Origin of the sequence: Actinoplanes sp. GCM10030250, from assembly GCF_042666575.1 — a bacterium.
Lineage (GTDB): Bacteria > Actinomycetota > Actinomycetes > Mycobacteriales > Micromonosporaceae > Actinoplanes.
The window spans coordinates 1-57,142 of sequence record NZ_JBHTDO010000051.1; the positions used below are offsets into that span (position 1 = coordinate 1).

Consider the following 57,142-nt stretch of genomic DNA (forward strand, 5'->3'; position numbering starts at 1 on the left):
CGGCCGAACACCGCGCCCTGCAAAACCTACTCACCTCACCCCAGCCAACCGGTTGACACAGGGCACTCCCGCCGAGGGCCCACCGGCCCGAGCTGGCCGCTACGCGTCCAAACCACTCGACCCGCCGGGCGACCTGCGTAAGCGGTCACCCTCACCCCAACCCCAAACCCCACCCGCCGCGCGCGCCGCCGCCACGGACACTCCCCACCTCGCGCGCTCCCGCCCCGCCCCGCGACAACCAGCGCGCACACAACCCCAACGTGCGCTTTTACCCACGTCCCGGGCCCACCCAGCGCACACGCAACCCCAATGTGTGCGCCTGCCCACGCTGAAATACCGCCGCTGCACACGCAAAGGCGCAACGTGTGCGCCTGTTCACGCCGGGAACGGTCGCGCCGGACCGCGGTGATCTCGTGGGGGTGGTTCAGGAAGTGATGTCTTTGCGGGTGAAGCGGTAGAAGGCGAGGGACCAGAAGAGGGTTGCGTAGACGATCGCGGAGATGGCGCCCTTGGCGAGGTCCTCGGCCTGGACCGGGGTGGAGAGGATGCCCCGCCAGGCGTCCGTGTAATGGGTGGGCAGGAAGTTGCGGATCGTGCCCAGAGCCGTGATCTGGTCCAGAATGCTGGACAGGATCCACAGCATCACCGCACCACCCACAGCACCGAGGGCCGCGTCCGTCAGCACCGACAGCAGGAACGCCAGCCCCGCCACGACCAGCAGGGTCACCGCGAGATAGGCGAGGATCCCGAGCAGCCGCACCAGCCCCTCAGCGGGCGGGATCTCGGCAGCGATGGTGCTGCCGAGCGGTCCCCACCCGTACCGAAGTGTCCCGATCAGCAGGCCCGTACCGACAAGCGTGAGCAGCGCCACCAGCGAATATCCCGCCGCCACGATCAGCTTGACCCCGAGCAGGCGGGCACGCGGCACCGGGATCGCCAGCAGATATCGCAGGCTCCCCCAGCTCGCCTCGCTGGCCACGGTGTCGCCGAAGAACAGCGCGACGACCACGACCAGCAGGAACCCGGCCGACACCGCGAGGCAGAACAGGGTGAAGTTGAGCCCGCCCGAGGTGGCCAGGTCGGCGATGCTGCTGAAGGCTCCGCCGCCGTCACCGTCCTCGTCCCCGCGGCTGTCCCCGCCGAACTCGAAGGCGATCAGGATGATCAGCGGCAGCAGCACCATGAACCCGAGGGCCATCTGGGTTCGCCGCCGCGACGCCTGCCGCCGCACCTCGGCCCAGAGCGGCAGCGTGTGAGTAGCCCGGTATCCGGACGCGGCTTCCACGGTGCTCATCGGTCCCCACTCCCTCGCGAGTTGTCGCCCACCAGGGCCAGGAACGCGTCCTCGAGCCGCCGCCGAGGCACCAGCCGGTCGACTCCGATGCCGGCTCCCACCAGCGAGGCCACCACCTCGGAGCGGGCCGTCCCGTTCATGTCGACGATCAGTCCGGAGGTGCCCTCGGGGGTCACCGAGCGCACTCCCAGCTCTTCCAGAACCCGGGTCGCCGCCGGTACGTCGGACACGTCCAGCTGCACCGACGGCGAGTCACCGACGATGTCGTCGACGGGCCCCGACGCGACGATCCGGCCCTTGTTGACCACCACGGCGTGGGTGCAGGTCTGTTCCACCTCGGCGAGCAGGTGGCTGGAGACGAGTACGGCCCGGCCGTCGGTCGCGTACCGCTGGAGGACGCGGCGCATCTCGGCGATCTGGGGCGGGTCGAGGCCGTCCGTCGGCTCGTCGAGCACCAGCAACTCGGGGAGCCCGAGCATGGCCTGGGCGATGGCGAGCCGCTGGCGCATGCCGTGGCTGTACTTGCGGGTCTTGCGGTGCACCGAGCTGCCCAGGCCGGCGATCTCGAGCGCCTCCTCGAACCGCGCGTCCTCCCACGGCCGCCCGGTGGCCTGCCAGTACGCCCGCAGGTTCTGATATCCGGTCAGGTGCGGCAGGAAGCCGGGTCCTTCGACGAGCGCACCGACCCGGGAGAGGATCGGGGCACCCGGGACGAGCCGGTGCCCGAAGACGTAGATCTCTCCGGCGGTCGGCGAGGTCAGGCCCATCAGCACCCGCAGCGTGGTGGTCTTGCCCGCGCCGTTGGGGCCGAGCAGTCCGACGACCTGCCCGCGGGCCACCGTGAAGCCGATCTCCTGCACGGCCACGAACCCGTCGCCGTACGCCTTGCGCAGCCCGCGGACCACGAGCGGCGTGTCCGCGTACTCCTCGGTCACCGCGCTCTCCTGGCGGCGATGCCGGCGGCGGAGCACCAGGATGAGCACGGCCAGGCCCAGCAGGATGATCGCGACCACACCGGCCAGCACGTACCACCAGATTGTCGCCGGGTCGGCGATCGGCGTGCCGACGAGCGTCGGCAGCGTCAGCGCCGGCTCGACCGAGACGGTGTAGACGGCCGGCCGCGCCGGGGTGAGGAACGCCTGGTCGGAGGTGGCCACGGCGACCCGGACGGTGTGTCCCGCCTCGAAGTTCCGCACGATCGCGGGCAGGGTGACGGTGACCGCTCGCGCCTGGTCGATGCTCGCCGGCAGGCCGGTCAGCCGGACCGGTGCGACCAGGCCCGCGCTGAGCGTCGACGTGCCGTTCTGGTCGACGTCGTAGAGCTTGACGAAGACGACAGCCTCGCCGGTCGGTGACGCCACCTTGAGCCGCAGGGTCGGCGAGCCGGCGACTTCGACGGCCTCGGTGAGCGGCGCCGAGGTGAACGAGGCGTACTGGCCCGGCACGTCCATGGCGACGCCGCCGCTGAGCAGCGAGCTGAGCCGGCCACCGATGCCGGGGAGCGAGCTGAGCGCGCCCGGGTTGCCGTTGGGCGGGTTGGCGATCGGCTGCGCCGATCCGTCGAGCGAGACCTGGGTGCTCCCGGTTCCGGCTGTTCCGGGGTACGAGTCAGCGCTGTACCCGTTCGTCACGAGTCCCCGGTCGAGGGCGCTGAAGCCGGCCACCCGGGACCAGGTGAAGTCGTCGCTCGGGGTGTCGCCCTCGCCGTCCAGGTAGTGATCGAGCCACTGGACCGTGAGGAACTTGACCCGGTCGGAGTCGGAGTCGGGCCCGGTCCCGCCGTCGTGGCCGCCGGTGAACCAGGCCACCCGGACCGGGGTGCCGGTCGCGGCGATGCCCTTGGCGTTCGCGTCGGCCTCGGAGAGCGGGAAGAGGGAGTCGACGGCGCCCTGGATCAGCAGGGTCGGTGCCTTGATCCGGCTGAGGGCCCCGGCCGGGCTGGACTTCGCGAGCAGGTCGAGGGTGGCCTGGTCCGGGATGCCGGTGGTGGCCATCGAGAGGTACGCGGCGCAGACGTCGGCGGAGAACCGGCCGCACGCGGGGTCACCGGCAGGCGGCGTGGCCGGCGGTCCGGAGCCGCCGGCCGCGAGCCCGGCCTGGCCCAGCGCATCGTCGGCCGCCGCCGAGCCGTTGCCGAAGAACAGGCCGGCCCAGGACTTCTTGAAGACGCCGACCGCGTCGGTGCCGGCGGACTGCGGCAGGAACGACCCGCTCAGGTCGTTCCAGGTGATCGACGGGACGATCGCGTCGACCCGCTGGTCCTGGCCGGCGAGCAGCAGGGCGAGGGCTCCGCCGTACGAGCCGCCGACCACGCCGACCCGGGGATCGCCGGTGGCGTCGGTGCGGATCTCGGGCCGGGCGGCGAGCCAGTCGAGCAGGCCCTGAGCGTCCTTCACCTCGTAGTCGGGGTGGTCCAGGTGGATCTGCCCGCCGCTGCGGCCGAACCCTCGTGCGGTCCAGGTCAGCACCGCGTACCCACGCTCGGCGAGTGACTCGGCGTCCGCGCGGACAGAGTTCTTGGTGCCGCCGAAGCCGTGCGCCAGCAGCACCGCCGCCACCTTGCCGGAGCGATCCCGGGGCAGGTAGAAGCGGGCGTCCAGATCAACCGGCTCGTCACCGGTGGGGCCGGAGCGGACGGTGAGGCGCAGGTCCTCGGTGGTCCAGGCGTCCTGTTCCGGGCGGAGCACCCAGACGGCCGCGGCGGCGATCACCAACAGCGCCACCGCGGCGGCGACAGCCCGGCGCCGGGTCATCCGAGAGCGTGCACGGCGTAACCCGGCGGTCAGGGTAGACATGGCCCAAACGCTAGCCGGATCCGGCTGAGCGACTGCTGTGAACCTCTCAGCAGCCGCTTCCGCTGGTGAAGTTCTTCTGCACGCTCGCCGTGACCCCACCGGCGACGGCGCTCACGGTGCCTCCGGTGGCCACGAAGAGCAGCGAGTTGGTCTCCTCGACGACCTCCCACCCGGTGGCGCCGGCGGCTCCGGTCACGGCCTTGCCCTCGGCGAACTCGGCCTGCAGCTCGGCGAGGGGCTTGCCGATCCGCGGGTCGTCCTTGGTCGCCTTCACCATCACGACCTTGCCCCCGGAGAGGAACACCTCCGGCTTGCTGAACATCCCGGTGCCGGTCGCCGTGGTGCAGCCCGCCGCGTCCACCGGGTTGGTCAGCAGCCCGGCCTCGGTGAGGTCGGCCTGGGTCTCACCCACCTCGTACGCACCGACACCGATCGACTGGACGCTGAACGGCGCGAAGCCGCTCGGGTCGCTGATCTCGGCCTTCGGCGTGCCGGCGGTGCCGTCCGGCGCGTCGAGCGAGACGGTGGGCTCGGCGCTCGGCGGTGCGCTGGCGGCTTCGGGTGCGGCCGCCGGCTTCTTGTCGTCGTCGTCGCTACAGCCGGTGACGGCGGTCAGCGCGAGCACGGCGGTCATCACGATGAGAGGACTGCGCCTCATCAGGGGCCTCCAGAAGGCGTTGCGAAGCCACCGGGACGCATCGGCACCCCCGTGGCGGATAGCGTTGACACTCCGAAGCCCCCAACGATCAATCGGAGGCATCCGCGGTGGCTGATGATCTCACGCTGACGGTGACTTTGCGGCCCGCGGCCCTTGACGCGCGACGCGGCATCGTCCGGCTGCACCCCGAGGTGATGGCCGCCCTGGCCCTGCGCCCCGGCGACCCGGTCCGGCTCACCGGCACCCGCACCACGGCAGGCATCGTGGCCAGGGCCGAGGCGACCGCGAGCCGGGCCCTGCTGTATGCCGACGACCTCACCCTCGGCAACCTCGGCATGCGTGACGGAGGCCAGGTCACGGTCACTCAGGCGCCCGTGGTGGAGGCCCGCCGGGTGATCCTTTCCGGCCCGCCGGAAATCGTCGCCGTCGTCTCTCCGGAGATGCTGCGGCTGGCTCTTCTCGGCAAGGTGGTGAGCACCGGCGACGACGTCTCGCTGCTGCCGCAGGACGTGCTTCCGGGTGCCGGCCACCGGTCCCTGGTCGAGGCGGCCCGGCGCAGCCTGGCGAACCGCGTGGGGTACGCGTGGACCAGCACCCTGCTCACCGTGACCGATATCACCGGCGGAGAGGCCGCCCTGGTGACGATGGACACCGTCGTCGGCTGGCAGGACGGCCCCGTCGCGGCCGGTGGGACGGCGGCCACCCGGGCGGCTCGGCCCGGTACGCCGGCGCCCGCCGATCCGGAGGTGCCCCCGCCCAGCCTCGACGACCTGCCCGGCCTGCGCGCGCAGGCGAAGGAGCTGGAGGAGCTGCTCGACCTGGGCTTCCACCACGGCGAGGTGCTGGCCCGGCTCGGCACGAAGGTGACGCTCGGCGTCCTGATCTCCGGCCCCTCCGGGTCCGGCAAATCCGCTCTGGTCCGGGCCGTGGGTGCGGCTGTCGGTGCGACGGTACGGCCGGTCTGGGCACCGGAGCTCGCCGCGCTCACCAACAGCGCCGCGGCCGGACGGCTCCGGGAACTGGCCAAGGAGGTGCGCGACAGCGCCCCCGCCGTCCTGCTGATCTCGGACGTCGAGGCGCTCGCACCACGGGAGGAGCCGGGACCGATCTCGACGGTCTTCCGGCAGGTGCTGGCCGAGACGGTGGCGAGCGGCACGGCGGTGGTCTGCACCACCAGCCGGCCCGAGTCCGTCGACCCGTCGCTGCGCGCCCCCGACCTGCTCGCCGTCCAGCTGACCGTGCCGCTGCCGGACGCCGCGATGCGCCGGGAGCAGTTGGGCGTGCTGACCCGCGGTATGCCGCTGGCCGAAGATGTCCGGCTGGACGAGGTCGCCGGTCGTACCCCCGGATTTGTCGCCGCCGACCTGGGCGCACTCGCCCGCGAAGCCGGAGTCCGCGCCGCGCTCCGCCAGAAGGAGGCGGAGTCACCCACCGTGACCATGGCCGATTTCGAGGCCGCCCTGGATGTGGTCCGGCCGACCTCGATGGCCGATTCCACCCTGGAGGTGGCGGAGGTGACCCTCGACGACGTCGGCGACATGGCCGACGTGAAGCAGGTGCTCACCGAATCGGTGCTGTGGCCGCTGACCTATCCGGACACGTTCGCCAGGCTCGGTGTCTCGCCGCCTCGCGGTGTGCTGCTCTACGGCCCGCCCGGGTGCGGAAAGACCTACCTGGTCAAGGCGATCGCCGGGACAGGCAAGGCGAACGTGCTCTCGGTGAAGGGTGCGGAGCTGCTCAGCAAGTGGGTCGGTGACAGCGAGCGGGCGGTCCGGGAGCTGTTCCGCCGGGCCCGGGAGGCCGCGCCCACCCTGGTCTTCCTGGACGAGGTCGACGCGCTCGCACCCACGCGCGGCCAGGCCACCGACGGCGGCACCACGGACCGGGTGGTGGCGGCGCTGCTCACCGAACTGGACGGGGTGGAGGACCTGCGCAACGTGGTGGTGATCGGCGCCACCAACCGGCCGGACCTGATCGATCCGGCCCTGCTGCGGCCGGGCCGGCTCGAGCGACTGATCTACGTACCGCCGCCGGACGCCGAGGCGCGTACCGCGATCCTGCGGGCGTCGTCCCGGGCGGTTCCGCTCGACGAGGCGGTCGACCTGGAGAAGCTCGGCGCGGACCTGAACGGTTTCTCGGCGGCCGACTGCGCGGCCCTGGTCCGGGAGTCGGCGCTCGCGGCGATGCGGGACTCACTTGAGGCGTCGACGGTGACCGCGGCGAACGTGGCGACGGCCCGGAAGCGGGTGCGGGCGTCCCTCGATCCGACCCAGGTGGCGTGGCTGGAGGCGTACGCGGAGACGCACCAGCCCTGATGTCAGCGCCGCCGCGTCCTGGCTCGTGTCGAGCGCAGCCGGCGCAGGCGGCCGACCAGGACCGGGTCGCGCTCGAGGGCTGCGGGGTTGTCGAGCAGGGCGTTCAGCAGTTGGTAGTAGCGCGTCGAGGAGAGGCCGAAGGTGTCCCGGATGGCCTGCTCCTTGGCTCCGGCGTGCTTCCACCACTTCGCCTCGAAGGCGAGGATCAGCTGTTCCCGCTCGGTCAGTGCCTGCTCGGGCTCGGGTGGCAACGCCTCCGAACCGGGACGCGGTGCGGGGATGTGCTGCTGCTCCTCGACCGGCTGTTCCCCGGTCGGTTCGGCGGCGGGCTGCATGGCACTCCCAGGGGCGTCGAGGCATCGTCCAGCACAGATGTACGAGGGGATCACCAGCATAAAGGCAGCCGGCGATCCCCGGGTACGTTACCTCAGGTGATGTCTCGACTACGCATAGTCCACATAGCAATACCCACGATGAGCACCACGACCGCTGTCATGCCGACGCCCGCGACCTGCCACGTCAACGTGAAGGTCTCCTGCTCGCAGCCGGACGAGGTGTTGAAGTCGCAGGAGGTGTAGTCCTGCAGGACGAACTCCTTGTACAGCCAGGCCACACCCCACAGCGGAGCCAGATAGGCCTCCGGATACTTCAGCCCGGACAGCCCGGCCATCACGTAGACACCGATCTGCACGGCGCCGATGGCGATCAGAGCACCCAACGCCATACCGGTGTGCCGGCCGAGCGACGCGAGCGCGAAACCGAGCGCACCGGCCGCCACGACGAGCGCGAGGCCACGCAGTCCCATCAGCCCGAGCGACTGCCACGCGCCGGACGTCAGCTTGTCGGTGGTTCCCCGGTATTCGGCGATCACCCGGAACACCCCGGCCCACACGGCGCCGAGCAGCAGCGTGACACCGGTGAACCAGCCCAGGAACACGAGAAGCTTGGTGCCGAGCACCCGCAGCCGCTGCGGCCGCCAGAGCAGCAGGTTCATCATCGCGCCGCTGTTCCACTCGGCGCCGACGAAGGACGCTCCGATCAGGAACGCCGCCGCGGCGAGCACCACCGCCAGCACCGAGATCATGTCCGGGAACTCCTGGACGAACTCGAAGCTCTCCGGCATGTACCACTGGTAGTCGAAGTCCTCCTGCGACGGTGTGTAGAGGTTCTCGCAGCCCGGACCCCAGTTCACCGCCTCCGGCGTACCCTGCGCCGCCAGGCACTTCTCCTTGTCCTGCTGGGCGGACAGGAGGCTCTGCTGATAGTCACGCTGAGCCTGCGCCCTGGCCTCGGTGACCTGAGCCTCGGTGACCTTCTCGTTGGAGAAGTAGGTGCCGGCCGCGACCGCGCCCAGGATGAGCAGCACACCGAGCATCAGAAACTTGGTGAAGCGGCGCTTCAGCAGCCGCCGGGATTCCGCACGCGCCAGGCTCACTGTCCCCACCCACCGTTACCCGCGGCGATCGCCGTCTGGTCGACCTGCCTGTTCTGCCCCTCGACCGGAGCGGTGCCGGTCAACTCGAGGAAGACGTCCTCCAGATCGGCCGCGACCGGGGTCAGCTCGCTGACGTAGATCTGCCGCTCGGCCAGCAACTTGGTGATCTGCGCCGGGTTGCTCGCGTTGCCGACGGTGAAATGGTCGGACTCCAGAGTGACCTGTGCGCCGGCCGTACGCAGCACCGCCGCCGCACCCGCCAGGTCGACACCGGGCTCCAGGCGCACCTTGACCGAACCGGACTTGTGCCGCGCCAGCACCTCGGAGACCGACCCGGAGGTGACCCGCTTCCCGGCCGAGATGATCGTCACGGAGTCGCAGATCAGCTGGATCTCGCCGAGGATGTGGCTGGAGAGCAGCACCGTCATGCCGGCCTCCGAGAGGTCCCGCATCAGCGTGCGCATCTCCCGGATACCGCCCGGGTCCAGCCCGTTCGCCGGCTCGTCCAGGATAAGCAGCCGCGGCTCCTTGAGCAGCGCCGACGCGACCGCGAGGCGCTGCTTCATGCCGAGCGAGTACGTCTTGACCCGCTCCTTGGCCCGCTCCCGCAGACCGACGAGGTCCAGCACCGCGTAGACCCGGTTCCGGTTCACGCCGCCGGCGTCCGCGAGCAGCGACAGCGTCGCCTCAGCGGTGAAGTTGCCGAAGAACTGCGGGCTCTCCACGATCGCGCCGACCTGCCGGGCTACCTCCGGCAGATGCCGCGGCACCTCCCGGCCGAGAATCGCCATCCGGCCGTCGTTCGGCTTGATCAGCCCGAGGAGCGTACGCAACGTCGTGGTCTTGCCCGAGCCGTTGGGCCCGAGGAACCCGTGCACCTGCCCGGCCTCGACGACCATGTCGAACCCGTCCAGCGCGTTCCGGACACCCTTACGGCCGCGATAGGTCTTCCGCAGCCCTGATATCTCGAGTACGGCGGTCATTCGCCGCACCCTAGGTCACCAAGGCCACTCCCGGCACACCTTCGCCCCCTCTGTACGCCGGAAATTGTCGATCTCCCCCCGCCCGCTCGACCAGCCCCGGCCAAGCGGCATTCGGTACCTGGACGACGGCTCACGTTCCCCAGCCGTAGCCCAGCCACGTAGTCAAGGCGCCATCAGCTCCCTGACCGACGGCCGAACCGACCGGCGCGGAGACAGGCAATCAAGGGGCCCCGCCCCGCCGGGCTGTCAGGCGGTGATGACCTCGACGCCCGCCTCATGGAAGGCGGCGATCACCGACGGCGCCGCTCCCGAGTCGGTGACCAGGGTTTCGATCTTGCTGATCGGGCAGATGCGGGCGAAGGCGTGCCCGCCCAGCTTCGACGAGTCGGCGATCACCACGACGCGCTTGGCGCGGGCGACCATCAGGCTGTTCATCGACGCCTCGCCTTCGTGGTGGGAGGCGGCGCCGAGTTCGACGTCGAGGGCGTCCACGCCGAGCAGGACGATGTCGAGGGTCACCTCTTTGAGCAGGGCTCCGCCGAGCGGGCCGACCACCTCGAAGGACTGGGGCCGGACCACGCCGCCGGCCACGACGATCTTCATGCGGGAGCGGACGAGCAGCTCGTTGGCGATGTTGAGGGCGTTGGTGACCACGGTGAGCTGGGCGCCGTCGCCGCTGACGTTGAGGTCGGGGCGGACGGCGAGTGCCCGGGCGACCTCGGTGATGGTGGTGCCGCCGTTGAGGCCGACGACAGTACCTGGGGTGACGAGGCGGGCGGCGGCCTCACCGATGCGCTGCTTCTCGGCGGAGTGCTTCGCGCTCTTGTATCGCAGCGGCAGGTCGTACGACACTCCGTTGGCGACCGCACCACCCCGGGTGCGGGTGATCATCTGCTGCTGGGCGAGCTGGTCGAAGTCGCGGCGAATGGTGGCCTGGGACACGTCAAGGCGTTCCGAGGCCTCCTCGACCGTCACCCGGCCGCTCTCCGTGAGTAGCTCGAGCAGGGCATTCCACCGCGCGTACCGGTCCACCCGACACTCCCAGCTGCACGTTTCATGATAAGTGTGTGCACATTAGTGCGCGAAAGGCCCGGAAGCAAAGCCATCGAATGCGCGAACGACCTTGAGAACTTGCCCCGGCGGCAGCGTCATGAGCACAATAACGCGCGAAAGACCCGGGAACCGAGCGCGAATGCGCAGCTAACTACCGGTGAGGACCAGTCATGAGCCATGTGAAGGCAGAGATCGCCACCCAGCCCGAGTGCTGGCGGCAGGCCGCGAAGCTAGCCGGGTCACCGGGTCTGCCCGAGCGCGGCGAGCGGGTCGCCGTCGTCGGCTGCGGAACGTCGTGGTTCATGGCCAAGTCGTACGCGGTGCTGCGCGAACAGGCCGGCCACGGCGAGACCGACGCGTTCCAGGCCTCCGACTTCCCGTACGGGCGCCGCTACGACCGGATCCTCGCGATCACCCGTTCGGGCACCACCACCGAGGTCCTCGACGTGATGCAGACCGCCGGTGAGAACACCCCGGTCACCGTGCTGACCGCCGACGCGACCAAGGCCGCCGCCGAGCTGGCCCGCCACGCCGTGGTGCTGGACTTCGCCGACGAGGAGTCGGTGGTGCAGACCCGCTTCGCCACCAGCGTGCTCGCCCTGCTCCGCGCCCACCTCGGCGCCGACATCGAGTCGGTGGCGATGGACGGCGAGGTGGCCGTACGCCTCCCGCTGCCGGTGCACCCCGCCCTCTTCGACCAGATCACCTTCCTGGGCCGGGGCTGGACCGTCGGGCTCGCCGAGGAGGCCGCCCTCAAGTGCCGGGAGACGGCCGGCTACTGGACCGAGTCGTACCCGGCCATGGACTACCGGCACGGCCCCATCTCGATCGCCGGTCCGCGGCGGGTGGTGTGGGCGTTCGGCGACGTACCGTCCGGGCTTGCCGACGAGGTGGAAGCGACCGGCGCGGCGTACGTGCACAGCCGTCACCACGGCGGTTACGCCTCCCTGGGCCGCTGGGTCGGCGGCCGCGCACCGCTCGATCCGATGGCCGACCTGGTCCTGGCGCAGCGTGTCGCCGTGCTGCTCGCCACCACCCAGGGCCTCGACCCGGACAACCCCCGCAACCTGACACGCTCCGTAGTCCTGACATGAGCGAGCCGGTCGTTGTCGCCCTGGACGTGGGCGGCACCGGGATGAAGTGCGCTCTGGTACGGCCGGACGGCACCGTCCACCACGAGGAGCGCCACCCCACCCTGGCCGCCCGCGGCCCCGAGGCGGTCACCGAGAACATCCTGGCCGTCGCCGAAGGGCTGGCCGCCCGGGCGCGCGCCGACGGGCTCACCCCGGTCGCCGCGGGCATCGCCGTGCCCGGCGTGGTCGACGAGGTCAACGGCATCGCGGTCTGGTCGGCGAACGTGGGCTTCCGTGACGTACCCCTGCGGGATCTGACCACGCAGCGCCTGGGCCTGCCCGCCGCGCTCGGCCACGACGTGCGTGTCGGCGCCCTCGCCGAGGCCCGCCTCGGTGCCGGGCGTGGCAGGCGGCACGTGCTCTTCGTGGCGATCGGCACCGGCATCGCCGGCGGTCTGGTGGTGGACGGCGCCGGTTATCCGGGCGCGCACGGCGCGGCGGGCGAGATCGGGCACATCGTGATCCGGCCCGGCGGCCGGGAGTGCGGTTGCGGGCTGCGGGGCTGCCTGGAGGCGGAGGCCTCGGCCAAGGCGATCGGCAGGCGTTATGCCGAGCTGTCGGGCGATCCGGATGCCACCGCGTTCGACGTGGCCTCCCGGGCGGCGCAGAACGAGGAGCTGGCCGGCCGGATCTGGCAGGACGCCGTCGAGGCTCTCGCCCAGGGCCTGCTCACCGCCCAGGCGCTCTACGACGTCGGCGTCGTCGTGCTCGGCGGCGGCCTGGCCGAGGCCGGTGACAACCTGCTCCTGCCGGTACGCGAGGCGGTCACCCAGGGCGTCACGTTCCACCGCACTCCCGAGATCGTCCGGGCCGAGCTCGGCGACACCGCCGGCTGCCTGGGTTCCGCCCTGCTCGCCCTCGATCACCTAGGAACCAGATGACCCGGATCTCCGGCCGCATCGTCACGCCCACCGCGGTCATCCCGGGGCATCTCGACCTCGACGGCACCGACATCGCGGCGATCGTGCCGGACCCGGCCGCCGGCGACGACGTGATCGTGCCCGGTTTCGTCGACGTGCACTGCCACGGCGGCGGCGGTCACACCTTCACCACCGGCGACCCCGCTGCCGCTCGCGGCGCCGCCGCGTTCCACCTGGGCCACGGCACCACCACGCTGCTGGCCAGCCTGGTCAGTTCGCCCTTCGACCTGATGCGCGCCGCCACCGAGGCCTACCGTCCGCTGGTCACCGAGGGCGTGATCGCCGGGATCCACTTCGAGGGCCCGTACCTGTCGGGTGTCCGCTGCGGCGCCCAGAACCCGGCCTTCCTGCGCGACCCGGTGCCCGCCGAGCTCTCCGAAATCGTCAAGATCGGCGACGGCGCGGTCCGGATGATGACGATCGCCCCCGAACTGCCGGGCGCTCTGGACGCGATCACCTACCTGCGGGATCACGGTGTCCTGGCGGCGATCGGGCACACCGATGCCTCGTACGATCAAACCCTGGCCGGTGTGGCAGCCGGCGCGACCGTCGCCACCCACCTCTTCAACGGCATGCGCCCGCCCCACCACCGCGAGCCGGGCCCGGTCGTCGGCATGCTCTCCTCCACTGCCGCCGTCGAGCTGATCGCCGACAACATCCACCTCCACCCCGGCATGCTCACGTTCGCCGCCCGCAGCGCCGGCACCGACCGCGCCATCCTGGTCACCGACGCGATGGACGCCACCGGCATGCCCGACGGCCGCTACGACCTCGGCGGCCAGGAGGTCGTCGTCGCCGACCGGGTGGCGCGCCTCGCGCACGGCGGTTCGATCGCCGGCAGCACCCTGACGATGGACGCCGCCCTGCGCAACGCCGTAGCCGCCGGCCTGTCGCTGGTCGAGGCGGTAGCCATGGCCTCCACCACACCGGCCCGCCTGCTGGGCCTCTCCGGCCAGGTCGGCTCCCTGCTACCGGGCCTGCGCGCCGACGTGGTCGTCCTGACCGCCGACCTCACCCGCAGGCGGGTCATGCGCGCCGGCACCTGGATCCCATAGTTATCTCATGAAGGCCCGCCTCGCCGGTTGCGTGGTCAGAAGCCGGCGGGCCGTTCCCACCCGCGCAGGTGCGGCAGCGGGACACGGTCCCACGGGACACGGCTCAAGAGGCGGGCGAGGACCAGGCCGAGCAGCACCCCGGCGACCGAGTCGGTCATCCAGTGATAGCCCAGATACACGGTGGTGACGAAGACGATCGCCACCGGGGCGACCCGGAGCGCGAACCACTCCCACCGCGTCAACTGCCGATGCAGCAGCGCCACGATCAGGATGGCGAGCACCGCGTACCAGACCAGGACGTTGCCCATGTGCCCGGACGGATAGCTCATCGCGTACTTCCCCGCCGCATGCGGGTTGAACATGACCGTCTTCTCCGGCCCGACGAACGTCGGCGCCGCCCGGTCGAAGAAGATCTTCGCTGGGCCGATCGTGAGGTACGTCAGCACGAACGCCGCGGCGAACGGCAGGACCGCGCGCACCGACCGCGTCCGGTAGAGCAGCAGCCCGGTGAGGATCAGCGCGACCGGCATCAGCACCTGGCCGCCCTGCCCCAGATAGTTGAGCACCCGCGCGGTCCAGTAGACCCCGTCCGGCTGGTTGGCGAAGGCCCAGTCGGCCACCCGCTGGTCGAACCCCAGCAGATGGCCGCGAGCGAGCGCGACAGACAACCCCGCGAACCCGGCCAGGGCCACCAGGTCCGGCCACCAGCTCCGGGTACGCGTGGATGCGAGCGTGTCTGTCACGCCTCCAAGTTAAAGGAGCGTCCGCAACCTGCTGGCCAGCAGGTCCCCCCGCACCCCCGAGTTCGGGCAGCCGCCGAAGTGGTGCAGCGCCACCACCCTGTTCGTCGACCGGGACAGCACCGGCGAGCCGGACGAGCCGCCCGCGGTGTCGCAGTAGTACGAGACGTCGGAGTGTTCCGCGTACCCGGTGTAGTCCGGGTTGTCCACCGCGCAGTTGCCCGCCTTGTCGCCCTGGCCGCCGGCGATCCGGGTCGGCTCACCGGCGGGGTGCTGCGGCACGTAGAGCGCCTGCCCCTTCGCTGGGCGGGCGGTGTCGAGGGTGAGGTAGCCGAACTTCTCGATCGAGGCGAATCCGTCCACGCTGAAGAGCGTGTAGTCGAACACCCGGTCGGTGGCGAGAACCTTGTCGCCCCACACCTTCGTCGGCTTGAACACGTCGTACCCGCCACACTTGGCGCACTGGTAGTTGAACCAGACCTCGGTGTCGTACGCCTCGTCGGACGTGGTGAGGCAGTGGTTGTTGGTGAGCATGCGGTTCTTGGGCCCGGCCCGCCATCCGGTGCAGAGCTCGGTTCCGTTGATCAGCAGCCGGGCGATGGCCTTCGACTTCGTGTAGGCGACCGGGTCCTTCGACTGGTAGCAGACAGCGTCGCTGGAGGTGTCCGTGCCGCAGATCGACTCCTCGCGTCCCGGTCCGGCGGCGGCCGCCCGCTCGCCCCGGTCGAACCCGCGGGCCACCTGGTCGACCTGCACGCCGAGGTTGCCGAGCACCGAGCCGAGGCCGAGCGGGTTGACCGCCCGGTGGACTTCGACGACAGCGGTGTCACCGGTGACCGACATGGCCCAGCGACCCGCATCACCGGACCTCAGGGAGTAGGCGTCGTAGCGGTACGACTCCGTGCCCTCCGGGTTCGACACGGTCAGGTAGTCGCCGGCGAGCAGCGCCACCCTGTCGAAGTGCAGCTTCACGTACGAGGCGCCGGGGTAGCTGAACTTCTCCCGCTTGGGCCCGGCCGGATAGCCGAGCAGCCGGCTCACCGGCAGCAGCTCGCCGACCCGCTGGCGGCTGGTCGCCGGCGCCGACTCGAGGCGCCGGTCCAGTTCCGCGCGTGACCCGTGCGCAGCCTCCTGCCTGCCGCTCTCGGGCAGATGCGAGGCCGACGACGAGGTCGAGGGCGACGGCGAGCCCGATGACGGCGACACCGGCTCCTCACCGGGCCGGGCGACGGCGCCCGAGGTGCCGGGTGCGTACCCCTGTGCCGCCACCGGAGTCCGCGCGACAGCCGGCGGTTCGTGCCACACGACCCGACTGTCGCCGGCCTGGGTCAGTGCCACCGCACCGGCCGTTCCGGCAAGCGCCAGGGCGGCGCACGTTCCGATGACGATGGCTGTCCTGCGTCGCATGCCACTCCCGTTACGTTCGTCGGCCCGTTTCGCACCTGTGTAACGAGCCACGTACGGACGCGACGCGCCGTACGAGGCGGCACACTGGGTGCGTGCGCATCACGTCCGCTCTCATCGACCCGGCGCTGCTGGATCTGCCCTGGCACATTCCGCTGGAGGAATGGCCTGCCGACCACCTGGTCGCGCTGCCGCAGGGCATTTCCCGGCACATCGTCCGGTTCGTCAAGCTCAACGACGTCGTCTACGCGATGAAGGAGACCCGCGAGCGCATCGCCGAGAAGGAGTACGACCTGCTCCGCGCCCTGGAACGGATCGACTTCCCGGCCGTGCAGGCGGTCGCGATCGCCACCGACCGGCAGACCCGGGAGGGCGAGCCGCTGGAGACGGTGCTCGTCACCAGGCATCTGCAGTTCTCCCTGCCCTACCGGGCGCTGTTCTCCCGGGTGCTGCGACCGGACACCATGAACCGCCTGCTCGACGCGTTGGCGGCACTTGTCGTACGCATGCATCTGACTGGATTTTCGTGGGGTGACTGTTCGCTGTCGAACACCCTGTTCCGGCGGGACGCGGGTGCCTTCGCGGCATATCTGGTGGATGCCGAGACCGGCAACCTCTACCCGAAGCTGTCCGAGGGTCAGCGCAGCGAGGACATCGAGATCCTGCGGCTGAACATCTTCGGCGAGTGCCTGGACCTGCAGGCCGCCGAGCTGCTGCACGAGTCGATCGACCCGGAGTCGGTGGTCGACGACATCGTGGCCCGCTATGAGCGGCTGTGGCACGAGGTCACCTACGAGCAGGAGGTGGCGAGGGATGCCCGGCATCACATCGAGCGGCGGATCCGCAGGCTCAACGAGATGGGCTTCGACGTCGCCGAGGTCTCGATGTCCACGGTGGACGGCGGTTACAAGGTCCGGCCGAAGGTGGTCGACGCCGGCTATCACACGCGCCGGCTGATGCGGCTGACCGGCCTGGACGCCGAGGAGAACCAGGCACGGCAGCTGCTCAACGACCTGGACGCCTACCGCGCGGAGAGCCACCTGACCGACGAGCAGCAGGCGGCACACCGCTGGCTGACCGAGGTCTTCGAGCCGGTGGTCCGTGCGGTGCCGGCCGATCTGCGCCGCAAGCTGGAGCCGCAGGAGATCTTCTCGCAGATCATCCAGCACAAGTGGCTGCTGTCGGAGCAGGCCGGCCGCGACGTCGGCATGGGCCCGACGGTGCAGTCGTACCTGACCGAGGTGCTCGTCAACAAGCCCGACGAGCAGGCCGTCCTCGGCGTGGAGGCCGGCTCACTCAGCGATGTCGAGGTCGAGGCCGGACTGATCTAGCGGCGGGCTCGCCAGCTCGACGAGGCCGCGCAGCCCGTCCCGGCGGGCCACCACCAGGATCCGGTCGCCCTCGGCTAGCACCCGGCGGCGGTCCGGGCCCCAGTCGATCCACTCCTGCCCGGCGGCGGACATGCCGATCACCCGGGCCGCACCCGGATGATCGGCGTGTTCCAGCGGCGCGCCGTCGAGCGTGGACCCGGCGTGGACGGTGACCGTGCCGACCATCACCGCGTGCCTGTCGACCGGGATGGTGGCGTGCACGTCGCGTTCCAGCAGGGCGGCCGCGAAGACCGGTGCGCAGAGCCGGGAGACACTGCGCGAGGTGTTGATCTGGAAGGCCGACTCGACGCGCTGCGCGAAGTCGTCGTCGAAGAGCCGCAGCACCACCCGCAGATCTGGCCTGGTCGCCCGGGACTGGAGTGCCGCCTGCAGGTTCACCGTGTCGTTGGTGGAGAGCACGACGAGCGCCTGGCAGGTGTCGATCGAGGCGGCCCGCAGCGTCGCCTCCGCTGACGCGTCCCCGATGATCACCGGGATGCCGCGGCGCTGGGCGCTCTTCACCCCGCGCGCGTCCGGGACCCGGTCGATCGCCACCACCCGGACGCCCAGGTCGGTGAGCTGCCGCAGCACCTGGGTGCCGACGTTGCCGAGACCGACGAGCACGACGTGGTCGCGCAGTTCGCCGGCGATGCGGCCCTGGCTGAGGGCGAGCCGCGCGTTCACCATGCCGTCCACCACTGCCGCGGTGATCAGCGGAATCAGCGCGAGACCGGCGATGGTGAGGACCAGCTGGGCGGCCTGGGCGACAGGTTTGCGGCCCACCTCCACATCGGACGAACCGACCGCGGTCAGCAGCGTCACGTAGATCGACTCCCAGAAGCCGTGCCCGGGTTTGTCGAACTTGCTGAGCAGCACCCCGGCGACCAGCGTGATCGCCAGCGTGATCAGCACGGCCATGCCCAGCTTGCGGCTCAGCGCCGCGCGGATCGCCCGGCCGACGGCCTGCAGCGGTCGCCGCCGGCGCCCGGCCCGGGAGAGCAGGCGGCGGGTCACGTCCTCACCCGGCGGGCGGCCGACGGCCTCGGCGAGCACAAGATCGGCGGGCTTCGCCGCCTCGGGTTCCGGTTCGGCGGGCAGGACGCGCACGTCACCGTTGTCGCCGGAGGTGGTCAAGGTCAGCACCACGCGCCGGCTGGCGACGTCGGCACGGCGGGCGACATAGAGGGTACGGTCGGCGCGCTGGAAGTGTGTCGGAGCGACCTCACCGAGCGTCGCCGCGACGAAGGCCGGTGCCGCCATCTCGGCATCGGAGAGCACCGCGCAGTCCGGGAAGAGGCTGACCACGCTGTGCCCCAGACCGGTGTTGAACATCCGCACCACCACCCGCAGCTTCGCCTCCACCTCGCGGGCGCAGAGGGCGGCGTGCAGGTTGACCATGTCGTCCGGCATGACCAGGGCCAGCGCGGTGGCACCGGCGAGCCCGGCCTCCCGGAACGTCCGCTCGTCGAGCCGATCCGCCTTGCGCCACTCCACCCCGCGATCCCGCAGCTTGGCCAGATCCGGCACGTCCGGCCGGAGGCGGTGCGGAGTGATCACCGTGATGCGGATGCGGTGGCGGGATTTCGCCAGCTCCTCGGCGAGGGTGTAGACAAGCGCGTCGGCACCACAGAGGACCAGGTGGAACCGCGTGTCCCCGTCGGTGGAGTCGGGCCTTGGCAGCTCTTGGGCGGGAACGACACTCACGTTCGCAGATCGTAGTCAGCCGGAACCCGCTCGCGTGGCCGCTCGTTGCCCCATCCGAACCATTCGTCCGACTTGGTGGGCATTACCCGCCAAGCCATCGTCCGATGTGGCCAGGAGAAGATCAGTGCGCAAGTTGTGGTGTGCCGGAGCGATCGCCTGCGGAGTACTCCTCGGAGCAGCACCCGCCCACGCGGAGCCGCTCCCGGGCCCCGGTGTCGCCGAAGCGCCGATGAACGCTCTCGGATACGCCCTGGAGCCGACGAACGACTGGCGACTGTCCAGCCCTCTCGCCTCGGATCCGCTCAGCGGCCAGCCGCTCGTCGACCTCGAACCCGGGGGTGGCCGCAAGCTCCTCCAGGTGGACCCCGGCGACGACACCGGCCTGCCGAGGACCCTCCCGGCCCGCGAGGGACAGCGAAAGATCGGGAAGCCGGCCGACCGGCGCCCGCTGCTGCCCGCTGCCGACGTGGTCAGCGGCACCCGGCCGGACCCCGCGAAGGGGCCGAGCGGAGCTCTCGGCGGCGTACCGGTGAGCGGCGTTCCGATGCCCCTCGCCGGCCAGGACTTCAGCGTCGCCGACACCCCCGTCGACAGCTTCGTCGGCACGCTCCCCCTGCTCAGCAGCCTGAACCCGTCCGGTTCGTCCGCGATCGGCTCCTCAGCGGCCGGCGGCACCCGCAGGCCCGCGGCGGACGAGCGTCCGTTCGCTGCCGGGCGGATGGAGGCGACCGCGGCCCGGGCCGACGACGCCCCGCTGCTCGGCGGCCTGGCCGGCACCGCCTCCACGGTGAACGACCTGCAGCGCCGGGTCGTCGACGTCCAGTCGGACCTCTCCGGCCTGCCGCTCGGCGGCGAACCGGTCCGGCGCTCCGCCAGGCTCGCCCCGCCCCCCACCACCGCACCCAGCACCTCCACGCCCGCCGGCCCGGCATCGGCGGCCACCCCACCGCCCGGCACGGCACTGGCCGGCACCGCACCGGCCGCCACTGCGCCGGCCGCCACTACTCCGGCTGCCACCAAGCCGGCCGCCACCAAGCCGGCCGGATCGGTCGCCCCCGCCGGCCGGCCCGCACCCACCGTTTCCGCCGCACCCGTCCCGGCTGCCTCGAACCAGCGCAACCAGGGCTTCCCGGCCACCGAGGCCGAGGACCCGCGCCTGTACGAGGAACCGGTCGACGGCTTCGTCGGCAAGTAGTCATTACCCGAGCGAGAGCGCGCGCCGCCAACGTCCAGCGGCGCGCGCTCTCGCGTCTGTGCGTACGCCTCGTAGGGTGCACGCATGGAGATCCCCGGCATCGGAGCGCTCTCGTTCGACCCCGACGACGAGTGGTACGTGAGCGACCCCGTCCCGGTCCCGGTCCTCGGCCGCCGGTGCAGGTTCGTGCTCCAGGACGGCGAGGGGTACACCGAGGACCCGGAGCCGTTCAACCAGGCGACAGCGGCCTTCCTCGCTCTTGACGACTCCGTCCTGGCCGCCGCCGCCCCGGCGGTCCACGAGTACTACCTGGACATCGCCGCCGCCTTCGACCGCGAGGGCTGGGACCACACCCGCGTGGCGGGGCCGGACGACGTCTGGAACCACGTCACCTTCGGATCCGAGGTGACGATCGAGCGGGAGGGATCCGTGTACCTCTCGGTCGAGTGCGAGTGCTCCTGGGAGGTTGAGCACGGCCTGCAACTCGTCTTCCGGGAGGGCCGGGCGATCAGCCGGGTCGGCCCCTACGACGGCGAACTCGTCAACGACCCCGATGTGGTGTATCCCAGCGATCGGATGCGGCCGGAATGACATGACCGGGTGATCCGCGACGGACAATCGAAGGGTGCAGACCTTCCTGCCCTTCCCCGAATTCCTCGCGAGCGCCCAGGCGCTCGACGTCAAACGCCTCGGCAAGCAGCGCGTGGAGACCATCCAGGTGCTGCGCGGGCTGACCCAGCCGGGGTACGGGTGGCGTCATCACCCGGCCGTCAAGATGTGGCACGGGTACGAGGAGGCGCTGGTCCGGTACGGACTGGACATGTGTGCCGTCTGGACCGCCACCGGACGTGCCGACACCTGCGCGGCGACCCTGCTCACCGACCTGCGGGCGGCGGCCGGCGTCGAGCACATCCGTACTCAGCCGGAACTCGCCGCCGCCGGTGACCTCCCGCCCTGGCTCGGCGACAAGGACCTGCACATCAGCCACCGATCGGCGCTGATCCGCAAGGATCCCGGCCACTACCGTCCCCAGTTCGGCGAGGAGCTGCCCGACGACCTGCCCTACGTCTGGCCGGCCTCGGACCGGCCGGGCCTGATCACCGCTCCTCGCTCAGATCCCAGCTCAGCAGAGTGAAGGTCATCTCCTCCAGCGCCCCGGCCCGGCGGTAGGTGGCTAGCGCGGCCTTGTTGTCGCTCTCGGTGGCGACCCACATCCCGTAACACCCTCTCGTGCGGGCTATCCCGGCGAGCGCGTCGACAAGCGCGGTGCCGATGCCCTGGAGCCGGGCGACAGGCGCGACGCCCAGCTCGTAGACGAGCATCTCGGTGCCCTTGTCCGGATGGGTGGTCTCGACCCCACTGATCATCCCGACCGGGCGATCCGCATCGTCGTAGGCCAGGAGCAGGTGGTGGGTGGGATCGGCCAGGAAGCGATCGGTGGCCGCCTCGATCGGCGGCGCGTCGAAGAGGTCGGCCGCCCGGTGCACGTCGGCGGCGTCGGTGACTCGTTCGATGCGCATGGCGCCCACGATAGCCAGGGCAAATGTCACGTTTCAGCACTCATTCCCGGCGAGGATGGCCGAGGCGTCCGGACGGCTGGTCATCGACGGCCCGCTCGGTAGCATGACGGACCGACAGGGTGGCGGCGAAGGGCGGCAAGATGGCGGTTCCGGGCGAGCACGACTCCGGCAGCCGACCACCGGGTTCCGGCGAGACCGGTCGACCACCGGGTTCCGGCGACGCCGGTCGGGCGGCGGAGTCCGAGGACCGTACCGAGCAGGTGGTCCAGTATTCGGAAGCGGTCGATCCGTGGGCCACGGCCGAGGCCGACGCCATCGCCAAGGACGGCCACGTTCCCTTCCACCTGGCCGACCCCCAGTCCCCGGCCCACCCCCACTCGACCTGGACGATTCCGGGGGCGGAACCGGGCGCGATCCCCGGGGCGGGCGCAATGCCTGGGCCGGGTGCGGTCCCCGGGGCAGGGCCGGGTGCGCTGCCCAGGACGAAGCCGGGCGCCGACACCCTGCCGCGGACGGTGAAGCGCGTGCTCCGGCCGTACCGAAAAGGTGTTTGGACGACGATCGCAGCCGGCGCGATCGCCCTCGGGGTGACCGCCACCGTGCTGCTCTGGCCGGATTTCCCGGCCCTCGACTTCCATCCGCTCGACCGGGAGAGCCGCTACGACCCGGTGGTCACCATCTCGTCGATCTGGTCGGACGCCGAGGTGATCGGCGACCGTGCCTACTTCGCCAGCGCTGACGCGAACGGTGCTCTCGGTGTCGTGGCAGTGGACACCGAATCGCGCGACGAGGTCTGGCGCACCACGGTGTCGGAGCCGGGCGTGACCGGTTGGGATCAGATGGTGGCGACGCCGGGCGGTGTGGTCCTCTACTCCAACCTCAGCTCCGCCACCAGCAAGATCATGATGGTGGTCCTCGACGGGAAGGACGGCGGCAAGCGGCTCTGGGACCGGCCGATCGGCAGCTCGGACGTCGTTCACCTGGGCGCGGAGAACGCGCTGCTGCTGGACAAGGAAGAGAGCCGGCTGCTGTGGCTGGACCTCCGGACCGGCGACGTCACCCACGAACAGAACGACCCCGGCTCCTCGGCGATCGTTCCGGTCACCACGCCGGACGATCTCACCGGGCCGGCCGGCCTCTTCGGCCGCGCGCTGAACCCGAGACTCGACGACGACGCCCGGGTCGTGCAGGTCAACAGCGACAACTCGGTGAACGTCCTCGACGTCGACTCGGGCAAGGTGCTCAAATCGCGGACGAGCGTGACCTCGCCCGGCAGCGACGCGCTGGCCCACGACGGGCGGCTGTTCGTGGAGGAGACGACCGGACCCGCCGATCGGGTCTCCGCCTACACGCTGGACGGGCTCGGTGAGCCGGTCACCCTCTACACGGCACCGGAGAGCAGCTCACTGAGCACGTTCTCGCCCTGCGGCGTGCAGCGGATGTGCTTCGTGGAGACCGACGGCTTCGACCGCAAGAAGGACCGGGTCGTCGCTGTCGACGCGGTCAAGGGCGGCAAGGTGTGGGACCTGCCGCTGCCCGAGGTGGAGGCCCTGGCCCCGGTGGGCGACTCGCTGCTGGCGACGACGAGCGCCGGTACCGACGACGTCACGCTGATCGACGCCGGCGGCAAGGCGGCGTGGACCACGACCGGCCGGGCCGCCCGGCTGAACGGCGGCAACATCCTGCGCTTCGCCGACCCGCTCACCTCGTCGCTGGGCAATCGCACGCTCTCCGGCGTCCACCTCGGCGACGCGCCGGTGGCGATGGGCGAGGTCCGCGACGTCTACAGCGCCGGCTGCTCCTGGAACACGACGGTGCTGGCCTGTGTGGGCGAGAAGCAGTTCCTCCTCTACCGGTTCGCTGACTGACCTCACGCAGCCGGCCGGCACCCGCACCGCCGGCCCGCAGCCGACCGGCACCCGCACCGCCGGCTCGCAGCCGGCCGGCACCCGCACCGCCGGCCCGCAGCCGACCGGCACCCGCACCGCCGGCCCGCCGGCTCGCAGCCGACCGGCAGACGCGCTGCCGACCCGCCGGCTCGCAGCTGACCGCGCCCCCCTGACTGACCGATTTCGCACATGAAATCGGGCGGCACCCCGGAGGGTGCCGCCCGATTCGTTACGTCAGATCCGGATACCGGACTCGGCGTGGAAGAGGTGCAGCGAGTTGGTCTGCGGCCGGATGTAGACCGTCTCGCCCATGTGCGGCATGTAGCGACGCTCGGTCCGGACCACGAACCGCTCGGAACCGCCACCGACCTCGGAGTGACCGTAGACGTTGGCGTCCGAGCCGAGGTCCTCGACCAGGTCCACCACGATCGGCAGCGCGTCCGCCGACTCGCTGACGACGTCGGCGGCCTCGGGGCGGAAGCCGACGGTGACCTTGCCGTTGGCGCCCTGCGCGGCCGCGACCTGCTCACGGGTGAACGGGAGGTTGAGCGAGCCGAAGGTGGCGCCCGACTCGGTCAGTGGCACGGTCTTGAGGTTCATGGCCGGCGAGCCCATGAAGCCGGCCACGAAGACGTTGCCGGGGGTGTCGTAGAGCGCCCGCGGGGTGTCCACCTGCTGCAGAACACCGTCCAGCATGACCGCCACCCGGTGACCCATGGTCATGGCCTCGACCTGGTCGTGCGTCACGTAGACGGTGGTGACGCCGAGCTTGGCCTGCAGCGAGGCGATCTGCGAGCGGGTCTGGACGCGGAGCTTGGCGTCGAGGTTCGACAGCGGCTCGTCCATGAGGAACACCTGCGGCTGGCGCACGATGGCGCGGCCCATGGCGACACGCTGACGCTGACCACCGGAGAGCGCCTTCGGCTTACGCGACAGGTACTCCTCGAGCTGGAGCAGCGCGGCAGCCTCCTTGACGGCCTTGTCGATCTCGGACTTCGGGGTCTTGCGCAGCTTCAGGGCGAACGCCATGTTCTCGTACACCGTCATGTGCGGGTAGAGAGCGTAGTTCTGGAACACCATCGCGATGTCACGCGACTTCGGCGGGAGGTGGGTGACGTCCTTGTCGTTGATCAGGATGCGACCGCGGTCCACGTCCTCCAGGCCGGCGAGCATGCGCAGGCTGGTGGACTTACCACAACCGGAGGGGCCGACCAGAACGAGGAACTCTCCGTCGCCGATCTCGAGGCTGAGCTCGTTGACCGCGGGGCGCTCGGAGCCCGGGTAGATCCGGGAGGACTTGTCATACGTGACGGTAGCCATGGTGAAACGACTTCCTTTCCACCGGCAGGAACGTGCCGGACGATCCGAGTAGAAGGAACAGCCCCGCAACCGTATTTCACTTCGGCCGACCTGCCAAGATGGCGACCGCATCACAGGACGTTATGCTGATGTCCGTTCGCCCCTGTAGCTCAGATGGCCAGAGCACCCGTCTTGTAAACGGGAGGTCGTCGGTTCGATCCCGACCGGGGGCTCCATTCGTTGATCTTGCATGAGCTCCGTACTGGTGGCCGTGCTCGTAACGGCCCTCACCGTCCCCCTCCCCGCCCCGGCGTCGGAGTGGAATCAGCCCGGGTACGGCCCGGGCGCGACCTACTACAACCCGAACGAGAACCGGCTGACCGCCTCGACGGCCGGCTCGCTGACCCGCCGGTGGGAGGTTCCCACCCACGGCGCGCCGGTCTGCGAGCTCGGACGTGAACCCCTTGTCGCCGGCGGGAACGTCTACACCAGCGATCCGGGCGGTGTCGGCGCCTACGATCCGGCCACCGGTAGCCGGCGATGGCACGCCGGCCTGCCCGGTCGTGGCGTCACCCGGATGGCCCTGGCGGACGGCAAGCTGATCACGCTGACGTACGCCTGCGAGGGGCAGAACAGCTTCCTGACCGCGTTCAACGGCAGGACCGGCGGCCGGCTGTGGGATGTGCCGCTCGGCGTACCGGCGCAGGACATGGTGGTCGACCGGGGTATGGCCGTTGTCGACACCCGGCCGGACTTCGCCCTCACCACCACCGCCTATCGGCTCGCCAACGGGGGCCGGGCCTGGCGGCTGACCGGCACGCGCGGCGACGGGCTGCTCTCGGCGGGCGGGCGGGTGCTGCTGCGCACCGAGGGGCAGGGCTCCCGCGCCGTGGCCATCGCCACCGGCGCCACCCTCTGGCAGACCGGGGAGGACTGGTACGCGGTCGGCAGCGCCCCGGCCGGCGACCGGTTCTACGTCGGCGGCAAGAGCGGCGGCCTCTCGGCCGTGAACGCGGCCACCGGCGCGGTGATCTGGCGCTCCACCAACACGGCCCCGTCGGTGACCACCGACGGGCGCTACGTCTGGTTTCCGCGGTACCGCAGCATCATCTGCCTGGACGCCCGGAACGGCGGCAAGCTCTGGTCGGTGCACCTGCCCGACGCCGCCGGCCAGCCGGTACGCGCCGGGAACCTGCTCTACAGCCCGTCCGGGTTCGCCTCACCGCTGTCGATCGTCGACGCCGCCACCGGTAAGCCGGTGAAGGGCGGCGGCATGCCCAGCGACCAGAACTATCCGCCGACCGTGGCCGGCGGCCGCCTCTTCCTCACGGACGGCGGCCGCCTGCGCGCGTATTACTGAGAAGCGGAGCGGCGGCGGCTGACCTCCGCGAGGGTCACCGCTGCCGCCACGCTGGCGTTCAGCGACTCTACGTCGGAGGCCATCGGGATGCTCACCCGCAGGTCACAGGTCTCGCCGACCAGGCGGGACAGACCGCGGCCCTCGGAGCCGACCACCACCAGCAGCGGCCCGACAGCGGCCTCGAGGTGGTAGAGATCGGTCTCGCCGTCGGCGTCCAGCCCGATGGCGGTGAAACCGGCCTTCTGCGCCGCCTTGATCGCCCGGGTCAGGTTGACCACCTGCGAGACCGGGACGCGGGCGGCCGCTCCGGCGCTGGTGCGCCAGGCGGTCGCGGTGATCCCGGCGGCACGCCGCTCGGTCATGAAGACGCCGTGCCCGCCGAAGGCGGCCACCGACCGGATCACCGCACCGAGGTTGCGCGGGTCGGTGATGCCGTCCAGTGCCACCAGCAGCGGAGCGGTCTGCTCCAGCGAGGCGGCGACCAGGTCGTCGAAGTCCTCGTACGCGAACGGCGGCACCTGCAGCCCGATGCCCTGGTGCAGCACCCCGCCGGTCATCCGGTCCAGCTCGTTGCGGCTGATCTCCAGGATCGGGATGCCCCGGTCACCGGAGGTCCGGACGATCTCGGTCACCCGCTCGTCGATGTCGATGCCCTGTGCCACGTAGAGCGCGGTGGCCGGAACCAGCGCCCGCAGCGCCTCCACCACCGGGTTGCGCCCGAGCAGCAGCTCGGGCCCCTCCTTGGTGGGGTTGGACCGGCGGCCGGGAGCGACCCGCGGTCCGCGGGGACCGGCAGCGCGGCCCCGGCCGGAAGCGGCACCGGACCGCCCGAAGACAGCGGCACGACCGCCGCCCCGGCCCCAGGTGGTGTCCTTGCTGCCGGGGACGCCGACCTTGGGCGCACGCCCCTCGGCCGCCGCGGCCCGGCGCTCCTTGTCCTGCTTGCGCGCGGTCTTCTCGGGCAGCTTCTCGGTGCCCGAGTAACCCTTGTGCCAGGGCCGCTCGTCGGCGGGCAGGGTCTTGCCCCGGCCCTTGAGCCCGGCGCGGTTCTTACCGCCGGAGCCCATGGCCGCGCCCTTCTTCGACGTCGCCCGCTTGCTGGCGTTCTGTGAATTTCCCGGCATCAGTGCTCTCCTACCGTCCAGCGCGGACCGGCCGGAGTGTCCTCCACCTGAATACCCGCGTGCTTGAGCTGGTCCCGCACCGAATCGGCGGCAGCCCAGTCCTTCCGTGCGCGGGCTTGTGCCCGCTGTTCCAGTGCCAGTGCGACGAGTGAGTCGACGACCGGCTTCAGGTCGTTGCCGCCCTCGCCACCGTCCCAGGCGGCGTCGAGCGGGTCCAGTCCGAGCACACCGAGCATGGCCCGGACCGCGGTCAGCGCGCCCCGGATGGCCGGCTCGTCGCCGGCGGCCAGGGCGGTGTTGCCCTCCCGGATGGTGTCGTGCACGATCGCGAGCGCCGCCGAGGTGTTCAGGTCGTCGTTCATCGCCTCGGCGAAGGCCGGCGGCACCGCCTTGGGCCGGCCGGGGCCGACCACCTCGGCCGCGCGCTGGACGAAGCCCTCGATCCGCCGGTACGCGACCGCGGCCTCCCGCAGCGCCTCGTCGGTGTAGTCGATGCGCGAGCGGTAGTGCGGGCTGCCCAGGTAGTAGCGCAGCTCGACCGGGCGGATGCCGTCCTCGCCGACCGAGGCCAGGTCGATGACGTTGCCCAGCGACTTGCTCATCTTCGACTCGCCGAGGTTGAGCAGCGCGTGGTGCACCCAGTATCGGGCGAACCCGAGGCCCGCCGCCTTCGACTGGGCGATCTCGTTCTCGTGGTGCGGGAAGGTCAGGTCCAGCCCGCCGCCGTGGATGTCGAACTCGTCGCCGAGGTAGCGCCGGGCCATCGCGGAGCACTCGATGTGCCAGCCGGGGCGGCCCTTGCCCCACGGCGACGACCAGTACGAGTCCTGCGGCTCGTCGTCCTTCACGCCTTTCCACAGGGCGAAGTCGCGGCGGTCGCGCTTGTCCCGCTCCGGCGCGTCGCCGGCGCCGCGCATGTCGTCCGGCTTCTGGCCGGAGAGTGCGCCGTACTCCGAGTAGGAGAGGACGTCGAAGTAGACGTCGCCGTTGCCGCACGCCGCCGGGTACGCGTGGCCGCCCTCGATCAGCGACGAGATCAGGTCGTGCATCTCGGTGATGTGCCCGGTGGCCAGCGGCTCGTAGGTGGGCGGCAACACGTTCAGCGAGTGGTAGTCGCGGTCCAGCAGGATCCGGTTCTCATACGCGATCGCCCAGAACGGGCGGCCCTGCGCCAGCGCCTTCTGGAGAATCTTGTCGTCCACGTCGGTGACGTTGCGGACGAAGGTGACCTCCATGCCGATGTGCAGCAGCCAGCGGCGCAGCACGTCGTAGTTGACCGCGGAGCGGAGATGGCCGATGTGTGGCGGCGACTGCACGGTGAGACCACACAGGTAGATCCCCACCTGACCGGGCGTCATCGGGACGAAGTCCCGGACCGATCGGGTCGCGGTGTCGTACAAGCGCAGCGTCACCGTACAAGGGTACCGACCCCCGTCACGGAACAGCCGCCCCGCCCGTCCGACACCGGAACGAGGGAATCAATATCCACCGACCGCGGCGTACGCGTCGACGATCCCGTGTCCGTAGAAGCCGTTGAAGCCGCGGCCCCCCTCGCACCGGGCGTCGTACTCGGCGGGCTGTCCTTCCCGCTGGTAGGACTGCACCCGGCCGGGAGGGCAGGGCCGCTGCGCGGCGGTCCGCAGCAGCGTGCGCTCGACCGCGTCGGGGTCCATGGTGCGGCCGGCGCGCGCCGGATCAGCCTTGCCGTACCGGCTGACGATCAACGCGGCCACCCCGGCGGCGTGCGGTGACGCCATCGAGGTGCCCTGTGCGTACATGTAGTAGCCGCAGGTGCCGGACGAGCAGTGCCGGACCACCGAGTCGTCGCCGGCCCGGGTGACCCGGCCCTCCGCGTCCACCATGCCCTGCTCCTGCAGGACGTGCTTCGGATAGCTGGAGAGGATCTCGTTGGCCGTGGTCTGGTACTTGTCGGTGCCGTACCAGTCGCTGAGGTCACCGCCGGGCGCGGCGACCGAGATCTGCTCGACGCCGTAGTTGGAGTACTCGGCCTTGCGCCCGGACGGGCCCAGCGACGAGGCGTTCAGGACGTGCGGCCCCTCCTGCGGCATGGTCCGGCAGGTCGCGTTGTCGATCTTCCGCTCGTACGGCTCGGCACCGTAGTTCGGGCTGCTCCGGTCGGTCAGCGGCCGGCCAAGGTCCTCGTGGGAGTTGCCGAGCGAGCTGATCAGCGTGACGCCCTTGCGATGCGCGTACTCCAGGGCCCGGTCGAGCCCGACGAGGATGGCCCGCTGCTCGGCCTGGCGCTTGGCGCTGTCGGCGGGGTTGGCCTCGCACAGGTACTTCCACGGGTCGACGTAGAAGGACATGTTCACCACGTCGATGCCGGCGTCGCCCGCGTAGGTGAGCGCGTTCACCACCGAGTCGAGGAAGAAGAAGCCGGAGTCCTGGCCGCCCTTGAGCTCGACCAGGCTGACACCCGGGGCGACGCCGGAGAGGCCGAAGCCGTCCGCGGCCGCGCCGATGGTGCCGGCGACGTGGGTGCCGTGGCCGCCGTCGTCGGTGCCGACCGGGTCGAGGCAGCTCTTCACCTCGCAGGGACCGTCGACGGCGGCGATGTCCGGCGCGAAGTTGCGGGACAGTGCCCGGTTGAAGTGCGGGGCCAGGTCGGGGTGTCCGGCGTCCAGGCCGGTGTCGAGCACGCCGACGGTCACTCCCGCCAGCGGATGATGCACCTTGCGGGCCTGGTCGGCGCGGATCATCCGCAGGCCCCAGAGCCGGTTGTCGAGCGGGTCGAGGCCCTCCGGCCCGCGCGCTCCACCCGTACCCCCGGCAGTGTGACCCGCGGGCTCGACCGCGACCCTGGCGATGGCCCGGCGCTCACTCGCACCGATCAGCGCCGCCGAGGCGGTGGCCTTCGCCGCGAACCGGGCGTCGGCCGAGGTGACCCGGTAGACCCCGGCCGTGTCGTTGCGGCTGACGATCCGGCCGCCTGCCGACCGGACGGCGGCCGTCACGTCCGATGCGGCGACACCGTCGGCCGCGACCACGGTGTAGTCCGTGGCAGACGGGCCGGCGGTGATCGGCAGCAGGGCCAACAGGGTCAAACCGGATACGGCTGCGCGTAGGACCATCACTTCCCGGATGCTAGGGCCGAAAAGGGGCGCCTGTTCCGCTATCGCGGAACAAGCACCCCTGTTCAGAACAGATCGGATCGCAACAGATCAGATCCGGAGGTCAGCGACCGCCGACCGCCGCGTAGGCGTCGACGATGCCGTAACCGTAGAACCCGTTGAACTGCTTGCCACCCTCACAGAGAGCGTCGAACTCGGCGGGACGACCCTCATTCGCGTAGCTCTGCAGGCGCGGCGTCGGGCAGGACCGCTCGGCCGCCGTCTTGTAGAGCTGACGCTCGACCACGTCCGGGGACAGGGTCTTGCCGCCACGGCGCCAGTCGTTGTGGCCGTACCGGCTGACGATCAGCGCGGCGACACCGGCGGCGTGCGGTGACGCCATCGAGGTGCCCTGCAGGTACGTGTAGTACCCGCACTTGCCGGCCTTGGTGCACTCCTTGAAGACCAGGCCCTCGCCGGCCGCGGTGATGTTGCCGTCCGCGTCGACCAGCTCCTCCTCCTGCAGCACCTTCAGCGGGTACGTGGAGAGGATCTGGTTGCCGGCCGTCTGGAACGTGTCCGTGCCGAAGCCGTCGCGGTACCAGCCACCCGGCGCGGCGACCGAGATCTGCTCGAGGCCGTAGTTGGAGAAGTCCGACTTGTTGCCCGACGGGCCGACCGACGAGACGCCGATGACGTGCGGGCCCTCGGTCGGGAGGTCCCAGCAGGACTTGTTGTCGATCGGGCGCGGGTACGGGTCCGCACCGTAGTCCGGGCTGGAGACGTCGGTCCGGGGCTTGCCCAGGTCCTCGTGGTTGTTGCCGAGCGCGCCGACAAGAGTGACGCCCTTGCGGTGCGCGTACTCCAGGGCCCGCTTCATGGCGGCGATGATGGCGCGCTGCTCGGCCTGGTCCTCGGCGCTGTCCGCCGGGTTGGCCGTGCAGTTGTAGAGCCACGGGTCGACGTAGAACGACATGTTGACCACGTCGAGGCCGGCGTCGGCGGCGTACGTCAGCGCGTTCACGACCGGGTCGAGGAAGAAGTAGCCGGAGTCCTGGCCACCCTTGAGCTCGACCAGCGTGACGCCCGGCGCGACACCGGAGAGGCCGACGCCGTTCAGCGAGGCGCCGATCGTGCCGGCGACGTGCGTGCCGTGCCCGCCGTCGTCGGTGCCGACCGGGTCGAGGCAGCCCGCGACCTCACAGGCACCGTCGATGTCGACCAGGTCCGGCGCGAAGTTGCGGGAGAGCTTCTTGCTGAAGTTGGGAGCGAGGTCCGGGTTCGAGGCGTCCAGACCGGTGTCCAGCACGCCGACGGTCACGCCGCGGTCGCCGGACTCGATCTTGCGAGCCTTGTCCGCGCGGATCATCGCGAGACCCCAGAGCTTGGAGTCCAGCGGGTCGGCCTTCGCCGGGCCGCCCTTGCCGCCCCGGCCACGCTTCGCGGCGAGGTCGATCTTCTCCAGCCCGTTGGGGGCGCGGCCGATGGTCCGGCGCTCGCTCGCCCCGATCAGGGCGCCCGAGGCGACGGCCTTCGTCTCGAACCTGGTGTCCTTCGACGTGACCCGGTAGACGCCGACGGCGTCGTTACCGGTCACGATGGTGCCACCGGCGGCCTTGATCGCAGCGGTGGCCTCTGCGGCGGAGGTGCCGTCGGCGGCCACGACCGTGTAATCGACCGAGTTACCTGGCTCCGCAACGGCGGAACCGGGAACCACGGCCAGGAACGCGAGGCCCGTCGCGGTGACGACGGCCCCGGTGATAACGCGTCTTCTCATGGAAGCGCTCCTCCTGGGAGTTGACTAGGAGGCATCCCATCGAGAAATGTCGCTCACCGCAAGGTCAGGACCTGATTATTTACAGTTACGGCCGGGTCATTCGGAGCACATCGAGTGCTTCGTCCAGTTGTGTCTCGGTCAATTTGCCGTCCGCCACATGACCGCGTTCGATCACCACTTCACGAATGCTGCGGTCGGTGGCGAGTGCCTGCTTGGCGATCGCCGCGGCCTCGTCGTAGCCGAGGTACCGGTTGAGCGGAGTGACGATCGACGGCGAGCCCTCCGCGTACGCCCGGGCCACGTCCTCGTTCGCCTCCAGGCCCTCGACGCACCGGTCGGCGAGTTGGCGGGACGCCGCGGCGAGGAGCCGGATCGACTCCAGCACGTTGCGGGCCATCACCGGCAGCATCACGTTGAGCTCGAAGTCGCCCTGGGTGCCGGCGAAGGCCACCGTCGCATCGTTGCCGATCACCTGGGCGCAGACCTGGCGCACCATCTCGGGCACCACCGGGTTCACCTTGCCCGGCATGATCGAGGAACCCGGCTGGAGATCGGGCAGGCGCAGCTCACGCAGTCCGGCCCGGGGTCCCGAGCCCATCCAGCGGATGTCGTTGGCGATCTTGTAGAGGCCGACCGCCACCACCCGGAGCTGGCCGGACGCCTCGACCAGGGCGTCGCGGGCACCCTGCGCCTCGAAGTGGTCGCGGGCCTCGCTCAGCGGCAGGCCGGTCTCCTCGCGGAGCAGCTCGATCACCGCGGGGGCGAAGCCGGGCGGCGTGTTCACCCCGGTGCCGACGGCGGTGCCGCCGAGCGGCAGCTCACCGAGCCGGGGCAGGGTGGCGGTGAGGCGCTCGGCACCGTTGGTGATCTGTTGGGCGTACCCCGAGAACTCCTGACCGAGGGTGACCGGTGTCGCGTCCATGAGGTGCGTCCGGCCGCTCTTCACGACCTCGCTCCAGGCCTGCGACCTGGTGCGCAGCGCGGAGGCGAGGTGTGTGAGGGCCGGCAGGAGGTCCCGGCTGATCGCCTCGGTGGCGGCCACGTGGATCGATGAGGGAAAGACGTCGTTGCTCGACTGGGACGCGTTGACGTGGTCGTTGGGGTGCACCGGCCGGCCCAGCTCGCGGGAGGCCAGGGTGGCGATCACCTCGTTGGCGTTCATGTTCGACGAGGTGCCGGAGCCGGTCTGGAAGACGTCGATCGGGAACTGGTCGTCGTAACCGCCGTCGGCGACGTGCGCCGCAGCGGTCGCGACGGCCGCGGCGACATCGCCGTCCAGCACGCCCAGTCTCCCGTTGACCCGGGCCGCCGCACCCTTGATCCGGGCGAGGGCCCGGATGTGTGCCGATTCCAGGCCCCGGCCGGAGATCGGGAAGTTCTCCACCGCGCGCTGCGTCTGTGCCCGCCACAGCGCGTCGGCGGGCACCCGCACCTCACCCATCGTGTCGCGTTCGATCCGATATCCGCTCTCGTCAGTCGTCACCGGACAATCCTCTCTCGACCCACGGCGAACCGCAGTCGATCGTGTCGATCACCTCTCGAGGCGCCGTGCCACCTCGAACCGCTCCGGCACGCCCATCTCCTCGAAGAGCACGAGTGCCTCCGACCAGAGGCGCCGGGCCTCTCCGGCGTCGGTGCTCTCGGCGCATTCGGCGAGCCCGGACAGCGCCTGGGCCGTGCAGAACGGCAGGCCGTGGCGCCGGGCCTGCGACAGCGACCGCTGGTACAGCTCGCGGGCTCCCGGTACGTCACCGGCGCGGAGCAGCGTGGTGCCGAAGTCCCGGAGGAACTCGCACTCGTACCGGCGGTCGCCGAAGTTGCCGGCCGTCTCGATCGCCCGCCGGTGCTCGGCGACCGCCTCAGCGGTCCGGCCGGCCTCGGCGTGCAGCTGGGCGAGCTGGTTGCGGGCGTCGGCCTCCAGGGAGGCGAAACCACCCTGTACGGACAGCCGCAGCGCCGCCGTCGCATAGCGCCGGGCCATCTCCGGCGAGATCGACCCGTTCCGGCGCCGGAGCTGGACGATCAGGAAGAAGCAGCTCGCGAGCTGGTGCACGTCGCGGTGCTGCACCGCCGACATCAGGCGCCTGCGGTGGATGGCCAGCGCCTCCGGGTACCGCCCCAGCCTGCCGTAGGCGGTCGCCAGGTAGATGAGCGTGGCCGCCGAGGGTGTGTCGCGCCCGGCGAACCCGGACATCCGCAGCGCCTCGCGAGCGGTTTCCACCGCCTCGGTGAACCGGCCGCTCGCCTCGTGGATGGCGGCCAGGTTGCCCAGCGCCACGGCGAGCGCGTCCTTCTCGCCCAGTTCCGTCCAGTTCCGGATCGCGATCTGCATGTACTCGCGGGCCCGGGTGTGGTCGGCGAGACGGAAATGCACCGAGGCCAGGTAGTTGGCGGTCATCGCCACACCGGTCCGGCTGCCGGCCTGCTCGGCGATGGCGAACGCGCGCTCGTGCAGCGAGGCCACGTCACCGGTGTAACCGCGGTAGAAGAGCAGGTACCAGGCGGCCCGGGGCAGGTACCACCCGTACTCGGGGTGGCCCGTGTCGACAGCGGCCTGCTGGAGCGCGGCGAGCGCCGGCCGTTGGCGTTCCAGCCTGGCGACCGGGTCGGTGATCGCGGACTGCAGTTCCGGCCGCCGTGGCGGGAGGTCCCGCAGCGCGCGGTCGACGCTGTGCCGGTAGGTACCCGTCGTGCTGGCCACCGCGGCGCGCAACTCCAGGTCGAGAACCTCCAGGACGGCCCGGCGCCGCTCCTGTTCGTCCAGGCCACCGGCCAGCGTGACCGCGAACTCGCGCAGCAGGTCGTGCAACCGGACGACGCCGGGCTCCGGCTCCTCGGCCAGGTGCGCGTCGAGCAGCTCCTCCAGGACCTCCTGAGCGTCCGCCAGGGACAGGCCGGTGAGCGCGGCGGCCACCGGCGCGTCGAGGAGGTCACCGGGATAGAGGCCGAACCGCTGGAAGAGCCCCTGTGCCCGCTCGCCGAGCTGCCCGTAGGAGAGCGCGAACGTGCTGGCCACGCTGCGGTTCTCGACCGCCAGGCCGGCGAGCGCGGCACCGCCGAGGCGATGGACCAGGTCGGCGACCTGCCAGCGCGGCCGGTGCGCCAGCCGGGCGCCCGCCAGGCGGACCGCCAGCGGCAGCCCGCCGCATCGGCGGACCAGCTCGGCGGTCGCCTCCGGCTCGACATGGACCCGGTCGCCGGCGATCCGTTCCAGCAGGCGAACCGCCTCGTCCACCTCGAGCAGCGGCAACGACTCCGAGTGCACCCCGTCCAGCCCGGGCAGCCGCCGCCGGCTGGTCACCAGCGCCAGGCTGCCCCCGGCGGTCGGAAGCAGGTCGGCCACCTGCGCGCTGGACGCCGCGTTGTCGAAGACCACGAGCGTTCGCCGCCGGGCCAGCTCGGTACGCCAGACACCGACCCGGCCCACGAGGTCCGGCGGAATCGCCTCCGCGCTCACGCCGAGCTGCCGCAGCAGCACCAGCAGGGCGTCGGCGGGCTGAATCGGCTCCTGCTCGCTGTGCCCGTGCAGGTCGACGAAGAGGTGCGCGTCCGGGTAGCGGTCGGCGACGTGCGAAGCCAGGTGCAGGGCGAGGGTGGTCTTGCCGCTGCCGGCCATACCGTCGATCACCAGAACCGCCGGGCTGAGCGGCTCGTCCGGGCAGATCTCCTTCAGCAGCCGCGCGACGAGATCGCCCCGGCCGGTGAAATCGCGGACCGTGCGCGGCAGGCAGCGGATCGGCGCCGGCTGCGCCTCACCGGCCGTCTGCGCCTCACCGGTCACCGCCGGTTCGCCGGCCAGGATCTGCCGGTGCAGTTCCTGCAGCTCCTGACCGGGTTCGATGCCCAGTTCCTCCGCCAGCGTCTCGCGCGCACGGCGGAACTCCGCGAGCGCGTCCGCCTGCCGCCCCGCCCGATGCATCGCCGTCATCAGCTGCCCGCGCAGCCGCTCGCGCAACGGGAACCGCTGCACCTGCTCGCTCAGCTCACCGAGGATCTCCCGGGCCCGCCCCGCGGCCAGCTCCAGATCCACCCAGTCCTCGACCGCGAGCACACGCTTCTCGTCGAGGGCGGCGGCCGCGTGACGCACCGCGATGGCGTCGATCTCGGCGCAGGCGGGACCCTTCCAAAGACCAAGACCTTTCCGGTACGCCGACCGCGCGGCCGCCACATCCCCGGTCGACCGCGCCTGCTCCACCAGCCGTGCGAACACCGCCGCGTCCAGGTCCTCGGGACCGACCTTGATGCCGTACCCCGCTGGATCAGTCATGATCACGCCGGGCGGCAGCGCCCGCCGCAACCGGGACACACAGGTCTGCAGCTGCCCGCGGACCGTCGGCGGCGGATCGGCGCCCCACACCGCGTCGGTGATCTCGCTGAGCCCGACGATCCGGCCCGCGTTCAGCAGCAGCATCGCCAGCACCACCCGGTCCCGGCCCGCGGTCACCGCCACCGGCTCGCCGTCCACTGTCACCGACAGCGGACCCAGGATGGTGTAGCGCACCTCCGCCATCAGCCGGCCTCCCCCGAGTCGGCGGGAGCTTTCCGGTACGCCCGGCGCGCACCTCGAAGATCCCCTGTGGACTGTTGCTCGCCGGGCGGCCGGTCAAACCTCTGTTCACCGGATCCGAACACCCTCCGCCCGAGCGCGGTTACGGAGAGTCGCCCTCGGCTCCGGTAGCGCAAGGTAGTCACCCCGTTCCGTGTGCGTGTGCGGCAGCCTAGCGGAAGGCGGCAGTAGCGGATCGACAGCGAAACGAGAGCGGACTGTAGAAGGCTCCCCGGCAGTGCCGCCTCACCGCCGATGCTTTTCATGAGCGCCCCCAGTGCGTGGTGGGGCGGCCGAGCTTTACGGGGGACGAACAGCCCGTCCGGGGTCATCCGCGGACGGGCTGTTCGTATCCCGGGCGATCACTCTCGGTTGGACGGAAGCCACAACGGAACGTACCGTCGGCTGAGTTTGGATGCCCCCGACGAAGAGGATCCCCCTGATGCGACGCGCCATCCTGGCCGTGCTCACCGGCGGCGCCCTGCTGTCCGGCGCCGCCTGCGGCAGCGATGCGGACACCAGCGAGATCGCCGCTCCGGCCGCCGCCACCCCCACCACGGCAGCGGCAACCGCCTCACCCGCACCCGACTACTCGGCCGACACCGAAGAGGTGTGCGGCCGCCTGGAGAAGATCTTCAGCGGCGCGCTGGCCGGCGACTTCGGCACCGCGATGGGCAAGATGATCGCGCAGAAGGAGGCGAAGCAGACCGCCGAGGCGGCGAAGGCCGAGAAGGCGGCGGCCGCCGAGCTGAAGGCGGTCGGCACCGAGATCCGCAAGGAGACCACCGCCGCGCAGAACCCCGAGCTCAAGCTGGCGGGCGAGACCTCCGCGGCGAAGCTCGAGAAGAGCGCGAAGAACCGCGACTACATCGAGAAGGTCAAGACCGCGAAGGACCTGGACCGCACCCTCAAGGGCCAGATCCAGGAATGGCTCACCCCGGTCGCCGGCTTCTGCCCCGACGCCTGACCGCACTCCATTCCTGCTGCCCCCACCGCCTGACGGAGCTCCCCGCGATCTTGGACAACTGAGCCGGTCATAGGCGGTTCAGATGTCCAAGATCGCGGGCGAGCGGCGAGCGGCGAGCGGCGAGCGGGCGCGCAGGCGGGCGCGCAGGCGGGCCGGGCGGGCCTTACGGGCGGGCGCCGATGCTCAACATCGGCTTGGTGACCTCGGCGAAGAAGTCCTCACCCTTGTCGTCCACGACGATGAACGCGGGGAAGTCCTCGACCTCGATCTTCCAGACCGCCTCCATGCCCAGCTCCGGGAACTCGAGCACCTCCACGTGCCGGATGCAGTCCTGGGCCAGCCGGGCAGCCGGGCCGCCGATCGATCCGAGGTAGAACCCGCCGTAGGTCTTGCAGGCGTTGGTGACCTGCTGCGAGCGGTTGCCCTTGGCCAGCATCACCATCGAGCCACCGGAGGCCTGGAACTTCTCCACGTAGGAGTCCATCCGGCCGGCCGTGGTCGGGCCGAACGAGCCCGACGCGTACCCCTCGGGCGTCTTCGCCGGACCGGCGTAGTAGACCGCGTGGTCGCGCAGGTACTGCGGCATCGGCTCGCCCGCGTCCAGCCGCTCGGCGATCTTCGCGTGGGCGATGTCGCGGGCGACGACGAGCGGCCCGGTCAGCGAGAGGCGGGTTTTCACCGGGTACTTCGAGAGCTCGGCGCGGATCTCGGCCATCGGCCGGTTGAGGTCGATCCGGACGACCTGCTCGGTCTCCAGGTGGTCGTCGGTGACGTCGGGCAGGTACCGGGCCGGGTCGGTCTCCAGGCGCTCCAGCCACACCCCGGACGGAGTGATCTTCGCGACCGCCTGGCGGTCGGCGGAGCAGGAGACCGCGATGGCGACCGGGCAGGAGGCGCCGTGCCGGGGCAGGCGGACGACCCGCACGTCGTGGCAGAAGTAGCGCCCGCCGAACTGGGCACCGATGCCGAAGTCACGGGTTAGCTCCAGCACCGCGGCCTCCAGCTCGAGGTCACGGAAGCCGTGCGCCAGCATCGTGCCGGCGGTCGGCAGGTTGTCCAGGTACTTCGCGCTGGCCAGCTTCGCGGTCTTCAGCGCGTGCTCGCCGCTGGTGCCACCGATGACCACCGCGAGGTGGTAGGGCGGGCAGGCCGACGTGCCGATCAGGCGCAGTTTCTCGTCGAGGAACTGCATCATCCGCTGCGGGTTCAGCAGCGCCTTCGTCTCCTGGTACAGGTAGGACTTGTTGGCCGAGCCGCCGCCCTTGGCCATGAAGAGGAACTTGTACGCGTCCGGCTGCCCGCCCGGGTCCTCGGCGTAGAGCTCGATCTGCGCGGGCAGGTTGGTGCCGGTGTTCCGCTCGTCCCACATGGTCAGTGGTGCCAGCTGCGAATACCGCAGGTTCAGCCGGGTGTAGGCCTGGTAGACGCCGAGCGCGATCGCCGCCTCGTCCGTCCCGTCGGTGAGAACGTGCCGCCCGCGCTTGCCCATCACGATCGCGGTGCCGGTGTCCTGGCACATCGGCAGCACACCACCGGCCGCGATGTTGGCGTTGCGCAGCAGGTCCAGCGCGACGAACCGGTCGTTCGGCGACGCCTTCGGGTCGTCGATGATCGAGCGCAGCTGAGTGAGGTGCGCCGGGCGCAGGTAGTGGGCGATGTCGTGCATCGCCTCGGCGGTGAGCTGGGTCAGCGCCGCCGGCTCCACGGTCAGGAACCGCCTGCCGCCCGGGCCCTCGACGACGTCCACGCCCTCGTCCGAGACCAGACGGTATTCGGTGAGGTCCTCGCCGGTCGGGAGGAGCGGAGAGTAGGAGAAATCGGCGCCTCTGCTCATGAGCGGCAAGCCTAAGCCAGCGGGGCGGCCGGATGCGAACCGATCCCCACGCTTCGCCCGGCAGGGTTCGGTCAGGAGGCCGGGTCTTCGGTCAGGAGAAGGCCAGGTATGCCATGTCCCGGCCGGCGACCGCGATCATTCCGTTCGGTCCGACGGCGAAAACCTTGGCATTCGTACGAACGTCGGCTCGGACCGAGCCCGTATCGGGTGTCAGAGCGGTGACCCGGTTCTTCGAGACGACGATCACCGCGTACGGGGTGAGAGCGGCGGTCGCGCCGTCCCGCCCGGTCTGCCGCCACACCGCCTTGCCCTTGGCGAAGGAGTATCCGCGCAGCGTGTCGTCCTTGCGGAGCACGGCGTAGGCGTCGTTCAGTGCCACCACGCCGGTCTCCTTGTCGCCGTACCAGAGGTTGCGGCCGTCGTACCCGTTGATCAGCACCTCCCGCCCGTACGGGTCGACGCCGAGCACCACGTTGTAGCCGCCGGCCGGGTCCCGCCCCTGCTCACAGTTCGAGCCGCTCTCCGCGGTACGCAGGTTGAGCCCGTCCCGCCGCCACACCACGCCGTTGCGGGGCGGGTCGGTGGCGGTCACCCCGTAGTAGCAGGTGCCGTCGCGCGCCGTACCCGTCACCGTCAGCACCCGGCCGCCGACCACCGCGATCCGCTGGTCCCGGGCCGGCCGTACCGTCTGCACGAGCTTGCCGCCGGCGGTGTCGATCACCCGAACCTGGCCGTCGTCGGGGAAGCCGAGCAGGCCCGGCATCGGCTGCGGGCCCGCGACGTCGTCGTCCACGTCGTCGGTGACCAGCCGCCGGGTGTCCGGCAGGTCCGGGTTGGCCGCGTCCAGGACGAAGCCGATGCCGCCGGTACCGACGGTCCACATCTGATTGCCGGACCGCGGGTCCCACGCGGTGAGCCGGCAGTCGTTGCCACCGGCGCAGCTGAGGTCCACGATCGCGTCCTGGTACGTCCAGACCGCGCTCGCCGTGGTGTCCGCCCGCCGCAGCGCCCCGTTGCGGGGGTCCATCACCTGGTATCCCTTGGTGAGCAGCCGTCCGGTGACCACCACCGCGTCCGAACCCTTGCCGGCGATCGACGCCCAGTCCGCGTCCGACGACCAGAGCGGCACCCCGGCGGTCAGCCCGTAGGCCTCCACCGATGTCCGGTACTCGACGATCACCGAGTCACCGACGACGGCCACGCTCTGCGGTGTGCCACCGAGCTCCTGCTGCCATCGGGCGCCGGGCGCCACCGGCCCGTTCGTGGTGATCCACGACCAGACCTGGGGGAACGGATTCCACACGCCGGTACTCGCCAGAACCGTTATCGTCACGGCGGCGACCAGCGCGAACCCCTTCCCGGTCGAGGCCATGCGGACACCGTAGTGACCTCGATCCACTTAACCCGCGAGGGTGGAAAGTCCGTGTCGATCGGTTATCAGCGGTTTGTCGAGAGAACCAGAGGCACCGTCCGGTACGGGATCAGCTCGGCGAGCGCGATGATCGTGTGCGCCCGGACGATGCCCTCGTAACCGACGATCTGGTCGATCACCCGCTGCAGATCGGCGTTGGAACGGGCGACGATCCGGCACAGGATGTCCCCGCTGCCGGTGATCGTGTGCGCCTCCAGCACCTCCGGAATCTCCGCCAGGTGCTCGGCAACGGCGTCATGCCCGTACCGCTGACTGATCTCCAAGGTCACGAAGCTCATCACGCCGAAGCCGACAGCGGCCGGGACCACCTCCGGGCCGAAGCCCTTGATCGCGCCCCGCGCGATCAGCTTGTCCAGGCGCGCCTGGACTGTGCCTCGCGCCACAGCGAGCCGCCGGGAAAGCTCGAGGACCCCGATCCGCGGCTCCTCGGCGAGCAGCGCGATCAGCCGAGCGTCGAGGCCGTCGAGTTGGACAGTCTGCTCACCCATCAGCCGAAACTACCGGACCGAATGCGCAGGATGACCAGAACGAAACGGATCTATTGCCCACGTAAGCGTTCTGCGCCACGGTCCCACCATGAGGCCGGCGGGCGATCTGTGACACTGCTACCTGTGACGACTATCGGAGCGCAGGGAACCGTCAGCCTGCCGTGATAAAGGTGTGCGCATGAGTTCCCTTCCCGCGGGTTGGTACAAGGACCCGGCCGACACCACCACCCAGCGCTACTGGGACGGTGAGGGCTGGCTGGGCAAGGCCATCCCGGCCGACGCGGTCCCGCCCGACGGGCCGCCCGCGGTCGAGGCGGAACCCCCGGCCCCCGAGCCGGCACCGGCCCCGATCCAGCCCACCCCCCAGCCGTACGCGGCACCTCCCCAGGGCTACGCGGCCCCGCCGCCGGCGTACGGTCCGCCGCCGGGCTGGGGCCAGCAGCCGGGCCAGCCGGTTCCTCCCGGTCATCCGGGTCAGCACCCTCAGCCCGGTCAGCCCGGTCAGCCCGGTCAGCCCGGTCAGCCCGGTCAGCCGATGCACGCGTACCTCTATCCGATGCCGCAGGCCATGCCGCACGGCTTCCCGCTCGCCGGGCTCGGCCGCCGGCTCACCGCCCGCCTCATCGACATCGGGGTGGTGATCCTTCTCAACATCGTGGTCAACGGCTGGTTCTTCTACCAGTACTGGCTCGACTTCGCGCCGATCATGCGCGACGCGCTGGCACAGATCGCGGCCGGCGACCAGAATCCCGACGTCGTGCCGACCCCGCGGATGCAGACGCTCTCGATAGCGATCGTGCTGGTCGCCACTCTGCTCTGGCTGCTCTACGAGGCGCCGTCGATCGCCAGTAAGGGGCAGACCCTCGGCAAGCGGGTGATGGGGATCAAGGTCCTCCCGCTGGAGGGCACCGCGCCGCTCGGCTTCGGTCGCGCCTTCGTCCGCTGGGCCCGGCTCGGCATGTGGACGCTGTTCTGGTGGTGTGGTGTCGGCCTGATCTTCCAGTTCTTCGCCGCGCTGTCGCCCGTCTGGGAACCCCGCCTGCGGCAGGCCTGGCACGACAAGGCAGCGGCCACCGTGGTCGTCGCCCTCCCGCCGGGTGCCCAACCCACCGTCGAGGCCGCACCGCGCGGCGACACTTCCGGAGGATCTCAATGACCCGGCTGACCCGCGCCGACCTGGACGCCCTGCCGAACTACGTACCCGGGCGCAACGTCGCCGACCTGGCCCGCGAGCTGGGCATCGCCGAGGCCGTCAAGCTGGCGAGCAACGAGGTGCCGTACGGCCCCCTGCCCGGAGTGGTGGAGGCGGTCACCGAGGCCGCCCGTACCGCCCACCGCTATCCCGACATGGGTGTGCTCCGGCTGCGCGACGCGATCGGCGAGCGGTTCGGGGTCGAGGCGGAGCGGGTGGTCACCGGCTGCGGCTCGGTCGCGCTGGCGGAGATCCTGGCGAAGGCGACGTGCCTGCCGGGTGACGAGATCGTCTACTCGTGGCGGTCCTTCGAGGCGTACCCGATCATCGCCGCCGGCGGTGGCGCGACAAGCGTCCGCGTGCCGAACACGGCCGCCCACGGGCACGACCTCGCGGCGATGGCCGAGGCGATCACCGACCGCACCCGGATGGTTTTCGTCTGCAACCCCAACAACCCCACCGGTACCAGCGTCCGCAAGACCGAGATCGACCGCTTCCTCGCCGCGGTGCCCTCCGACGTGCTCGTGGTGCTCGACGAGGCGTACCGGGAATTCGTCACCGACCCGGACGTGCCGGACGCGCTCGAGACCTACGGCGACCGGCCCAACGTGGTGGTGCTGCGCACGATGAGCAAGGCGTGGGGCCTGGCCGGCCTGCGCATGGGTTACCTGGTCGCCCAGCCGGAGGTCGCGTCGGCCCTGCGCAAGGTGGTCACTCCGTTCTCCACCAGCACTGTCGCCCAGGCTGCCGCGCTCGCCGCGCTGGAGGCCGAGGGCGAGGTCCGCCGCCGGTGCTCCCTCGTCGTCGCGGAGCGGGCCCGGCTGACCGAGGGCCTGCGCAAACTCTCCGTCGAGGTGCCGGAGAGCCAGGCCAACTTCGTCTGGCTGCCGCTCGGCGACCGGACGGCCGCGTTCGCCGCCGCGTGCGAGAACCGGGGCGTGATCGTGCGCGGTTTCCACCCCGAGGGCGTCCGCGTCACCGTCGGCACCCCCGAGGAGAACGACCTCTTCCTGACCGCCGCCGAGGCCGCCCTGTCGTGACCAGCGGCCGTTCGTGACCGAGAGGCCGTGCTAGTGGAGGGCCGTGGCCTCGAGCCGGTCGTGGTCCTCCTTGCTGATCCGGGGCGGGAAGACCGCCGGCGACAGCACCACGAGAACCGTCGCCACCAGCGCCAACCCGGCCGCCAGCAGCGGTAGCGCACCCAGCTGCCCGGCGGTGACCAGCCGCTCGCCGACGAACGCCCCGCCGCCGATGCCGATCTGGAACGCCACCACGTACACCGCCGACGCCGCGTCACGGGCTCTCGGCGCCACCCGCAGCACCGCCGCGGCCAGGAAGACCGGGATGGCGGTGAACGCGCCGCCCCACAGCAGCGCCGCCACCACTGTCGGCACCACTCCCAGCACCGGCGCCAGCAGCCCGACCGACACCGTGACCGTCACCATCAGGCCGATCACCAGGGTTCCGGGGCGCCGGTCGACGAACCGGCCGACGGCGAAGTTGGCGAGCAGGCCGACGGCGCCGTACCCGAGCAGCAGCGCGCTCAGGCCCGCACCGTCCAGACCGGCGTCGCGGCGGACCAGCGGGGCGATGTACGTGTACGCCGCGAAGTGCCCCACCACCAGCACAGTCGTGATCACGCAGAGCCGGGCCACCGGCCCGTTGCGCAGGATTCGCACAGCGTCACGCAACTGCGTGCCGGTCCGCGCCTCCAGGTCCCTCGGCAGCGCCGACAGCTTGGGCAGTACAGCCAGCAGCAGCGCCACGCAGACCGCACCCGCCGCGGCGAACACACCGACCGCCGCCCGCCAGCCCAGCGCCTGGCCGAGTGCCGTACCGAGGGGAACGCCGAGCACGATCGCCAGCGAGTTGCCGAGGAAGACCTGTGCGGTCGCCCGCCCGGCCTGCCCCGGCGGGGCGAGCCGCACGATGATCGGCCCGATCACCGACCAGAACACCCCGTGCGCCAGAGCGCAGACGAGCCGGGACAGCGTGAGAGTTTCGAAGTTCGGTGCGATGGCCGCCGCCCCCTGTGACACCGCGAAGACCGCTACGGTGACGGCGATCAGAGTGTGCCGCGGTACCCGCATGGTGAGCGCGGTGAGCGGGATCGTGCTCAGCGCCGCCACCACGGCATAGCTGGTGAGCAGGAATCCGACCTGGGCCTCGGTGACTCCGAGGTCGCTGGAGATCTCCGGCAGGAGGCCGACGGGCAGGGTTTCGGCGGCGACGTAACAGAACGTGGAGGCACTGAGAACGAGCATCGCCGGGCGATTGAATCTCACTCCGGCAGAATAAGCTCTGAGCCCGAGCTTAAAAAGGGAGAACAGCTGTGACGACCCGCTCCACCGAGTTGCTCCGGGTGGTGCACCACCGCCCCGGCGTGACCCGCGCCGATGCGGCCCGCCTGCTCGGCGTCGGCACGGGCGCGGCCACCGAACTCGTCACCAAGCTCAGCCGGGCCGAACTCCTGGTCCAGGCCCCGGCCGCACCGAGCGGCACGCGCGGGCGGCCGACCACCGTGCTGCTACCCCACCCCGCGGGCCCGCTCGTCCTCGCCGTGGCGATCACCCACGAGGGCTGGCGGATCGACGTGGTCGAGCTGGGCGGCACCACCGCCGCCTCCCGGTCGGGACGGCACGCCACCACCGACTGGCCCGAGGTCCGTGCGGCAGTCGCCACCGCCATCCAAGAGCTCCTTCTCCGGTACGGGAAACGCCCGCGCGCCCTCGGAGTGTCCGTTCCCGGCACCGTCTCCCGCAGCTACCGCCTCGACGCCTCCGGCCTGAACTGGCACGACGTCGACCTCACCGAACTCTGGCCCGGCGCCGGCGTCTTCGTGGCCGGCAACGACGCCACCCTCGCCGCCACCGCCGAGTCCCGCCGCGGAGCAGCCGCGGGCGCCGCCGTCGGCCTGCACCTGCGCATCGAGGCGGGTCTGGGCGGCGCCGTGGTCGAGGCCGGCCGCCCCGTGATCGGCGCCCGGGGTGCGGCCGGCGAGTTCGGCCACGTCCCCTTCGGCGACCCCGCGATCAGCTGCCCCTGCGGCGCCCGCGGCTGCTGGGGCACCGCCGTCGACGGCACAGCCCTGGCCCGCCTCCTGAACGACCCACCCCCGCGCGACCCGGTCACCTACGCCCGCCGCGTCATAGCCAGAGCCACCAGCGCCTCAGCCACCAGCACCTCAGCCCCTGGCACCTCAGCCACCGACGCCTCAGCTACCGGCGACCGGGCCACCGGTGGCCCGGCCACCGACCCGGCCCTCGCCGCGGTCCGCGCCGTCGGCACCGCCCTCGGGCGCGGCATCGCCGGCCTGGTCAACGCCCTCGACGCCGACCTGGTCACCCTCGGCGGGCTGGGCACCGAGCTGCTCACGGCCGTACCCGACGCCATCAACACCGCCTACCGCGACGGCCTCATGCTGATCCACCGCGCATCCCCGCCCCCGGTCCTGCCGGCCACCCTGGGCGACGACGACGGCCCCATCGCGGGCGCCGCCGAGGAGGCCTGGTCCGCCCTGCTCCCCCGCCTCGCCTGACCGCGTGAGGCACGGCACGCACCCCTTCGGCGTCAGTCCAGGGCGGCGATGATGACGGTGTCGAGGGTCAGGTAGTAAACGGGTGACTCGGGATCATCCGGCGCGTCCTCGTTGAGCCGCTCCATCGCCAGGTAGGACCCGGCAATGCGATACCCGCCCGGTTTCCACTCCGTGCTCTCGGTGCCGAACGCCAGCGGGAACGCCCACCGGACCGCCCCGCTCCCCGCGTCCAGCCCGACGAGATTGTTCGCCGGCGCCAGCACCACCACGCTCCTCGCGGTGCCGCCCAGGACCCGGCCCTGACCCGACCACGTCCAGAGCGCCGTCCCGTCCACGGATTGTGCGCTCAGTACCCCACCCGACCGGGAGACGATCACCCCGGCCGCGACCGTGGCGGAGGAATCGTCGAGGGCGGGTGCACGCCGCGGCACCACCGAGGAGGCGAGCCAGCCCTGCCCCGAGCCGTCCCGGAAGCCGGCGCACTGCGAGGTTCCGGCCGCACATCCGACAGGCGTGAACGGCCCCGTGGGCCAGCCCGGGACGGCCGCCCCGCTCACCGCGTCGTGCGGGCCGGTGGCGCACACGTACACCCCGCCGTCGGTGGTGAAACCGTCCGTGCACCCGGTGGCCGTCGGCACCTGCCATCGGACAGCTCCGGAGCTCACGTCGTACCCCGCAAGCTCTTGACCGGAATTGACCACGACGGCGCCGGGCGCGAGATGCAGGCCCGGTGGGTCCCAGACCGTCGCGGCGCCGGTGCGGTGCCCGCCATGATCGGGCGCCGGCGGGCCATCCGCACGCCAAAGGATCTTTCCGGTACGGGCATCCAGCGCCACCAGCTCGCCGTCGGACCATCGGGTGACCACCGTCTGGCCGCTCGCCGTGACTCCGCTGAGTTGCTCGGGCCACCGCCGGAACGACCACCGCGCCGTGTAGAGGGTCCGCCCGTCCGCCGGCGCATCGGCCTTGACCTGGTGTTTCGCGGCATAGACGCGGAGACGCCCGTCGACGATCAGCGGCGCCAGGCTGGTCCGCCCGGTCACGCCCGGTTGCCGCAGAGACAGTGCCGGGTACGGCGTACTCGCGACCGCCAGCACCTCCGCCGGAGCCAGCACCCGCCAGCCGACCAGGCCGGTCGCCGCCACCAGGACCAGCGCAGCAAGTGTTCGCAGCGGTACCCGGGTCACGGCTCGAAGTATTCCAGGACCCGCGGACGGCGATTCCGGTGCCCCGTCCAAGCCCCGTCGCTGATCGAATCCGTGTCCGCCATTGATCAGCCTCACGGCCGTCGTTGATCAGGTTTCCTACTGCCGTTGATCAGGTTTCGTAGCCGCCGTTGATCAAGCCGAGCCGGACCAGTTCGGTGAGCGGCTCCACCACGTTGGCCGCGCCGAAACCGACAAAAAGCGGCCGCGGCGTGTCCCGATGACTGCGGGCCGGCTCGACGAGCGGCACCGGATGGGTCGCCGCGAGCGCCTCCGCGACCTCCGCGACCTCGCCCCCGTCAGCCGCGATCAGCGTCGCGACCAGCACGTTCAGGAAGCCGTGATGGGTGAATCCGGTCTCCGGGTCGGTGTGCCGGGTGGCGTGCCGCAGCCCGGCCGCCAGCTTGAACGGCAGATCCCGGTCGCGGCACGCGCAGATCACCGCCGCCAGCTCGACCGGGGTCGGGAACAGCTCACCGGCCAGGCCGCCGACGCGGAACTTCGGTGCGATCGCCAGGCCCTCGGCCCGCGCACCGGCGACCGAGTCGAGTGCGGCCAGCAGGCCCCAGCTCAGCGGAATCTCGGCATACAGGCGCAGTCCGTTCTCCGCCGCGGTGAACGAGCGCAGCATCGTGAGGCCCGGCTGCGGATCCTCACCGCGGCGGGCCACCGACGCCTCGACGTGCTCGACCACCACTCCCGCGGCGCGCAGCTTCTCGACCGTCACCGGCAGGCTCGCGACCGGCACGTCACCGATCACGCCCGCCGCGAGGTGGGGCACCGGTTCAGCGCCGACGATCGAGGCGGGTACCAGAAGGGAGCCTAGAAGTCCCGCGTACCACGAACCGGTGTGCTCGCGGTACTTGGCGACGGCGTCGGTCAGTCCGATCGGGCTGGGCGGGAGCAGGGACGCGTCGTCGACGAGCCCGGCGTAGAGCGGAGGCACCATCGTTGACACGAAATCGAACCTAGTAGACGCCGCCGGAAACGGACAACCAAGTCCACCAAGTCGCTTTCCACCAGGGTGACCCCCGCGGCTCGACACGACCCCGAGATGGCCCCCGTCAGCGGCGGCTCATCACCGGCGGCTCATCACCACCAGGACCTCCGCGACGGCGGCCAGCGTCATGCCGATCACCAGGGTCGGCAGGCCACCGACCGCCGCGTACAGCACCAGGAAGACGGGTGCGACGAACGTCAGATAGGCCGCGACGGCGAGCGGCCGGTTGCCCCTGCGCAGCCGGGCCATCACGACGCCGGCGGGCTCGGTCAGCCGGCTGCGGAACCAGAGCAGCACCGCACCGAAGACCAGCACCCCGATCAGCCCCGCCCACATCCGCGAGATCCCCGGGCTGATCATGGTCATCGCAGCGGTCAGCACAGCCGCGACAAGCGTGCCACCGGCGCCGAACTGAACGGTCTCCCGCACCGATTCCGCCGACTGTTCCGAGCTGTCAAGAACCGGGCCGGCCGGCCGCACGATCTCCAGCGGCTCGCTCACGCTCACCGGTGTGGGCTCTTCCTTCTTTCCGTACGGGTCGGCCTTCTCGTACGGGTCAGCTTTCTCGCGTGGGTCAGCTTTCTCGCGCGGGTCGATGGTCCCGCCGCCACCCGGAGGCGTACCCAGTGACGCCTCCTCGGCGAGGTCCTCCAGCGCACGGGCCCACCGGCGCCGCTCGAACCTGACGATGCCCACGTCACTACCCGCGTCACCGATCGCCGAGTCCAGTTCGAGCGCCTCCCCGTACGCCCGCTGCGCCAGATCGAACAACCGCAGCCGCGCCGCGACCACGGCCAGCACCAGGTGCGCCTCGGCCTCGGTCGGAGCGACCCGCACACCGTTCCACGCCGCGTTCAGCGCTTCCTGCCCGTTCCGCGACTCGCTCAGCAGGGCGGCACCGGTGCGCTGGGCGTACGCGTCCTCGGGCCACCTGCTCAGAATCTCCCCCGCGACCCGGGCAGCATCCGCATAACGCCGGCTGTCGGTGAGCGCCATGGCCCGCACGACAAGCGCGACGATCGGCGGCGGATCAGCGGCAGCCGCCCGGTCGGCAGCGGCGAGCGCCTCGACCGGCTGGTCGGCAGCGAGGTGGATGCGGGCCAGCGTGGCGAGCAGATTGGCCTCCTGCGGCGCCGCGGTCAGACCGGAAGCGATCTCATCAGCGGCTTCGTCATAGCGGCCGAGATCAGCAAGCAGCAGCGCCCGTTGCCGGTGTTCCTCGGGCGTGGTGTCGGGCTCCATGGGGGTGGGCACGATGCCGAGCGTAGGCGCTCTACCTGGAGATCGCGTGAGTCGGGGTGACGCAGCCCACCACACCCACCGTTTCCATCCCGCCCTCACTCCCCAGCTCCTCCGCCGGCCCCCGATCAGCGAATGTTGATCAGCGCGTGTAGATCAGCGCCACAGCCGTCCCGGCCAGCCCTTCACCACGCCCGGTGAGTCCCAGTCCGTCCGTGGTGGTGCCCGCCACAGTGACCGGCGCACCAACCGCCTCGGACAGCGTCTTCTCCGCCTCGTCCCGGCGCTTGCCGATCTTCGGTCGAACCCCGATCACCTGCACCGAGACGTTCCCGATCTCGAACCCCGCAGCCCGCACCCGCCGCGCCGTCTCCGCAAGCAGCGCCACGCCCGACGCCCCAGCCCACTCCGGCCGGCTGGTCCCGTAGTTGCTCCCCAGATCCCCGAGCCCCGCCGCCGAAAGCAGCGCATCACAGGCCGCGTGCGCCGCTACGTCAGCGTCCGAGTGACCAGCCAGCCCCGGCTCGTCGGGCCAGTACAAACCAGCCACCCAGCAGGGCCTTTCCGCGTCAAAAGCATGAACATCAGTACCGATACCCACCCGCGGAACACTCACCCGCGCAGCCTACGCCCGCGTCCCCCCACTCGATCTCCCCAGCACCCCGCACCCCGCCCGCCCCCAGCCCCACAGCCCGCCGCGCCGCAACCCGCCCCGCCCCGCCGCGCCGCAACCCACCCCACCCCGCCCCGCCGCGCCCCGCCGCGGCAGCGGCTAGACCGGGGCGTCCGGGTCGGGGAGGGTGAGCAGATAAGCAGCGAGCGCCAAGTCGATCGGGCGCGTGATCTTCAACGCCAGATCCGACCCCGGCACACAGATCACCCGCCGCCCCAGTTTCTCGACCGCTCCCGCGTCATCCGTGTGCGAATCGGCCGCGGCGGCATGCGCGGCCCGCAGCACCGAAGCCGGGAATCCCTGGGGTGTCTGCACAGCGCGCAGTACCGAACGATCAACAGTGCCCAGCACCGCACCGTCCTCGGCGACCTCTTTGATCGTGTCGACCACCGGCAGCGCCGGGATCACAGCGTCGGCGCCGTTGCGGACGGCGGCGGCGACCCGTTCGAAGAGGGAGACCGGTGCCAGGCAGCGGGCAGCGTCGTGAACAAGCACGATGCCGACGTCCTCGGGAACGACGGCGAGCGCCGCGGCGACCGACTCCTGACGTTCAGCGCCGCCGGCCACGACAGTGACGGAAACGACCCGATTGACAGAAGCAACGCCCGTTACAGGAGCAACGCCGTCGGCAGGAGCAACGCCGTCGGCAGGAGCAACGCCAGGCGCAGGAGCAACGCCGTCGGCAGGAGCAACGCCAGGCGCAGGAGCAACGCCGTCGGCAGGAGCAACGCCGGGCGCAGGAGCAACGCCGGGCGCAGGAGCAACGCCCGCGACAGGAACGACGCCGGCGAGGAGCGTTTTGACGTCCTCGACGCCGTCCGGCGGGGCGGCCACCACGATCATGCGGACCGAGGGGGCGGCGGCGATCCGGCGGATCGCATGAACGAGCAGCGGCTCGCCGTCGAGGAGGCGGAGTGCCTTGGGGCCCCCGGGGCCGAGACGTACGCCGGCACCGGCAGCCGGAACGACGACCGCGACGTCACCGCGAGCATTAAGCTGCGCGTTCACGTCGCGGTCGTCGGTCAAGGTGTGCAGAGGGATGGTCTTGGCAGATCAGGCCTCGGTGAGGACCTTGTCGAGCAGGACCTCGGCCTCATCCTTCGTGCTCTTCTCAGCGAGGGCAACCTCACCGACCAGAATGTCGCGCGCCTTGGCGAGCATCCGCTTTTCCCCAGCCGACAGGCCACGCTCACGCTCACGACGCCAGAGGTCACGAACGACCTCGGCAACCTTCAACGGGTTACCGGAAGCGAGCTTCTCGAGGTTGGCCTTGTAGCGCCGCGACCAGTTGGTCGGCTCCTCGGTGTGCGGGGCGCGGAGGACGTCGAAGACCTTACCCAGGCCTTCCTCGCCCACCACTTCGCGCACGCCGACTTCCTCGGCGTTCTCAGCGGGCACTCGAACAGTCAGATCGCCCTGGGCGACACGCAGAACGAGATACTGCCTTTCAACGCCCTTGATGACCCTAGTCTCGATTGCCTCGATGAGTGCGGCCCCGTGGTGGGGGTAAACAACGGTCTCGCCGACACTGAAAACCATAGGTTCGAAACCCCTTTCGCTGTGTCTAGGGTAACACGCTCACGCGGCTGTGTCTCGCCCTGACGGTCACTGTTAGTGCAGCTCAGAGGCCCTGTGACGGGGCTTTCTCCCGCTTGACACCGAAGCGAGAAGCTGCCTGCGTAACGGAAAGTGACCAGGACGTCACGACTCCAGCCCCCGAGTCGGAAATTCCGGACCTGATGGCTTTGTGAGATCAAGCTTATCGCTGAGAGCCGCAACGGCGCACCACTGGCGATGCGGCCCCACGTGGGGGACGCTGGACGGAAGTTCCCCGACCGAAGCAAGATCTGGTCGGTAAGGGGGGAGGGTGAGTCATGGCTGGCGCGAGCGACAACAACGGCTGGCCGCCCGACGGCGGTACCCCCGACGACCTTCCGGACTTCCCCGAGGAGTGGGGAGTCATCGTCATTCCGGACGATCTCTCGGAGCTGTCCGACGAGGTCGAGTCCGTGCGCGCCGAGCTGAATACGGCGGCGCCCCTCACCCGCCGGCAACGGTTCGCCCGCCGTCCTGCGATCCGGCGGCTCCGGAAAGTCGGCGCGCTGGCTGTGCGTACCCCGGCTTTGATCATCTCGATGGCCGTGATGGTCACCGTCGCGAGCCTGTTCGCCTCGGCCTGGCCCGGCCCGCCCCGGCAACCCGCCACCCAGCGCACGGCCGGCACCACCGGTTCGACGCCCGGCATGCTGCCCGGGCTGGACCTGATCGGTACCGACGGCCAGATGGTCTCCGTCCTCAGCCGGCTGCCCGCCGTCGTGCTCCTCACCGACGGCTGCGCCTGCGACACGCTGGTCACCGACACGGTGGCCAAGGTCGGGTCGGGGACGACGGTGCTGGTGGTCACGGCCCGGACCAAGCCGAGTTCCGTCCAGGCGCAATCGCCCGCGCGGACACCGCAGGCGGAGGGCAAGGTCGTCAGCTTCCTCCGCGATCCGACCGACACCCTGCGCCGTGACCTCGACCTGAGCCCACCCGACGGGACTGCCGCGGTGGTCCTCGTCGACCGGACCGGCAAGATCTTCCGCAAGGAGCCCCGCGTCGCCTCGGTCGAGGCCATCCTCCCCTACCTGGTCCCGCTGGAGCGGTAGGAAGAACGCGAGCAGTTGACAAAACCGCGAGCAGGTAGGAAGCCGCGAGCGGTAGGAAGAACGCGAGCGGTAACCAAAAAGCGAGCGGTAGAACAGAGAGCGACCCCTAGTCGTTCATCCGCTGCAGCGTGTAACGAAAAACCACCGGACTGACATCGTCGACATTCACCCGCATGTGCAGCTCACCGGCCAGAGCAACAGACAAGATCTCCGGGGTACGGGCACCGGAGCACTGCACTCCGCGGCCTGACTCGTCCCCGCCCAGGCTCACCCGGACCCGGCTGCCGGAGTCCCCCGCGCAGACCACCGAGATCAGGAAGGTGCCGTTACCGCCGGGAATGTCGGCGATCATCTCGTGCCCGCTCCCGGCGCCCATCGCGACCGTCGACGCCACCGACTGGTCACCGGCGTCCGGCAGCAGCTGTTCGGCGTTCTGCCGCCAGTCGAGCAGACGGGGATCGCCGGATGCCCGCGGCGCCGCACTCCACCACCAGGCCGTACCACCGGCCAGGACCAGTGCGGCCACCGCATACAGGACCGCGCCGTGTCCCCGTCGCCTGTTCACGCGCCGAGACTAGAGGCCTCGAGAAGGGTGACATAGAGGGTGAGGCCGGGACCGAAGGCCAGCATCACCACGGTTCGCGGCGGTCGTGCGAGCCGGCGCAGCGCCTCAAGGACAAGCAACACCGTCGGTGACGAGCAGTTCCCGTACGCGGAGAGAACCCCACGCGACTCGGACAACGCATCGTCATCGAGCCCGAGCCGCTCCTGCACCACGTCGAGGATCTTCGGGCCGCCCGGGTGCACCGCCCAGCCGTCCACGTCGGCGATCGTCCGGCCGTGCCGCGCGAGCAGGTCGTCGACCAGACCGCGGACGTGCGCCGACAGAACCGCCGGCACCTGAGGGGAGAGACCCATGCGGAATCCGAGGTCGGTGACGTCCCAGGTCATGTGGTCGGCCGTGGTGGTATCGGTAATGGCGGCAACCTCGCTCACGCCGTACCCCGAATGAAGTTGATCTGATGGGGTGAGCACCACGGCGACGGCAGCGTCCGAGAAGAGGGCGTGCGAGACGATCTGCTGGATGTCGGTGCGGGTGCCCGGCGGCTGTAGGTGGAGGCTGGTCAGCTCGGCGCAGAGCAGCAGGGCGGGCCTGCCCCGGGCCGACACGAAGTCACTCGCCGCACCGATGCCCGGCAACGCCGCGTAACAGCCCATGTGGCCGACGAAGAGCCGCTGCACGCTCGGTGACATCCCGAGATCGCGGGCGAGAAGGATGTCGAGCCCGGGCGTGGCGTAACCGGTGCACGAGCAGACCACGAAGAGGCCGATCTCGTCGGCGGAGACACCGGCGTCATCCAGGGCCCGGCTCACCGCCGATTTGCCGAGTGGGATGGCCTCGACCTGGTAGCGGCGCATGCGGCGTTCGGTGGACCACTCCGCGACGTCCTCCAGCAGCGGGCTCACCGCCGCCTGCCTGGTGCGCACGCCCGCGTTGGCGAAGATCCGCCGGGCCAATGCCTGGCGCGCCCCGGTGTAGTGGTGTGCGAAGTAGCGCTCCCAGATCTCGTCCTGGGACGTGGACGGCGGGAGCGCCACGCCGAGGCCACTGATCACGGCGTTCACCAGCGCGGCGCCACACCGTCGGAGTCAGGGTCGCCGCCGAGCGCGTCCACCCCCAGCCAGTCGGCGCAGACGTCGCTGGTGGCCGGTTGCAGCGACCCGGCGCGGGCGTCCCGGTAGAGCCGCTCCAGCGGATGCCCCCGGCGCATCGCGGAGGTGCCCGCCGCCTCCAGCATCGAGGCGGCCACCTCCGCGGCGGTCGTCCCGGCCAGCAGTTTCGCCCGCCACACCCAGCGGTTGGTCTCCGGATCACCCGGCGACTCGTCGACCCGCCGGGCGGCCTCGCGGACCGCCAGGTGCGCGGCGGCCACAGCGGCGTCGGCCCGGCCGATCCGCGCCCGGATCGCCGGAAGTCCACCCAGCTTGCGGGCGTTCACGTGCTCGACCGCGGCGTCCACCGCCGCCCGGGCCACACCGACGTAGACGGCCGCGTAGCTGGCGACCATCCAGTGCGGGGAGAGCTGGGCCGCCACCAGGGCCAGCCCCTCGAGCCCGCCGAGCAGCGCCGAGGCCGGAACGGTCACGTCGATGTGCAGGTCGTGCGAGCCGGTGGCACGCATGCCGAGCGCGTCCCAGGTCTCTTCGACCGTCAGGCCGTCACCGGCGGGGACCAGGAACTGGGAGACCTGGGTGGGATCGGTCACGCTGCGGGCAGCGATGAGGTACGCGTCCGCGTACCCGGCACCGGAACAGAAGGTCTTCGCGCCGGTGATCCGATAGCCGCCGTCGACATTCTGGTACGACGTCGTCATCTGGGAGAGCCGCGAGCCGGCCCCGCGTTCGCTCATCGCCACCGCGTACCAGCTGCCGGAGGCGGCCGCCTTGAGATGGTCGTCGCGGGCGGCCAGGGCCTCCGGCGGGAGCCCGAGCGCGTCGGCCAGCCCGTCGGTGACACCGGCGAGCGCACCGGTGACCGAGGCGTGCATGTTGAAGACGAGGGCCGTGGCTCCGTTGCCGCGGGCCAGCTCGTAGGCGATGTTGGCGTACCGCAGGAAGCCCGCACCGGCACCGCCGAGCGCCGCCGGGACCATCAGGCCGAAGAAGCCGGACTCGCGCAGATCGGCGAAGTCGTCGGCGGGGAAGGAGCCGTCACGGTCGGAGGCGGCGGCACGGGCGGCGAACCGCGGCGCGAGGCGGCGGGCTTCGTCGAGCGCGCTGGCCTGTTCGTCGATCACGCGGTAACCGCCTTGAGTCCAGAGCCTTGATAGAGGACCGCCGAGGAGAAGGTGGGCAGGATCCGGCCGCCGCTCGGCACCCGCTTGAGCACCAGCCACCGGAACAGCCCTCGAAGGCTGGGACGGACACCGCGGATCTCCAGCGCCACCTGGTGCCGGGCGAACTCGCCGACCAGCCGCCGGGGCGCGACGAACAGGTCAGGGTCGTGCAGGCCGGCCGGGGCGATTCCGAGGCGTTCACCGATGGTGACCGTGATCAGCCTGCTCAGGCCGGTGTCGTTGACCGTGTCGAGCACTACCAGGCCGCCCGGGCGCAGCACGCGGCAGAGCTCGGCGACCGTACCGGGGAGGTCGGTGACGTGCTCGAGGATCTCGCCGGCCACCACGACGTCGGCGCTGGCCGCAGCGAGCGGCAGCGCGGTCACGTCGCCGTTGACCGGTACGACGCCCTGGTCCGCGGCGTGGCGCAGCGCGGGACGGCCGAGGTCGACACCGAGGTGGCGGTAGCCCTTGGCGCGCACGTGCGGTGCCAGCAGGCCGCCACCGCAGCCGGCGTCCACCAGGACCGCGCCGGGACCGGCAGCGGGCGGGATCAGGGCCGCGCGGGCCTCGGCGAGCCAGTGCAGCAACTCGAAATCGCCGCCGGGGCGCCACCACTCCGCGGCCATCCCGTCGTACTGACGTGGGTCGTTGCGCTGCATCGACAGCATGAGATCGAGAATCGCACGGGAACGGCTCACTCGCACGGGACGGATCTCATGAAGCACACTGCGACTCATGTCGCGCGCGCTGGCACTCCTGAGATCCGCCCACCCCGAGCCGGGCGGTGCGGTGACCCTCGCGATGACCCTGCTCGCCTTCGGCGTGGGACACCGCGGGTGGCGGTTGCTGCTCGTCGCGCTCGCGGTGGCGGCCACCCAGTTCGCCGTGGGCTGGGTCAACGACTGGCTGGACGCGGACCGGGACCAGCGAGCGGGGCGGCGGGACAAGCCGGTCGCGGCCGGGGCGGTTTCCCGCCGTACGGTCGGCGTCGCCGGCCTGATCGCGACGCTCGCCATCCCCCTGCCCGCTCTTCCCCTCGGCACCACGCCGACCGTCGTGATCTCGGTCGTCGGGGTGTTCGCCCTGCTCTACGACTGGCCGCTCAAGTCGACCGCCCTCTCCGTGGTGCCCTATCTGGTGGCCTTCGGCCTGCTGCCGGCCTTCGTCGTGGTGTCCCTGCCGGGCCATCCGGCACCGCCGGCCTGGCTGATCGCCGCGGGCGCGCTGCTGGGTGGCGGCGCACACTTCGCCAACGTGCTGCCGGACCTGGCCGACGACGCGGCGACCGGCGTGCGGGGCCTGCCGCACCGGATCGGCGCCCGGTGGTCGCAGGTAGCCGCCGCGGGGCTCCTGCTGGGCGCGACGCTCACGCTCGTCTTCGGGCCACCCGGGCCGCCGTCGTGGCCGGGCCTGGTGGGCGCCGCGGCCGCCGTCGTGGTCCTTCCC

Annotated in this window: 47 protein-coding genes, 1 tRNA gene and 2 pseudogenes (1 of these 50 cut by a window edge); 17 read left to right on the plus strand and 33 right to left on the minus strand. The window is 71.1% G+C overall.

Features of this window, described 5'->3' with window-relative positions; translation table 11 throughout:
- Nucleotides 1–424: 424 nt before the first annotated feature.
- From ACFQV6_RS40145 to ACFQV6_RS40155, 3 genes are read right to left on the minus strand one after another with little or no spacing between them, the layout of a single operon-like run.
- Nucleotides 425–1,294: an ABC transporter permease gene (locus tag ACFQV6_RS40145; RefSeq protein WP_378032967.1), complete on the minus strand. Its 870-nt coding sequence runs from the start codon at nucleotides 1,292–1,294 to the stop codon at nucleotides 425–427.
- Nucleotides 1,291–4,089, minus strand: coding sequence for an alpha/beta fold hydrolase (locus ACFQV6_RS40150; protein WP_378032968.1), 2,799 nt, complete (start codon nucleotides 4,087–4,089; stop codon nucleotides 1,291–1,293). Before ACFQV6_RS40150 ends, ACFQV6_RS40145 begins: the two co-directional genes overlap by 4 nt.
- Before the next feature lie 46 nt (nucleotides 4,090–4,135).
- Nucleotides 4,136–4,747: a hypothetical protein gene (locus ACFQV6_RS40155; RefSeq protein ID WP_378032969.1), complete on the minus strand. Its 612-nt coding sequence runs from the start codon at nucleotides 4,745–4,747 to the stop codon at nucleotides 4,136–4,138.
- A 107-nt stretch (nucleotides 4,748–4,854) separates the two neighbouring features.
- On the opposite strand from ACFQV6_RS40155, the gene ACFQV6_RS40160 reads away from it, so the two are divergent.
- Nucleotides 4,855–7,062 carry an AAA family ATPase gene (locus tag ACFQV6_RS40160; protein ID WP_378032970.1) on the plus strand — a complete coding sequence of 736 codons (2,208 nt, stop codon included), beginning with the start codon at nucleotides 4,855–4,857 and terminating at the stop codon, nucleotides 7,060–7,062.
- A gap of 2 nt (nucleotides 7,063–7,064) precedes the next feature.
- On the opposite strand, the gene ACFQV6_RS40165 is transcribed toward ACFQV6_RS40160, so the two are convergent.
- From ACFQV6_RS40165 to ACFQV6_RS40180, 4 genes are all read right to left on the minus strand, one after another.
- The gene (locus ACFQV6_RS40165) at nucleotides 7,065–7,397 is read right to left on the minus strand and encodes a DUF3263 domain-containing protein (RefSeq protein WP_378032971.1); all 333 of its coding nucleotides are present in this window, start codon (nucleotides 7,395–7,397) and stop codon (nucleotides 7,065–7,067) included.
- Nucleotides 7,398–7,489: 92 nt separating this feature from the next.
- Entirely contained in the window at nucleotides 7,490–8,497 is a 1,008-nt protein-coding gene (locus tag ACFQV6_RS40170; protein ID WP_378032972.1) for an ABC transporter permease subunit, read from the minus strand.
- The gene (locus ACFQV6_RS40175; protein WP_378032973.1) at nucleotides 8,494–9,480 is read right to left on the minus strand and encodes an ATP-binding cassette domain-containing protein; all 987 of its coding nucleotides are present in this window, start codon (nucleotides 9,478–9,480) and stop codon (nucleotides 8,494–8,496) included. The genes ACFQV6_RS40170 and ACFQV6_RS40175 overlap by 4 nt, the downstream gene beginning before the upstream one ends.
- A 246-nt stretch (nucleotides 9,481–9,726) precedes the next feature.
- Nucleotides 9,727–10,512, minus strand: a complete 786-nt coding sequence (locus tag ACFQV6_RS40180; RefSeq protein WP_378032974.1) for a DeoR/GlpR family DNA-binding transcription regulator — start codon at nucleotides 10,510–10,512, stop codon at nucleotides 9,727–9,729.
- A gap of 191 nt (nucleotides 10,513–10,703) precedes the next feature.
- Between ACFQV6_RS40180 and ACFQV6_RS40185 the strand changes: the two genes are divergently transcribed.
- Genes ACFQV6_RS40185 through nagA form a run of 3 tightly spaced genes read left to right on the plus strand, consistent with a single transcriptional unit; the run spans nucleotide 10,704 to nucleotide 13,641 of the window.
- Complete coding sequence (locus tag ACFQV6_RS40185; RefSeq protein WP_378032975.1) at nucleotides 10,704–11,627, plus strand: SIS domain-containing protein; 924 nt, start codon at nucleotides 10,704–10,706, stop codon at nucleotides 11,625–11,627.
- Nucleotides 11,624–12,547, plus strand: a complete 924-nt coding sequence (locus ACFQV6_RS40190) for an ROK family protein (RefSeq protein WP_378032976.1) — start codon at nucleotides 11,624–11,626, stop codon at nucleotides 12,545–12,547. The genes ACFQV6_RS40185 and ACFQV6_RS40190 overlap by 4 nt, the downstream gene beginning before the upstream one ends.
- On the plus strand, nucleotides 12,544–13,641 hold the full coding sequence (gene nagA / locus ACFQV6_RS40195) for an N-acetylglucosamine-6-phosphate deacetylase (RefSeq protein WP_378032977.1): 1,098 nt from the start codon (nucleotides 12,544–12,546) through the stop codon (nucleotides 13,639–13,641). The genes ACFQV6_RS40190 and nagA overlap by 4 nt, the downstream gene beginning before the upstream one ends.
- 35 nt (nucleotides 13,642–13,676) lie before the next feature.
- Here the strand turns inward: nagA and ACFQV6_RS40200 are convergent, their stop codons facing one another.
- Nucleotides 13,677–14,384 carry a phosphatase PAP2 family protein gene (locus ACFQV6_RS40200; RefSeq protein WP_378032978.1) on the minus strand — a complete coding sequence of 236 codons (708 nt, stop codon included), beginning with the start codon at nucleotides 14,382–14,384 and terminating at the stop codon, nucleotides 13,677–13,679.
- 9 nt (nucleotides 14,385–14,393) lie between these two features.
- Complete coding sequence (locus ACFQV6_RS40205) at nucleotides 14,394–15,788, minus strand: trypsin-like serine peptidase (protein ID WP_378032979.1); 1,395 nt, start codon at nucleotides 15,786–15,788, stop codon at nucleotides 14,394–14,396.
- 92 nt (nucleotides 15,789–15,880) lie between these two features.
- On the opposite strand from ACFQV6_RS40205, the gene ACFQV6_RS40210 reads away from it, so the two are divergent.
- A complete protein-coding gene (locus ACFQV6_RS40210; RefSeq protein WP_378032980.1) occupies nucleotides 15,881–17,116 on the plus strand; it encodes a DUF4032 domain-containing protein in 1,236 nt (411 codons plus the stop codon).
- Here ACFQV6_RS40210 and ACFQV6_RS40215 read toward each other — a convergent pair.
- On the minus strand, nucleotides 17,078–18,859 hold the full coding sequence (locus tag ACFQV6_RS40215) for an NAD-binding protein (RefSeq protein ID WP_378032981.1): 1,782 nt from the start codon (nucleotides 18,857–18,859) through the stop codon (nucleotides 17,078–17,080). The two genes, ACFQV6_RS40210 and ACFQV6_RS40215, sit on opposite strands and share 39 nt — an antisense overlap.
- Nucleotides 18,860–18,983: 124 nt before the next feature.
- On the opposite strand from ACFQV6_RS40215, the gene ACFQV6_RS40220 reads away from it, so the two are divergent.
- From ACFQV6_RS40220 to ACFQV6_RS40230, 3 genes are all read left to right on the plus strand, one after another.
- Complete coding sequence (locus ACFQV6_RS40220) at nucleotides 18,984–20,054, plus strand: hypothetical protein (protein WP_378032982.1); 1,071 nt, start codon at nucleotides 18,984–18,986, stop codon at nucleotides 20,052–20,054.
- Nucleotides 20,055–20,138: 84 nt separating this feature from the next.
- The gene (locus ACFQV6_RS40225) at nucleotides 20,139–20,645 is read left to right on the plus strand and encodes a DUF6985 domain-containing protein (protein ID WP_378032983.1); all 507 of its coding nucleotides are present in this window, start codon (nucleotides 20,139–20,141) and stop codon (nucleotides 20,643–20,645) included.
- A gap of 34 nt (nucleotides 20,646–20,679) precedes the next feature.
- Complete coding sequence (locus tag ACFQV6_RS40230; RefSeq protein WP_378032984.1) at nucleotides 20,680–21,189, plus strand: MSMEG_6728 family protein; 510 nt, start codon at nucleotides 20,680–20,682, stop codon at nucleotides 21,187–21,189.
- Here ACFQV6_RS40230 and ACFQV6_RS40235 read toward each other — a convergent pair.
- A complete protein-coding gene (locus ACFQV6_RS40235; protein ID WP_378032985.1) occupies nucleotides 21,152–21,574 on the minus strand; it encodes a GNAT family N-acetyltransferase in 423 nt (140 codons plus the stop codon). The two genes, ACFQV6_RS40230 and ACFQV6_RS40235, sit on opposite strands and share 38 nt — an antisense overlap.
- 119 nt (nucleotides 21,575–21,693) lie before the next feature.
- Here ACFQV6_RS40235 and ACFQV6_RS40240 point away from each other — a divergent pair, with 119 nt between their 5' ends.
- The gene (locus ACFQV6_RS40240; RefSeq protein WP_378032986.1) at nucleotides 21,694–23,442 is read left to right on the plus strand and encodes a PQQ-binding-like beta-propeller repeat protein; all 1,749 of its coding nucleotides are present in this window, start codon (nucleotides 21,694–21,696) and stop codon (nucleotides 23,440–23,442) included.
- A 255-nt stretch (nucleotides 23,443–23,697) separates the two neighbouring features.
- Here the strand turns inward: ACFQV6_RS40240 and ACFQV6_RS40245 are convergent, their stop codons facing one another.
- On the minus strand, nucleotides 23,698–24,783 hold the full coding sequence (locus ACFQV6_RS40245; RefSeq protein WP_378032987.1) for an ABC transporter ATP-binding protein: 1,086 nt from the start codon (nucleotides 24,781–24,783) through the stop codon (nucleotides 23,698–23,700).
- 138 nt (nucleotides 24,784–24,921) lie between these two features.
- Here ACFQV6_RS40245 and ACFQV6_RS40250 point away from each other — a divergent pair.
- Together ACFQV6_RS40250 and ACFQV6_RS40255 are read left to right on the plus strand one after the other, a co-directional pair.
- Nucleotides 24,922–24,998, plus strand: a tRNA-Thr gene (locus tag ACFQV6_RS40250).
- Between the two features lie 14 nt (nucleotides 24,999–25,012).
- Entirely contained in the window at nucleotides 25,013–26,122 is a 1,110-nt protein-coding gene (locus tag ACFQV6_RS40255; RefSeq protein WP_378032988.1) for a PQQ-binding-like beta-propeller repeat protein, read from the plus strand.
- On the opposite strand, the gene rlmB is transcribed toward ACFQV6_RS40255, so the two are convergent.
- From rlmB to ACFQV6_RS40285, 6 genes are all read right to left on the minus strand, one after another.
- Nucleotides 26,116–27,246, minus strand: coding sequence for a 23S rRNA (guanosine(2251)-2'-O)-methyltransferase RlmB (rlmB, locus tag ACFQV6_RS40260; RefSeq protein WP_378032989.1), 1,131 nt, complete (start codon nucleotides 27,244–27,246; stop codon nucleotides 26,116–26,118). The genes ACFQV6_RS40255 and rlmB overlap by 7 nt on opposite strands.
- Nucleotides 27,246–28,658, minus strand: a complete 1,413-nt coding sequence (gene cysS, locus ACFQV6_RS40265) for a cysteine--tRNA ligase (RefSeq protein WP_378032990.1) — start codon at nucleotides 28,656–28,658, stop codon at nucleotides 27,246–27,248. Before cysS ends, rlmB begins: the two co-directional genes overlap by 1 nt.
- A 66-nt stretch (nucleotides 28,659–28,724) precedes the next feature.
- Nucleotides 28,725–30,338 (minus strand): S8 family serine peptidase, encoded by a 1,614-nt coding sequence (locus ACFQV6_RS40270; RefSeq protein ID WP_378033020.1) that lies wholly within the window; start codon nucleotides 30,336–30,338, stop codon nucleotides 28,725–28,727.
- Nucleotides 30,339–30,441: 103 nt separating this feature from the next.
- Complete coding sequence (locus ACFQV6_RS40275; protein ID WP_378032991.1) at nucleotides 30,442–32,094, minus strand: S8 family serine peptidase; 1,653 nt, start codon at nucleotides 32,092–32,094, stop codon at nucleotides 30,442–30,444.
- An 85-nt stretch (nucleotides 32,095–32,179) separates the two neighbouring features.
- The gene (locus tag ACFQV6_RS40280) at nucleotides 32,180–33,577 is read right to left on the minus strand and encodes a class II fumarate hydratase (protein WP_378032992.1); all 1,398 of its coding nucleotides are present in this window, start codon (nucleotides 33,575–33,577) and stop codon (nucleotides 32,180–32,182) included.
- Between the two features lie 48 nt (nucleotides 33,578–33,625).
- Entirely contained in the window at nucleotides 33,626–36,604 is a 2,979-nt protein-coding gene (locus tag ACFQV6_RS40285) for a BTAD domain-containing putative transcriptional regulator (protein ID WP_378032993.1), read from the minus strand.
- Nucleotides 36,605–37,082: 478 nt separating this feature from the next.
- Between ACFQV6_RS40285 and ACFQV6_RS40290 the strand changes: the two genes are divergently transcribed.
- Complete coding sequence (locus ACFQV6_RS40290) at nucleotides 37,083–37,607, plus strand: hypothetical protein (protein ID WP_378032994.1); 525 nt, start codon at nucleotides 37,083–37,085, stop codon at nucleotides 37,605–37,607.
- 163 nt (nucleotides 37,608–37,770) lie between these two features.
- On the opposite strand, the gene ACFQV6_RS40295 is transcribed toward ACFQV6_RS40290, so the two are convergent.
- The 3 genes from ACFQV6_RS40295 to ACFQV6_RS40305 form a co-directional block, all read right to left on the minus strand.
- The gene (locus ACFQV6_RS40295) at nucleotides 37,771–39,441 is read right to left on the minus strand and encodes a fumarate hydratase (RefSeq protein WP_378032995.1); all 1,671 of its coding nucleotides are present in this window, start codon (nucleotides 39,439–39,441) and stop codon (nucleotides 37,771–37,773) included.
- Between the two features lie 91 nt (nucleotides 39,442–39,532).
- On the minus strand, nucleotides 39,533–40,813 hold the full coding sequence (locus tag ACFQV6_RS40300; protein WP_378032996.1) for a PQQ-binding-like beta-propeller repeat protein: 1,281 nt from the start codon (nucleotides 40,811–40,813) through the stop codon (nucleotides 39,533–39,535).
- 65 nt (nucleotides 40,814–40,878) lie between these two features.
- On the minus strand, nucleotides 40,879–41,361 hold the full coding sequence (locus ACFQV6_RS40305; protein ID WP_378032997.1) for an Lrp/AsnC family transcriptional regulator: 483 nt from the start codon (nucleotides 41,359–41,361) through the stop codon (nucleotides 40,879–40,881).
- 178 nt (nucleotides 41,362–41,539) lie between these two features.
- Between ACFQV6_RS40305 and ACFQV6_RS40310 the strand changes: the two genes are divergently transcribed.
- Together ACFQV6_RS40310 and hisC are read left to right on the plus strand one after the other, a co-directional pair.
- Nucleotides 41,540–42,517, plus strand: a complete 978-nt coding sequence (locus ACFQV6_RS40310; RefSeq protein WP_378032998.1) for an RDD family protein — start codon at nucleotides 41,540–41,542, stop codon at nucleotides 42,515–42,517.
- Nucleotides 42,514–43,593 (plus strand): histidinol-phosphate transaminase, encoded by a 1,080-nt coding sequence (hisC, locus tag ACFQV6_RS40315; RefSeq protein WP_378032999.1) that lies wholly within the window; start codon nucleotides 42,514–42,516, stop codon nucleotides 43,591–43,593. The genes ACFQV6_RS40310 and hisC overlap by 4 nt, the downstream gene beginning before the upstream one ends.
- A 30-nt stretch (nucleotides 43,594–43,623) precedes the next feature.
- On the opposite strand, the gene ACFQV6_RS40320 is transcribed toward hisC, so the two are convergent.
- The gene (locus ACFQV6_RS40320; RefSeq protein ID WP_378033000.1) at nucleotides 43,624–44,838 is read right to left on the minus strand and encodes an MFS transporter; all 1,215 of its coding nucleotides are present in this window, start codon (nucleotides 44,836–44,838) and stop codon (nucleotides 43,624–43,626) included.
- Between the two features lie 47 nt (nucleotides 44,839–44,885).
- Between ACFQV6_RS40320 and ACFQV6_RS40325 the strand changes: the two genes are divergently transcribed.
- Nucleotides 44,886–46,091 (plus strand): ROK family protein, encoded by a 1,206-nt coding sequence (locus ACFQV6_RS40325; protein WP_378033001.1) that lies wholly within the window; start codon nucleotides 44,886–44,888, stop codon nucleotides 46,089–46,091.
- 32 nt (nucleotides 46,092–46,123) lie between these two features.
- Here the strand turns inward: ACFQV6_RS40325 and ACFQV6_RS40330 are convergent, their stop codons facing one another.
- The 7 genes and pseudogenes from ACFQV6_RS40330 to ACFQV6_RS40360 all read right to left on the minus strand — a co-directional run bounded on the left by ACFQV6_RS40330 (nucleotide 46,124) and on the right by ACFQV6_RS40360 (nucleotide 51,747).
- Nucleotides 46,124–47,278 (minus strand): PQQ-binding-like beta-propeller repeat protein, encoded by a 1,155-nt coding sequence (locus ACFQV6_RS40330; protein WP_378033002.1) that lies wholly within the window; start codon nucleotides 47,276–47,278, stop codon nucleotides 46,124–46,126.
- Between the two features lie 130 nt (nucleotides 47,279–47,408).
- Nucleotides 47,409–48,254, minus strand: coding sequence for a hypothetical protein (locus tag ACFQV6_RS40335; RefSeq protein WP_378033003.1), 846 nt, complete (start codon nucleotides 48,252–48,254; stop codon nucleotides 47,409–47,411).
- 120 nt (nucleotides 48,255–48,374) lie between these two features.
- Entirely contained in the window at nucleotides 48,375–49,550 is a 1,176-nt protein-coding gene (locus ACFQV6_RS40340; protein ID WP_378033004.1) for a tetratricopeptide repeat protein, read from the minus strand.
- A gap of 127 nt (nucleotides 49,551–49,677) precedes the next feature.
- Nucleotides 49,678–50,151, minus strand: a complete 474-nt coding sequence (ispF, locus tag ACFQV6_RS40345) for a 2-C-methyl-D-erythritol 2,4-cyclodiphosphate synthase (RefSeq protein WP_378033005.1) — start codon at nucleotides 50,149–50,151, stop codon at nucleotides 49,678–49,680.
- Between the two features lie 156 nt (nucleotides 50,152–50,307).
- A pseudogene (locus ACFQV6_RS40350) lies at nucleotides 50,308–50,784 on the minus strand (2-C-methyl-D-erythritol 4-phosphate cytidylyltransferase); the annotation flags it as partial.
- A gap of 198 nt (nucleotides 50,785–50,982) precedes the next feature.
- A pseudogene (locus ACFQV6_RS40355) lies at nucleotides 50,983–51,216 on the minus strand (2-C-methyl-D-erythritol 4-phosphate cytidylyltransferase); the annotation flags it as partial.
- Nucleotides 51,217–51,261: 45 nt separating this feature from the next.
- A complete protein-coding gene (locus ACFQV6_RS40360; protein WP_014447856.1) occupies nucleotides 51,262–51,747 on the minus strand; it encodes a CarD family transcriptional regulator in 486 nt (161 codons plus the stop codon).
- Between the two features lie 335 nt (nucleotides 51,748–52,082).
- Here ACFQV6_RS40360 and ACFQV6_RS40365 point away from each other — a divergent pair, with 335 nt between their 5' ends.
- Nucleotides 52,083–52,856, plus strand: coding sequence for a hypothetical protein (locus ACFQV6_RS40365; RefSeq protein WP_378033006.1), 774 nt, complete (start codon nucleotides 52,083–52,085; stop codon nucleotides 52,854–52,856).
- A gap of 106 nt (nucleotides 52,857–52,962) precedes the next feature.
- On the opposite strand, the gene ACFQV6_RS40370 is transcribed toward ACFQV6_RS40365, so the two are convergent.
- Genes ACFQV6_RS40370 through ACFQV6_RS40385 form a run of 4 tightly spaced genes read right to left on the minus strand, consistent with a single transcriptional unit; the run spans nucleotide 52,963 to nucleotide 56,364 of the window.
- Entirely contained in the window at nucleotides 52,963–53,421 is a 459-nt protein-coding gene (locus tag ACFQV6_RS40370) for a DUF6023 family protein (RefSeq protein ID WP_378033007.1), read from the minus strand.
- Nucleotides 53,418–54,473: a type III polyketide synthase gene (locus ACFQV6_RS40375; protein WP_378033008.1), complete on the minus strand. Its 1,056-nt coding sequence runs from the start codon at nucleotides 54,471–54,473 to the stop codon at nucleotides 53,418–53,420. The genes ACFQV6_RS40370 and ACFQV6_RS40375 overlap by 4 nt, the downstream gene beginning before the upstream one ends.
- A gap of 5 nt (nucleotides 54,474–54,478) precedes the next feature.
- Nucleotides 54,479–55,651, minus strand: a complete 1,173-nt coding sequence (locus tag ACFQV6_RS40380; protein WP_378033021.1) for an acyl-CoA dehydrogenase family protein — start codon at nucleotides 55,649–55,651, stop codon at nucleotides 54,479–54,481.
- Entirely contained in the window at nucleotides 55,651–56,364 is a 714-nt protein-coding gene (locus ACFQV6_RS40385) for a methyltransferase domain-containing protein (RefSeq protein WP_378033009.1), read from the minus strand. The genes ACFQV6_RS40380 and ACFQV6_RS40385 overlap by 1 nt, the downstream gene beginning before the upstream one ends.
- A 67-nt stretch (nucleotides 56,365–56,431) precedes the next feature.
- Here ACFQV6_RS40385 and ACFQV6_RS40390 point away from each other — a divergent pair, with 67 nt between their 5' ends.
- A protein-coding gene (locus ACFQV6_RS40390; RefSeq protein ID WP_378033010.1) for a UbiA family prenyltransferase crosses the window boundary here: on the plus strand, nucleotides 56,432–57,142 show its 5' portion. 117 nt of this gene lie beyond the right edge of the window; only the first 711 of its 828 coding nucleotides appear in the window; the start codon lies at nucleotides 56,432–56,434; its stop codon lies beyond the right edge, outside the window.

Bases quoted from the DNA above. Each gene is read 5' to 3' on its own strand.
- ACFQV6_RS40290 (WP_378032994.1), top strand. From the start codon at position 37,083: ATGCGACGCGCCATCCTGGCCGTGCTCACCGGCGGCGCCCTGCTGTCC.
- rlmB (WP_378032989.1), bottom strand. From the start codon at position 27,246: ATGCCGGGAAATTCACAGAACGCCAGCAAGCGGGCGACGTCGAAGAAG.
- ACFQV6_RS40385 (WP_378033009.1), bottom strand. From the start codon at position 56,364: ATGCTGTCGATGCAGCGCAACGACCCACGTCAGTACGACGGGATGGCC.
- ACFQV6_RS40305 (WP_378032997.1), bottom strand. From the start codon at position 41,361: ATGGGTGAGCAGACTGTCCAACTCGACGGCCTCGACGCTCGGCTGATC.
- ACFQV6_RS40175 (WP_378032973.1), bottom strand. From the start codon at position 9,480: ATGACCGCCGTACTCGAGATATCAGGGCTGCGGAAGACCTATCGCGGC.
- ACFQV6_RS40185 (WP_378032975.1), top strand. From the start codon at position 10,704: ATGAGCCATGTGAAGGCAGAGATCGCCACCCAGCCCGAGTGCTGGCGG.
- ACFQV6_RS40145 (WP_378032967.1), bottom strand. From the start codon at position 1,294: ATGAGCACCGTGGAAGCCGCGTCCGGATACCGGGCTACTCACACGCTG.
- hisC (WP_378032999.1), top strand. From the start codon at position 42,514: ATGACCCGGCTGACCCGCGCCGACCTGGACGCCCTGCCGAACTACGTA.
- ACFQV6_RS40295 (WP_378032995.1), bottom strand. From the start codon at position 39,441: ATGAGCAGAGGCGCCGATTTCTCCTACTCTCCGCTCCTCCCGACCGGC.
- ACFQV6_RS40365 (WP_378033006.1), top strand. From the start codon at position 52,083: ATGGCTGGCGCGAGCGACAACAACGGCTGGCCGCCCGACGGCGGTACC.
- nagA (WP_378032977.1), top strand. From the start codon at position 12,544: ATGACCCGGATCTCCGGCCGCATCGTCACGCCCACCGCGGTCATCCCG.
- ACFQV6_RS40205 (WP_378032979.1), bottom strand. From the start codon at position 15,788: ATGCGACGCAGGACAGCCATCGTCATCGGAACGTGCGCCGCCCTGGCG.
- ACFQV6_RS40310 (WP_378032998.1), top strand. From the start codon at position 41,540: ATGAGTTCCCTTCCCGCGGGTTGGTACAAGGACCCGGCCGACACCACC.
- ACFQV6_RS40300 (WP_378032996.1), bottom strand. From the start codon at position 40,813: ATGGCCTCGACCGGGAAGGGGTTCGCGCTGGTCGCCGCCGTGACGATA.
- ACFQV6_RS40255 (WP_378032988.1), top strand. From the start codon at position 25,013: ATGAGCTCCGTACTGGTGGCCGTGCTCGTAACGGCCCTCACCGTCCCC.
- ACFQV6_RS40225 (WP_378032983.1), top strand. From the start codon at position 20,139: ATGGAGATCCCCGGCATCGGAGCGCTCTCGTTCGACCCCGACGACGAG.
- ACFQV6_RS40245 (WP_378032987.1), bottom strand. From the start codon at position 24,783: ATGGCTACCGTCACGTATGACAAGTCCTCCCGGATCTACCCGGGCTCC.
- ACFQV6_RS40165 (WP_378032971.1), bottom strand. From the start codon at position 7,397: ATGCAGCCCGCCGCCGAACCGACCGGGGAACAGCCGGTCGAGGAGCAG.
- ACFQV6_RS40360 (WP_014447856.1), bottom strand. From the start codon at position 51,747: ATGGTTTTCAGTGTCGGCGAGACCGTTGTTTACCCCCACCACGGGGCC.
- ACFQV6_RS40270 (WP_378033020.1), bottom strand. From the start codon at position 30,338: ATGGTCCTACGCGCAGCCGTATCCGGTTTGACCCTGTTGGCCCTGCTG.
- ACFQV6_RS40235 (WP_378032985.1), bottom strand. From the start codon at position 21,574: ATGCGCATCGAACGAGTCACCGACGCCGCCGACGTGCACCGGGCGGCC.
- ACFQV6_RS40190 (WP_378032976.1), top strand. From the start codon at position 11,624: ATGAGCGAGCCGGTCGTTGTCGCCCTGGACGTGGGCGGCACCGGGATG.
- ACFQV6_RS40155 (WP_378032969.1), bottom strand. From the start codon at position 4,747: ATGAGGCGCAGTCCTCTCATCGTGATGACCGCCGTGCTCGCGCTGACC.
- ACFQV6_RS40275 (WP_378032991.1), bottom strand. From the start codon at position 32,094: ATGAGAAGACGCGTTATCACCGGGGCCGTCGTCACCGCGACGGGCCTC.
- ACFQV6_RS40150 (WP_378032968.1), bottom strand. From the start codon at position 4,089: ATGTCTACCCTGACCGCCGGGTTACGCCGTGCACGCTCTCGGATGACC.
- ACFQV6_RS40285 (WP_378032993.1), bottom strand. From the start codon at position 36,604: ATGGCGGAGGTGCGCTACACCATCCTGGGTCCGCTGTCGGTGACAGTG.